Origin of the sequence: Spirillospora sp. NPDC047418 (assembly GCF_040643275.1) — a bacterium.
Classification (GTDB): domain Bacteria; phylum Actinomycetota; class Actinomycetes; order Streptosporangiales; family Streptosporangiaceae; genus Spirillospora.
The window spans coordinates 129,162-185,952 of record NZ_JBEYTW010000004.1; the positions used below are offsets into that span (position 1 = coordinate 129,162).

At 72.9% G+C, this 56,791-nt stretch carries 52 protein-coding genes (2 of these 52 only partly in view); 28 read left to right on the forward strand and 24 right to left on the reverse strand.

The genetic code is table 11. The features are described from left to right. Positions 1-626 carry the 3' portion of a sulfite exporter TauE/SafE family protein gene (locus tag ABZ806_RS03790; protein ID WP_500215202.1) on the forward strand. 130 nt of this gene lie to the left of the window's left edge, so the window shows 626 of its 756 coding nt (coding positions 131-756); its start codon lies beyond the left edge, outside the window; it ends in the stop codon at positions 624-626. Positions 627-720: 94 nt separating this feature from the next. After that, positions 721-1,332, forward strand: a complete 612-nt coding sequence (locus ABZ806_RS03795; RefSeq protein ID WP_500215104.1) for a methyltransferase domain-containing protein — start codon at positions 721-723, stop codon at positions 1,330-1,332. Positions 1,333-1,384: 52 nt separating this feature from the next. Here the strand turns inward: ABZ806_RS03795 and ABZ806_RS03800 are convergent, their stop codons facing one another. From ABZ806_RS03800 to ABZ806_RS03810, 3 genes are all read right to left on the reverse strand, one after another. Next, the gene (locus tag ABZ806_RS03800; RefSeq protein ID WP_500215105.1) at positions 1,385-2,140 is read right to left on the reverse strand and encodes an SDR family NAD(P)-dependent oxidoreductase; all 756 of its coding nucleotides are present in this window, start codon (positions 2,138-2,140) and stop codon (positions 1,385-1,387) included. 124 nt (positions 2,141-2,264) lie between these two features. Next, on the reverse strand, positions 2,265-3,965 hold the full coding sequence (locus ABZ806_RS03805; protein WP_500215107.1) for an FAD-dependent monooxygenase: 1,701 nt from the start codon (positions 3,963-3,965) through the stop codon (positions 2,265-2,267). Positions 3,966-4,089: 124 nt separating this feature from the next. Next, positions 4,090-4,638: a dihydrofolate reductase family protein gene (locus ABZ806_RS03810; protein WP_500215108.1), complete on the reverse strand. Its 549-nt coding sequence runs from the start codon at positions 4,636-4,638 to the stop codon at positions 4,090-4,092. 108 nt (positions 4,639-4,746) lie between these two features. On the opposite strand from ABZ806_RS03810, the gene ABZ806_RS03815 reads away from it, so the two are divergent. Then, positions 4,747-5,352, forward strand: coding sequence for a response regulator transcription factor (locus tag ABZ806_RS03815; RefSeq protein WP_500215110.1), 606 nt, complete (start codon positions 4,747-4,749; stop codon positions 5,350-5,352). Here ABZ806_RS03815 and ABZ806_RS03820 read toward each other — a convergent pair. The 3 genes from ABZ806_RS03820 to ABZ806_RS03830 form a co-directional block, all read right to left on the reverse strand. After that, positions 5,242-7,221, reverse strand: coding sequence for a histidine kinase (locus tag ABZ806_RS03820; RefSeq protein ID WP_500215112.1), 1,980 nt, complete (start codon positions 7,219-7,221; stop codon positions 5,242-5,244). The two genes, ABZ806_RS03815 and ABZ806_RS03820, sit on opposite strands and share 111 nt — an antisense overlap. Further along, the gene (locus tag ABZ806_RS03825; protein WP_500215113.1) at positions 7,218-7,460 is read right to left on the reverse strand and encodes an SAM-dependent methyltransferase; all 243 of its coding nucleotides are present in this window, start codon (positions 7,458-7,460) and stop codon (positions 7,218-7,220) included. Before ABZ806_RS03825 ends, ABZ806_RS03820 begins: the two co-directional genes overlap by 4 nt. 105 nt (positions 7,461-7,565) lie before the next feature. Continuing rightward, entirely contained in the window at positions 7,566-9,146 is a 1,581-nt protein-coding gene (locus ABZ806_RS03830; protein ID WP_500215114.1) for a carboxylesterase/lipase family protein, read from the reverse strand. A gap of 132 nt (positions 9,147-9,278) precedes the next feature. Between ABZ806_RS03830 and ABZ806_RS03835 the strand changes: the two genes are divergently transcribed. After that, on the forward strand, positions 9,279-9,869 hold the full coding sequence (locus ABZ806_RS03835; protein ID WP_500215115.1) for a TetR/AcrR family transcriptional regulator: 591 nt from the start codon (positions 9,279-9,281) through the stop codon (positions 9,867-9,869). Positions 9,870-9,915: 46 nt separating this feature from the next. Here ABZ806_RS03835 and ABZ806_RS03840 read toward each other — a convergent pair whose 3' ends face one another. The 3 genes from ABZ806_RS03840 to ABZ806_RS03850 all read right to left on the reverse strand — a co-directional run bounded on the left by ABZ806_RS03840 (position 9,916) and on the right by ABZ806_RS03850 (position 12,335). Continuing rightward, on the reverse strand, positions 9,916-10,122 hold the full coding sequence (locus ABZ806_RS03840) for a hypervirulence associated TUDOR domain-containing protein (RefSeq protein ID WP_500215116.1): 207 nt from the start codon (positions 10,120-10,122) through the stop codon (positions 9,916-9,918). An 87-nt stretch (positions 10,123-10,209) separates the two neighbouring features. Further along, positions 10,210-10,848: a hypothetical protein gene (locus ABZ806_RS03845; RefSeq protein ID WP_500215118.1), complete on the reverse strand. Its 639-nt coding sequence runs from the start codon at positions 10,846-10,848 to the stop codon at positions 10,210-10,212. Continuing rightward, positions 10,845-12,335, reverse strand: a complete 1,491-nt coding sequence (locus ABZ806_RS03850) for an nSTAND1 domain-containing NTPase (RefSeq protein ID WP_500215119.1) — start codon at positions 12,333-12,335, stop codon at positions 10,845-10,847. Before ABZ806_RS03850 ends, ABZ806_RS03845 begins: the two co-directional genes overlap by 4 nt. Before the next feature lie 410 nt (positions 12,336-12,745). Here ABZ806_RS03850 and ABZ806_RS03855 point away from each other — a divergent pair, with 410 nt between their 5' ends. The 3 genes from ABZ806_RS03855 to ABZ806_RS03865 are packed head-to-tail and all read left to right on the forward strand — an operon-like array spanning position 12,746 to position 16,385. Further along, complete coding sequence (locus ABZ806_RS03855; RefSeq protein ID WP_500215120.1) at positions 12,746-14,296, forward strand: sugar ABC transporter ATP-binding protein; 1,551 nt, start codon at positions 12,746-12,748, stop codon at positions 14,294-14,296. Then, the gene (locus ABZ806_RS03860) at positions 14,293-15,309 is read left to right on the forward strand and encodes an ABC transporter permease (protein WP_500215121.1); all 1,017 of its coding nucleotides are present in this window, start codon (positions 14,293-14,295) and stop codon (positions 15,307-15,309) included. Before ABZ806_RS03855 ends, ABZ806_RS03860 begins: the two co-directional genes overlap by 4 nt. 20 nt (positions 15,310-15,329) lie before the next feature. Then, positions 15,330-16,385, forward strand: a complete 1,056-nt coding sequence (locus ABZ806_RS03865) for a substrate-binding domain-containing protein (RefSeq protein WP_500215123.1) — start codon at positions 15,330-15,332, stop codon at positions 16,383-16,385. Between the two features lie 57 nt (positions 16,386-16,442). On the opposite strand, the gene ABZ806_RS03870 is transcribed toward ABZ806_RS03865, so the two are convergent. Further along, complete coding sequence (locus ABZ806_RS03870) at positions 16,443-17,168, reverse strand: GntR family transcriptional regulator (RefSeq protein ID WP_500215124.1); 726 nt, start codon at positions 17,166-17,168, stop codon at positions 16,443-16,445. 115 nt (positions 17,169-17,283) lie between these two features. Here ABZ806_RS03870 and ABZ806_RS03875 point away from each other — a divergent pair, with 115 nt between their 5' ends. The 12 genes from ABZ806_RS03875 to ABZ806_RS03930 all read left to right on the forward strand — a co-directional run bounded on the left by ABZ806_RS03875 (position 17,284) and on the right by ABZ806_RS03930 (position 29,200). Next, positions 17,284-18,084, forward strand: coding sequence for an FAD binding domain-containing protein (locus tag ABZ806_RS03875; RefSeq protein ID WP_500215125.1), 801 nt, complete (start codon positions 17,284-17,286; stop codon positions 18,082-18,084). A 23-nt stretch (positions 18,085-18,107) separates the two neighbouring features. Continuing rightward, positions 18,108-18,650 (forward strand): (2Fe-2S)-binding protein, encoded by a 543-nt coding sequence (locus ABZ806_RS03880; RefSeq protein ID WP_500215126.1) that lies wholly within the window; start codon positions 18,108-18,110, stop codon positions 18,648-18,650. Further along, positions 18,650-20,035: a xanthine dehydrogenase family protein molybdopterin-binding subunit gene (locus tag ABZ806_RS03885; protein WP_500215127.1), complete on the forward strand. Its 1,386-nt coding sequence runs from the start codon at positions 18,650-18,652 to the stop codon at positions 20,033-20,035. The genes ABZ806_RS03880 and ABZ806_RS03885 overlap by 1 nt, the downstream gene beginning before the upstream one ends. Continuing rightward, positions 20,032-21,054 carry a xanthine dehydrogenase family protein molybdopterin-binding subunit gene (locus ABZ806_RS03890; protein WP_500215129.1) on the forward strand — a complete coding sequence of 341 codons (1,023 nt, stop codon included), beginning with the start codon at positions 20,032-20,034 and terminating at the stop codon, positions 21,052-21,054. Before ABZ806_RS03885 ends, ABZ806_RS03890 begins: the two co-directional genes overlap by 4 nt. Then, positions 21,048-21,914 (forward strand): AAA family ATPase, encoded by an 867-nt coding sequence (locus ABZ806_RS03895; protein WP_500215130.1) that lies wholly within the window; start codon positions 21,048-21,050, stop codon positions 21,912-21,914. Before ABZ806_RS03890 ends, ABZ806_RS03895 begins: the two co-directional genes overlap by 7 nt. Continuing rightward, complete coding sequence (locus ABZ806_RS03900; RefSeq protein WP_500215132.1) at positions 21,901-23,106, forward strand: vWA domain-containing protein; 1,206 nt, start codon at positions 21,901-21,903, stop codon at positions 23,104-23,106. The genes ABZ806_RS03895 and ABZ806_RS03900 overlap by 14 nt, the downstream gene beginning before the upstream one ends. Then, complete coding sequence (locus tag ABZ806_RS03905) at positions 23,099-24,025, forward strand: amidohydrolase family protein (RefSeq protein ID WP_500215134.1); 927 nt, start codon at positions 23,099-23,101, stop codon at positions 24,023-24,025. The genes ABZ806_RS03900 and ABZ806_RS03905 overlap by 8 nt, the downstream gene beginning before the upstream one ends. Further along, a complete protein-coding gene (locus tag ABZ806_RS03910) occupies positions 24,018-25,121 on the forward strand; it encodes an XdhC family protein (RefSeq protein ID WP_500215135.1) in 1,104 nt (367 codons plus the stop codon). Before ABZ806_RS03905 ends, ABZ806_RS03910 begins: the two co-directional genes overlap by 8 nt. Before the next feature lie 45 nt (positions 25,122-25,166). Next, complete coding sequence (locus ABZ806_RS03915) at positions 25,167-26,012, forward strand: fumarylacetoacetate hydrolase family protein (protein ID WP_500215136.1); 846 nt, start codon at positions 25,167-25,169, stop codon at positions 26,010-26,012. A gap of 64 nt (positions 26,013-26,076) precedes the next feature. Then, positions 26,077-26,352: a YciI family protein gene (locus ABZ806_RS03920; protein ID WP_500215137.1), complete on the forward strand. Its 276-nt coding sequence runs from the start codon at positions 26,077-26,079 to the stop codon at positions 26,350-26,352. 164 nt (positions 26,353-26,516) lie between these two features. After that, complete coding sequence (locus ABZ806_RS03925; RefSeq protein ID WP_500215138.1) at positions 26,517-28,169, forward strand: SpoIIE family protein phosphatase; 1,653 nt, start codon at positions 26,517-26,519, stop codon at positions 28,167-28,169. Beyond that, positions 28,166-29,200, forward strand: coding sequence for a cobalamin B12-binding domain-containing protein (locus tag ABZ806_RS03930; RefSeq protein ID WP_500215139.1), 1,035 nt, complete (start codon positions 28,166-28,168; stop codon positions 29,198-29,200). The genes ABZ806_RS03925 and ABZ806_RS03930 overlap by 4 nt, the downstream gene beginning before the upstream one ends. Here ABZ806_RS03930 and ABZ806_RS03935 read toward each other — a convergent pair. The 3 genes from ABZ806_RS03935 to ABZ806_RS03945 form a co-directional block, all read right to left on the reverse strand. Then, entirely contained in the window at positions 29,188-31,323 is a 2,136-nt protein-coding gene (locus tag ABZ806_RS03935) for a serine/threonine-protein kinase (protein ID WP_500215140.1), read from the reverse strand. The two genes, ABZ806_RS03930 and ABZ806_RS03935, sit on opposite strands and share 13 nt — an antisense overlap. Continuing rightward, the gene (locus ABZ806_RS03940; protein ID WP_500215141.1) at positions 31,320-33,401 is read right to left on the reverse strand and encodes a protein kinase domain-containing protein; all 2,082 of its coding nucleotides are present in this window, start codon (positions 33,399-33,401) and stop codon (positions 31,320-31,322) included. Before ABZ806_RS03940 ends, ABZ806_RS03935 begins: the two co-directional genes overlap by 4 nt. Before the next feature lie 96 nt (positions 33,402-33,497). After that, entirely contained in the window at positions 33,498-35,828 is a 2,331-nt protein-coding gene (locus ABZ806_RS03945; RefSeq protein ID WP_500215142.1) for a thiamine pyrophosphate-binding protein, read from the reverse strand. 129 nt (positions 35,829-35,957) lie between these two features. Here ABZ806_RS03945 and ABZ806_RS03950 point away from each other — a divergent pair, with 129 nt between their 5' ends. Continuing rightward, a complete protein-coding gene (locus ABZ806_RS03950) occupies positions 35,958-36,455 on the forward strand; it encodes an Lrp/AsnC family transcriptional regulator (RefSeq protein WP_500215143.1) in 498 nt (165 codons plus the stop codon). A gap of 6 nt (positions 36,456-36,461) precedes the next feature. Here the strand turns inward: ABZ806_RS03950 and nhaA are convergent, their stop codons facing one another. Continuing rightward, on the reverse strand, positions 36,462-37,691 hold the full coding sequence (gene nhaA, locus ABZ806_RS03955; RefSeq protein WP_500215144.1) for a Na+/H+ antiporter NhaA: 1,230 nt from the start codon (positions 37,689-37,691) through the stop codon (positions 36,462-36,464). Between the two features lie 292 nt (positions 37,692-37,983). On the opposite strand from nhaA, the gene ABZ806_RS03960 reads away from it, so the two are divergent. The 3 genes from ABZ806_RS03960 (at position 37,984) to ABZ806_RS03970 (ending at position 41,324) form a co-directional block, all read left to right on the forward strand. Continuing rightward, entirely contained in the window at positions 37,984-38,661 is a 678-nt protein-coding gene (locus tag ABZ806_RS03960; RefSeq protein WP_500215146.1) for a TetR/AcrR family transcriptional regulator, read from the forward strand. An 87-nt stretch (positions 38,662-38,748) separates the two neighbouring features. After that, complete coding sequence (locus tag ABZ806_RS03965; protein WP_500215147.1) at positions 38,749-39,675, forward strand: ABC transporter ATP-binding protein; 927 nt, start codon at positions 38,749-38,751, stop codon at positions 39,673-39,675. After that, positions 39,672-41,324 carry an ABC transporter permease gene (locus tag ABZ806_RS03970; protein WP_500215148.1) on the forward strand — a complete coding sequence of 551 codons (1,653 nt, stop codon included), beginning with the start codon at positions 39,672-39,674 and terminating at the stop codon, positions 41,322-41,324. The genes ABZ806_RS03965 and ABZ806_RS03970 overlap by 4 nt, the downstream gene beginning before the upstream one ends. 40 nt (positions 41,325-41,364) lie before the next feature. On the opposite strand, the gene ABZ806_RS03975 is transcribed toward ABZ806_RS03970, so the two are convergent. From ABZ806_RS03975 to ABZ806_RS03985, 3 genes are all read right to left on the reverse strand, one after another. After that, positions 41,365-41,811 carry a CBS domain-containing protein gene (locus ABZ806_RS03975; protein WP_500215149.1) on the reverse strand — a complete coding sequence of 149 codons (447 nt, stop codon included), beginning with the start codon at positions 41,809-41,811 and terminating at the stop codon, positions 41,365-41,367. A gap of 272 nt (positions 41,812-42,083) precedes the next feature. Further along, positions 42,084-43,370, reverse strand: coding sequence for a cation:proton antiporter (locus ABZ806_RS03980; protein ID WP_500215151.1), 1,287 nt, complete (start codon positions 43,368-43,370; stop codon positions 42,084-42,086). A 122-nt stretch (positions 43,371-43,492) separates the two neighbouring features. After that, entirely contained in the window at positions 43,493-44,983 is a 1,491-nt protein-coding gene (locus tag ABZ806_RS03985; RefSeq protein ID WP_500215152.1) for a SulP family inorganic anion transporter, read from the reverse strand. Between the two features lie 381 nt (positions 44,984-45,364). On the opposite strand from ABZ806_RS03985, the gene ABZ806_RS03990 reads away from it, so the two are divergent. After that, positions 45,365-46,087, forward strand: coding sequence for a polyamine aminopropyltransferase (locus ABZ806_RS03990; protein WP_500215154.1), 723 nt, complete (start codon positions 45,365-45,367; stop codon positions 46,085-46,087). A 101-nt stretch (positions 46,088-46,188) separates the two neighbouring features. On the opposite strand, the gene ABZ806_RS03995 is transcribed toward ABZ806_RS03990, so the two are convergent. Further along, entirely contained in the window at positions 46,189-47,502 is a 1,314-nt protein-coding gene (locus ABZ806_RS03995) for an HD-GYP domain-containing protein (RefSeq protein ID WP_500215155.1), read from the reverse strand. Positions 47,503-47,818: 316 nt separating this feature from the next. Between ABZ806_RS03995 and ABZ806_RS04000 the strand changes: the two genes are divergently transcribed. Beyond that, the gene (locus tag ABZ806_RS04000) at positions 47,819-48,217 is read left to right on the forward strand and encodes a MerR family transcriptional regulator (protein WP_500215157.1); all 399 of its coding nucleotides are present in this window, start codon (positions 47,819-47,821) and stop codon (positions 48,215-48,217) included. A 75-nt stretch (positions 48,218-48,292) separates the two neighbouring features. Here the strand turns inward: ABZ806_RS04000 and ABZ806_RS04005 are convergent, their stop codons facing one another. From ABZ806_RS04005 to ABZ806_RS04020, 4 genes are all read right to left on the reverse strand, one after another. Then, a complete protein-coding gene (locus ABZ806_RS04005) occupies positions 48,293-48,715 on the reverse strand; it encodes a DUF5709 domain-containing protein (protein WP_500215159.1) in 423 nt (140 codons plus the stop codon). Between the two features lie 176 nt (positions 48,716-48,891). Then, the gene (gene msrA / locus ABZ806_RS04010) at positions 48,892-49,398 is read right to left on the reverse strand and encodes a peptide-methionine (S)-S-oxide reductase MsrA (protein WP_500215160.1); all 507 of its coding nucleotides are present in this window, start codon (positions 49,396-49,398) and stop codon (positions 48,892-48,894) included. 9 nt (positions 49,399-49,407) lie between these two features. Continuing rightward, positions 49,408-49,875 carry a peptide-methionine (R)-S-oxide reductase MsrB gene (msrB, locus tag ABZ806_RS04015; RefSeq protein WP_500215161.1) on the reverse strand — a complete coding sequence of 156 codons (468 nt, stop codon included), beginning with the start codon at positions 49,873-49,875 and terminating at the stop codon, positions 49,408-49,410. Between the two features lie 253 nt (positions 49,876-50,128). Continuing rightward, complete coding sequence (locus tag ABZ806_RS04020; protein WP_500215162.1) at positions 50,129-50,605, reverse strand: carboxymuconolactone decarboxylase family protein; 477 nt, start codon at positions 50,603-50,605, stop codon at positions 50,129-50,131. Between the two features lie 291 nt (positions 50,606-50,896). On the opposite strand from ABZ806_RS04020, the gene ABZ806_RS04025 reads away from it, so the two are divergent. Then, positions 50,897-51,814 carry an NADP-dependent oxidoreductase gene (locus ABZ806_RS04025; RefSeq protein WP_500215164.1) on the forward strand — a complete coding sequence of 306 codons (918 nt, stop codon included), beginning with the start codon at positions 50,897-50,899 and terminating at the stop codon, positions 51,812-51,814. An 86-nt stretch (positions 51,815-51,900) separates the two neighbouring features. After that, on the forward strand, positions 51,901-52,533 hold the full coding sequence (locus tag ABZ806_RS04030) for a TetR/AcrR family transcriptional regulator (RefSeq protein ID WP_500215165.1): 633 nt from the start codon (positions 51,901-51,903) through the stop codon (positions 52,531-52,533). A 167-nt stretch (positions 52,534-52,700) separates the two neighbouring features. Here ABZ806_RS04030 and ABZ806_RS04035 read toward each other — a convergent pair whose 3' ends face one another. Then, positions 52,701-52,877, reverse strand: coding sequence for a hypothetical protein (locus tag ABZ806_RS04035; RefSeq protein WP_500215166.1), 177 nt, complete (start codon positions 52,875-52,877; stop codon positions 52,701-52,703). 134 nt (positions 52,878-53,011) lie between these two features. Next, complete coding sequence (locus tag ABZ806_RS04040; RefSeq protein WP_500215167.1) at positions 53,012-56,185, reverse strand: AfsR/SARP family transcriptional regulator; 3,174 nt, start codon at positions 56,183-56,185, stop codon at positions 53,012-53,014. Positions 56,186-56,454: 269 nt separating this feature from the next. Here ABZ806_RS04040 and ABZ806_RS04045 point away from each other — a divergent pair, with 269 nt between their 5' ends. Further along, positions 56,455-56,791: the 5' end (the start) of a glycoside hydrolase family protein gene (locus ABZ806_RS04045; RefSeq protein ID WP_500215168.1), read on the forward strand. The gene runs 758 nt beyond the window's last position; only the first 337 of its 1,095 coding nucleotides appear in the window; the start codon lies at positions 56,455-56,457; its stop codon lies off the right edge, out of view.

Below are 56,791 nucleotides of genomic sequence, written 5' to 3' on the forward strand. Positions count from 1 at the left end.
TCGCGATGTCGCTGTTCGTGGTGGGCGCGACCTCGCTGGCCGGCGTCCTGCCGCACGCCCGCGCCGGCCGCGTCCGCTGGCGCACCGGGCTGCTGTTCGGCGGCGCGGGCATGGCGGGCGCCTACGCGGGCGGACGGCTGGCCGCCCTGCTGCCGGGCGGTGTGCTGCTGGCGGCCTTCGCCGTGATGATGGCCGTCACCGCGGTCGCGATGCTGCGAAGCCGCCCCGCCCCCGCGGGCGGGCCCGCCGAACGCCCGGTCCTGCGGATCCTGGCCGAAGGGGTGGCCGTCGGGCTGGTCACCGGGCTGGTCGGAGCGGGCGGAGGCTTCCTCGTCGTGCCCGCGCTCGTCCTGCTCGGCGGCCTGTCCATGCCCGCCGCGGTCGGCACCTCGCTGCTGGTCATCGCGATGAAGTCCTTCGCCGGGCTGGCCGGATACCTCGCCGGCGTCGACCTCGACTGGCCGCTGACCCTCGCGGTGGCCGGCGCGGCGGTGCTCGGCGGCTTCGCCGGTTCGCACCTGGCCGGGCGCGTCGACCCGGAGCGGCTCCGCCGGGCCTTCGGCTGGTTCGTCCTGGTGATGGCCGCGATCGTGGTGACCCAGCAGGTGCCGGCCGCGGCCGGGTAGGCCGGGCCCGGCGGGAGAGACTGTTCCCGACGCCCGCTCGGCGTGGCCGGCCCGGCCCGCGGGCCGGGCCGGGCGGGACGAGGAGGAGGAAGCCGTGGACAGCTCGGGGTGGGACCGCCGGTACGCCGGCGGCGAACTGGTCTGGTCGGCGGGGCCGAACCGATGGGTCGAGGAGGTCGCGGCCGGCCTGCCGCCGGGCCGCGCCCTCGACCTGGCCGCGGGCGAGGGCCGCAACGCGCTGTGGCTCGCCGAGCGCGGCTGGACGGTCACCGCGGTCGACTTCTCCGCCGTCGGGCTCGCCCGCGCCCGGTCGCTCGCCGAGCACCGGCTCGGCGAACACGCCGGCCGGCTCCGGCTGGTCGAGGCCGACCTGCGCGAGCACACCCCGGCCCGCCACTCCGCCGACCTGGTGATCGTCGCCTATCTGCAGGTCGGCGAGCAGGTGCGGCGCCCCGCCCTGCGCGCCGCCGCCGACGCGGTGGCGCCCGGCGGGCTGCTGCTCGTCGTGGCCCATGACAGCGACAACCTGGCGCACGGCACCGGCGGGCCCCAGGACCCCGCCGTGCTGTACACCGCGCGGGACGCGGCGTCCGACATCGACGGGAGCGGTCTCCGGATCCTGCGGTCGGAGCCCAGGACGCGGGAGGTCGCCACCGGCGAGGGGCCGCGCACGGCCATCGACGCGTTCCTGCTCGCGCGCCGGTGACCCGCGTCCCGTGCCGGCGCCGGCCCCGCGGACGCGCCCCGCGGACGCGGCCTCAGCGCAGTTTGATCGCGCCGCCGTCCGCCATGACGGTCTGCCCGGTCATGTACTGGGCGTCGTCGCTCGCGAGGAAGGCGACGATGGGCGCGACGTCCTTCGCGGGGTCGCCGAAGCGGCCCAGGGGCACCTTGGCCGCGGACTGCGCGTACTGCTCGGGGCGGGCCTCCGCCCACCGGGCCACCCCGGCGGTGAGCGCCATCGGGCAGACCACGTTGACGCGGATGTTCAGCGGCGCCCACTCGTTCGCCACCACGCGGCTCAGCCCGCGGATCGCCTCCTTCGCCGCCGCGTAGGAGGCCTGGTTGCGCTGGCCGTCGAGACCGGCCCCGGAACCGAAGTTGACGACCGCCGCGTTGCCGGTCTTCCGCAGCTCCGGAAGCGCGGCGAGCATGAAGTTGCGGGTGGCGTGCAGGCTCGTGTCCATGGCGAGGTCCCAGTCGTCGTCGGTCTGCTCCTCGAACGGCTTCTGCCGTGACGCGCTGGCGTTGTTCACCAGGACGTCCAGTTTCCCGAAACGCTCGACGGCGGCCGCGACGGCCGCGCGGGCGACGGCGGGGTCGGACACGTCCCCCTGCAGGAAGGCCACGGCCTCGCCCAGTTCCCCGGCGAGTTCCTCTCCGGCCTCCCGCTGCAGGTCGACGATGACGACCCGGGCGCCGCGCGCGACGAACAGCCTCGCGATGGCCACTCCGATCCCGGACGCGCCGCCGGTGACGATGGCCGACTTCCCCTGCAGGCTGTGATCCGCCACAACGTGTTCCTTCCTTCGGTGAGCACTGGCGACACAGGTCTACCCGAGAACGAACCAAGATCTGGCGATCCGAGGACCGGGGCGGGCCCGGCACACTCGTCCGGGCCCGCCCCGTTTCCCAGTGCTAGCGGAAGAGAAGCCGGTTCATGACGTCCTCGATCGTGCCGTGAGGATCGTCGGTGGGGTCCGCCGTCCGCCAGCCGATGACGCGGTCGGGCCGGACGACGACGGCCCCGAGGGAACCGATCCCGTAGACGTCCGCGAAACGCTCCTCCTTGTCGGCGAGCGGGCCGGCGGCGGCGACGGTGTGGGCCGTCAGCGGGACGCCCCGGGACGCGGCGACCGAGGCGGCGGCCTCGCACCACGCCCGGCCGCCGGGGCCGGCGAGCAGGACGAAGCCGTCACCGAAGAGGTCGTGCGTCGAGATCGGCGCGCCGTCCTGTTCGAGCGGGAGGTGCGGTGCCCGGGTGCCGGCCCGTCCGGTGGGGTTCCGCGGGTCCTCCAGGGGCGGCTCCTCCGCGGCCGCGTGAGGGTCGGCGGCCTCGGCCGCCCCGTAGACGAAGCCCAGCTCGATGGACGCGTCGTCGAGCGGATCCCTCAGGTCGTCCTTGGGGAGGGAGGAGTCCACCCTCAAGACGTAGCGCGTGTACGCCTGCTCGACGGTGAGATGGGAGATCGGCCTGCGTTCCGTGTCATAGGTGTCCAGGAGCCGCGGCCCCGCCGCGCCGCCGTGCACCATGGCGAGCTTCCAGGCGAGGTTGTGCGCGTCGGCGATACCGGTGTTGCCGCCGAACCCGCCGGTCGGCGGCATGACGTGCGCGGCGTCCCCGGCGAGGAAGACGCGCCGGTCCCGGAACCGCGCGGCGGCCGCGGCGGCCGCGTTCCACCTCTGCACGTTGTCGACCTCGACGGGGAAATCGGGCCCGGCACCGAGCGCCGTGCGCACCAGGTCGGCGCACCGGGCGGCGCTGATGCCCTCCCCGACGTTGCCGTCGCGGGAGCCGTCCGGGCCCGTGGTCGAGAAGACGGCGAGGAACCCGGAGTCGGCGGAGATCGAGAACCGGAAGAACCCCAGCAGCTCGGGATGGTTGACGTACACCACGCTGAGGTTGCGGTCGCCGAGCATCTCCCGGACGTCGGCCTTGAAGTAGATGGTGACGCAGTCGGCGAAGCCGCCGCGTCCGAGCATGTCGATGCCCAGCCGCTCGCGGACGGTGCTGTGCGCGCCGTCGGCCGCGACGAGGTAGCTCGAGCGGACGGTCTCTTCCGCATCGCGGTCACGTGACCGTATGACGGACGTGACTCCGGTGTCGTCCTGTTCGAAGCCGACGAGTTCGGTCGCGAAGCGGTGCTCGGCCCCGAGTTCCCGCGCGCGGTCGCGCAGCAGGGGCTCCAGGCCGATCTGGGTGATGAACAGCCGCGAGGTCGGGCTGAGCCCCTCGACCCCGTCGTTGTAGGACCGGTAGAAGTACTGCAGTTCCCTGCCGCTCAGGCTCTCGACCGCAATGATCGCTCCGTTCTGGACGAACTCCCGCCCGGCGGCGGCGTCGACGGCCTCCTGCATGCCGACGCTGCGGAAGACCTCCATCGTTCCCTGGTGGAACGAGGCCGCCCTGGGGTGGATCGCGGTACCCCGGTGCTGCTCGACCAGCATGTGCGGGACGCCGCGCGCCGCGAGCTGGAGCGAGGTGGTCAGCCCGACAAGGCTGCCCCCCACGATGAGAACGGGAACCTCGTGATCGGCCATCGGAATTCCATCCCTCCCGTCGCCGCGTGGGCGGGAGCCCGTTCCGAGCCCTGCCCTCACGATGAGAGCAGCCGTCATCACTCGGCCGGTCGCGCGACCCTCGAATCGTACACCTGTCCGTACAGCGGACAAGGGGCAATTTCGGTCCCGTGAAACTCCGGGGAGACGGGCGAAGGCCGGGCGCGGGCGCCCGGCCTTCGGCTCAGCCGCCGACCGGCCGGTAGGTGAGGACGACGACGCCGCTCGGGAAGACCGTGGAGTCGGCCAGCTCGACGGCGCCGGCGCTCTCCGGGCGGAACAGCGGCTCACCGGAGCCCTTGATGACCGGGTAGATCCAGACCTTGTACTCGTCCAGCAGCCCGGCGGCGGCGAGGCCGTCGGTCAGGCGTCCGTTGCCCCAGACGAGGATGTCGCCGCCGTCCTGCTTCTTGAGGCGGGCCACCGCCCCGGCGAGGTCGTCCCCGTCGATGACGGTGGTGGGATTCCAGCCGGAGGTGTCCACCGGCTCGGTGGCGACGACGTACTTGGCCATGGAGTTGACGTGGTCCGCGTAGGGGTTGCCCCCCATGTTCGGCCACGCCTGCGCCATGCCCTCGTAGGTCACGCGGCCGAGCAGGAGCGCGTCGGCGTTCGCGGTCATGGTGAAGGCGTAGGTCTGGGCCTCCTCCTCCGAGTACCGCAGCGACCACTCGTGGGGGTTGTCGATGAAGCCGTCGAGGGTGGCGTACGTCGAGGCGATGATCTTGCGCATGGTTTCCTCCGGTTCAAACGGTGTCGCCGGTGTTGGCGTGATTAGACTCGCAACCCGACGAATGCGCCGGTAGTGGCCGGATTCAGCACTTCGATGTGAAGGAATCACATGATCCGTGTGATGGTCGCCGAGGACGTCCGCATCCTGCGGGAGACGCTGACCACCGTCCTCGGGCTGGAGGACGACATCGAGGTGGTGGCCGCGGTCGAGCGCGGCGACGAGATCGTCGCCGCGGCCGGGCGGAGCCGGCCCGACGTGGCGGTGCTCGACATCGACCTGCCCGGCATGGACGGCCTGGACGCCGCCGCCGAACTCCGCACGGCGCTCCCGGCCTGCCGGACGGTCGTCCTGACCGGGCTCGGCAAACCCGGCCACCTGCGCCGCGGGCTGGCCGCGGGGATCTCGGCGTTCCTGCTCAAGCACGCACCGGCCGACGACCTCATCGACGCGATCCGGCGGGCCGTCGCGGGCGAGCGGGTGGTCGACCCGCAGCTGGCCCTCGCCGAGCTGGAACGGGCGGACAACCCGCTCACCGCGCGCGAGGCCGATGTGCTCCGGCTGTCGGCGACCGGCGCGGAGGCCGGCGACATCGCCCGGTCCCTCTCATTGAGCCGGGGTACCGTCCGCAACTACCTGTCCTCGGCCGTCATGAAGCTGGACGCCAGGAACCGCATCGACGCGATCCGCATCGCGTCCGACCAGGGCTGGTTGTAGCGGCACCTCGACCGCCAGCCGGAAGCCGCCCCCGCCCCCGCCCCCGTCGGCGTCCGCGTCGGCGTTCGTGTCCGCGCCCGCGGTCAGCGTCCCGCCCAGCTCCCGCACCCGCCGTGCCAGGTTCTCCAGCCCGAGGCCCGGGGCGGCGGCCCCGCCGGGGGCCCCGTTGTTGACCAGGCGCAACCGGGCGCTCCCCGCGACCACCTCGACGACCAGCTCGCAGCGGTCGGCCTCGCTGTGCCGCAGCACATTGGTGACGCCCTCGCGCAGGACGGTGGCGAGCAGCATGTCGGCCTCCGCCGGCAGCGCCACCGGCCGGACCGTCCCGGACACCTCGATGCCGGCGGCCGCGAGCGCCGCGCGGGCGGACCCGGCCTCCGCCGCCAGCGCGATCTCACCGCGTCCGGCCACGACGGCCTCCATGTCCGCCAGGGTCCGGCGGGCCGCCGCCAGCCCCTCCGACAGCTCGGCCCGGGCCCGGCCGGGGTCCCGGTCCAGCAGCCGCAGCGCCAGCTCGCTCTTGAGCACGAGCACCGACAGGCCGAGACCGAGCAGGTCGTGCAGATCGGTCGCGAACCGGAGCCGCTCGCGGGCCACCGCCGTCCGGGCCAGCTCCGCCCGCGCCGCCCCGACCCGCAGGGCCAGCTCGCCCATGCGGACCAGCCCGTACACGACCAGCGCCCGCTCGCCGGACCACACGGCCTCGTAGGCCATCCCCAGCGGGGTGGGGTCGCCGAGCTGCGCGTCCCAGATCACCAGCAGCGGATCCACGCAGATCAACGGGACGGCCAGGACCCACCTCGCCCATCCGCGCACCACGACCAGCACGACGCCCGGCAGGAAGAGGACCAGGTGCCACATCGCCAGATCGAACAGGAGCAGCGGAGCCAGCGCGGGCACGACGATGACCAGCGTCCACAGCGGACGGCTCGACGGTGCGCACGCACGCAGGTACAGCAGGACGAACGAGACCAGCGCCGCGAAGAACACCGCCGTCTCCACCGCGCCCGGATCCGCGCGCAGGAACGGCCGCACCGCCACGGGCACGATCATCAGGCAGATCGTCGCGGTCCCGAGGGCCGCCACCGCCGTGGACGTCAGATCGTCCGCCACCGGCGCGCCCGCGAGATGCCCGCGCCCGTACCCGTGCGCCACCGACCGGGTCTCGTTCAGCGCCGCCCGCGCCACATCCAGCCGCCGCCGCACCGCCCGCGGGTCGGCCGCCTCTCCGTCCCCGATGACCCGCCGGAGGCTGCCGCCCACCCGCTCGTTCAGTTGCTGCGCGAACACCAGCCGCTCGCGCGACACCTGGGCCGCCGCGAGTTCGTCCCTCGTCCGCCGCATGTCGCTGACCAGGTCGGCCAGCCGGGCGACCCCGTACAGCGCGATCCCGACGAACGCCGCGTGCCCGACCGCCAGATAGGCCGCCTCCCCGACCGTCGGGCGGACCGGCAGCGCGGCCGCGAACTGTGCCGCGACCACCAGGCAGAACCCGCTCCACGCCACCCACCTCCGGCGGATGAGCAGCAGGAGGGCCGCCGCCAGGAACCCGGAGTTCCCGTACCAGGTGGACGCGTACCAGACCATGCCCGCGGCCGTGAGGACCGCCTGGACGGCCAGCGTCCACCGCCAGCCCCGCACCCGGACCTCGTCCGACCAGCGGATGCAGTTCCGCAGGTGGAGGAGCAGCAGCACGGTCAGCAGCACGAACGCCGCCGGCCTGCCTCCCGGCTCCGCGTTGACGATGCCGACATACCCGCCGAACGCGAACCCGCAGCTCACGCCCACGGCGATCACGCGGGCCCACCGGACGGCCGCCACCGGAGACGCGCGGTCGTGCCCGCGGCGCCGTGCGGGGGTGGCCGTCACGGCTTTCGCAGGACGCCGCCGTGCTCGCGGACGTCTCGTCGCGTCCGCGAGGCCGCGGCGAACTGGACCAGCTCGCCGGCGTCGGTCGGCTCGGGAAAGGCGGGCGCGGTCTTCGACGTGAAGTCGCGGTCGACCCGGTAGTTGTCCCTACCGCCGAGTGCCCATCCGTACGTCCGGGCCGACGCCGGTATGTCATCACGGATCTCGATCGGCGATTCACGCTCTTCGGCGGCCACCATGCGCTCCCGATCCCGTACTCCATTGTCCGACCACGCAACGGTAGCCGCCGCCCGCGTCCCGTACCCGATCTTCGCCCGTCCCGGCCTCCCGCGACCGCCGGGTGCTCAGTTCCCGGCGCGGCTCCAGAAGCGGTAGGAGTGGTCCGTGACGAAGTCGGCGCGCTTCCAGGTGCCGCGGGTCAGGGACTGGACGTGCCAGCCGGCCTGCCCGCGCCGGTCGGTCAGCCGGGGCCAGGCGGCCTCGCCGCCGCCGCCGGGGTCGCCGGTGGCGGCGAAGCGGACCCAGGCGCCGATCATCCGGTCGCCGAGGGCGGCCTGCTCGGCGGTCAGCTTCTCGAACAGGTCCAGGTCGAACATGTACGGCAGCTCGGACATGTGCTGGGAGGCGGCGGGGAAGCTCGGCGCGGGGGAGCCCGCGTACCAGGGGGTGTCCCGCTCGGCGAACTCGTACATCCGGGTCGGGGTCCAGCGCGACAGCGCGCGGGCGGTGTCCAGGGTCGGCGCCGACCAGATCGCGTCGGTCTTCACCTTCGCCAGCGTCCGTCCGGCGGAGTCCCCGAGCGGGTAGCGCTTCAGCACCGCGTCGGCCCTCGCGCGGAACTGCTCCCGGACGGCCGGCTCGTACGCCTCCGCGGCCATCGGCTTCCCGGTCGCCAGCTCCTGGCCGAGGACCATGCCGTTCTCCTCGTCGTGGTTGACGCCGATGAGGACGGGCACCCGGTTGGTCCGGCCCGTACGGAGGGCCTCGTCGACCGGGAGCGGCAGCGCCGGGGTGCCGCTGACCGGGCGCGGCTCCCGTTCCGTCCCGTACTTCTCCAGCAGCGTCCCGATGTCGGTCTCGCGCAGGCAGGCGGCGACGTCGGCGGCCTTCCCGCACCCGACGTCGCGGATCACGTCCCGGCTGTCCTCGATCGCCTCGGCGCGGGTGCGGGAGGCGTTGCCCGGCGTGGCGCACGGCGCGCTCTGCAGGATCGCCCGCTGGAACAGGCCCGCCGACGCCGGGGAGGCCAGATGCCCGCAGATGCCGAAGGCGCTGCCCGACTCGCCCATGACCGTCACCCTGCGCGGGTCGCCGCCGAACGCCCGGATGTTCTGGCGCACCCAGCGCAGCGCGGCGCGCTGGTCGTCCAGCGCGAGGCCGCCCGACTCCTTCAGGGACGGGTGGGTCAGGAAGCTGGTGACGCCCAGCCGGTAGTTCATGGAGACCACGACGGCGCCGCCGGCGGCGAGCCGGCCGGGCCCGTACAGGTCGCCCATCCCGAACATCATGCTGCCGCCGTGGATCCACACGATCACCGGCAGCCTCCCGCGCGCACCGGCCGGCGCGGTCACGTTGACGCTGAGGCAGTCCTCGTCGGTGCTGGCCTCGCCGATCGGGTACCCGACCGGCTGCGCGCACACCTTGCCGGGCTCGGTCGCGTCCCGCACGCCCCGCCACGCGCGGGCCGGGCGCGGGGCGGCGAAGCGGGCCGCGGTGGCGTACGGGATGCCCTGGAAGACACGGAGGCCGTCGGCGGCGGTACCGCGGACCACCCCCTTGTCGGTGCGGACGGTGACGCCGCCCGCGACGGCGGCCACCGAATCGGCGGTCGAGGCGGGGGCGGCCGGGGACGCCGGCAGTGCCGCCGCCCCCACCGCCGCCGCGCCGACCGCGGTCGCCGTCGCCCATGTCACTCTCTTGCGCATGCTCGCTGCTCGCCTTCCGGTTCACGATGCAAGAAGTGCACGGCACGGACCGTGCACCTTCAACGGCGCTCATCGTGCGGGAGCCCGCCGGGCTTTGTCAATACGGCACGTGCCGTGCAGTAGGGTGGCGGTATGACCGATCAGCGCGCCGCCCGCGCCGCGGGCCGGACCGAGACGATCATGCGGACCGCGCTCGACCTGGCCCGCGAGGCCGGCTACGCCAAGCTCAGCATCGAGGCCGTCGCGGCCCGGGCCGGCGTCAGCAAGCACACCATCTACCGCCGCTGGCCCTCCCGGGGCCTGCTGTTCCTGGACGCGGTGCTCAGCCTCAACGCCGCGGGCCTGGACCACCCCGACACCGGCGACATCGTCGCCGACCTGCGCGAGGTGATGACCAGGGCCGCCGACCTGCTCGGCCGGCCCCCGTGGGGCCCGCTGTACCGGGACCTCATCGGCGAGGCCCAGCACGACCCCGACGTCGCCGACGCGCTCAACCAGCGGTTCATCCAGCCCCAGACGGCCGATACGCTGGCCCGCCTCCAGACCGCGAAGGACCAGGGGCAGATCGCACCCGACTTCGACCTGCACCTGGCCATGGAGGTCCTCTCGGGCCCCCTGTACTTCCGCCTGCTGATCACGGGGGAGCCCGTGACGAACGACTACATCGACCGCGTCCTCCGGGCCGCCTTCACCGGAATGGCACCCAGGCCGGGTCCTACCTGACCCAAGGTGTCCACGCGGAGAAAGCCGACCCTCCAGGTACGGCCGCCTACAGCTTCGTCAGGGCCTTTCCCTTGTGCATGGCAACATGGTCGGTCTTGTCGCTTCTGATCTCATACTGCGGGTCTTCCCTGCTGCAGCGGCGCACGTGGCCTTTGTACTCCACGTCCTCCGTGTGCTTCTTGATGACGACGCCTTCCACATATCCCGCCTCCGAGTTCCACCGCACGTGATCGCCGACGGAGAACTGCTCCATCGCTTCCTCCCCTAGCCGTACCGTCACCGTGGGGGAAGCCTTCCCGAACCAGCGGCCCTAAGCTTGTCTTCCCAACCTCTGTACTGATCAGGCGAACGACGCGCGGCGCCAAGGGCGGCGGCTCCGCAGGTAGACGCCCTCCAGCGTCTGGACGTAGTGCGACCGCATCAGGAAGTCGCGCGCCTCGTCCGCCTCGACGAGCTCCCGGCCGACCGCGATGGGGACGAACCCGTGCCGCGGGATGTACACCCACCGGCCGCGGTCCCAGTCGTAGGGATCGGACCAGTGATGGCGGACCGTGCCCGACACGCGCAGCCGCGGCCCGTCCCTGGTCAGCAGGAACGATCCCCGCGAGTTCAGCAGGCTCATCCGGCTGACGTAGAACAGCTCGGTGCCGATGAACGCGTTGATCTTCGCGTCCCAGTGATCCCGGAACCAGGCCGACCCGCCGTCGGGCAGCCGCGCGGCCTCCCGGAGCAGGCGCCGTTCGAACCGCCGCAGGTTCTTGCGCTCGGCCTTCCTGATCACCCGGAACGAGCGCAGCCAGCTCACCGGCATCGTCCGCGGGGCGCCCGCTCCGTCCATGAAGTGCTCCAGGACCTCGCCCGCCAGCGGATGGAACGCCCGGCCGGCGCCGATGATCGAGCGGAACAGCGCCGCCAGTTCCGGGGCGGGCCGTCCCGTCCGGCGCCGGAACCCCAGGAGGAACATCTGCGCCCGGTTCACGGAGCCTCCACGTTCCGCGGCGCCGGCCCGTCGTGCCCCGCGGCGGCCCCGCCGGCGAGGAACGCGGCGGCGAGCGCCAGGAGCGCCAGGACCACCAGGCCGGCCACGGTGCGGCGGCGGCGCCGGGCCGCCCGTGCCGACGCGGCGACGAAGTCGTCCGCCACCGGGCCGGGCGCCATGCCGTCGCCGGGTTCGCGCTCCCATCGGTGCCGGGCGTCCTGGACTGCGAGCAGGCGCGAGCCCCGGTAGAGGAACGCCGGGTCGCGGTGGTGCTCGTCCCACCGGGCGGCGTCGTCGAGGAGCCGGTCGTGGACGGCGTGCGCGCGCAGGCCGGGGGAGAGCCACCGCCGCAGCGGCGGCCAGTCGGTGACGAGCACGTCGTGGACGATCTCGGCGGTGTCCTCGTGCAGAGTGATCAGGCGCCGGTCCGCCAGCAGGGCGAGCAGCCCGCGGTCCGCGGTGCCCGCCGTCCCCCCGCCGGCCACCGCGTCGAGTGCGGCGAGCGGCGCGGTGCGCCGGGCGAGCCGCCCGTCCGGACCGATCGCCGTCATTCGCCGCAGGAGCTTCAACACGGTCTTGCGCTCCGCCGGCGGCAGCCGTTCCAGGGTCTCATCGGCCGTCCGGCACAGGACCTCCCCGACCGGGCCCGACTCCTCGTACCCCCGGACGGTGAGCCGGCCGTCCTCGCGCGCCCGCCAGACGCGCACCAGTGCCCGCGAGAGCAGGGGGAGGGCGCCCGCCTCGCGGTCCCGGGCGCCGCGCAGATCCGCGAGGAGGGTCTCCAGCAGGCCGGGCTCGACGTCCAGGCCCGCCGCCGCGGCCGGGCCCGTGACGGCCAGCCGCAGGTCCGGCTCGGCCATCGGCTCGACGGTGAACCGCCCGTGCTGGATAGCCTCGGCCAGTCGCGGGTAGGCGGCCGTCCGGTCCCAGTGGTCCGCGCGCACCGCGATGATGACCGCGCCGCCCAGCGGCCCCTCGGCCAGGGCGTGCAGCGCCTGGACGAACATCCGGCGTTCCCGTTCGTCGTCCACCAGCGTGAACAGCTCCTCGAACTGGTCGACGACCAGGACGGGACGCTCGTCCGCCGAGGCGGGCCCGGGCAGGGGCTGCTCCGGCGCGTCCCGCAGGCCCCGGTGCAGCACGCCGGCGTCGCCGCCGTAGGCGCGCGCCCACGCTTCGGCCAGCGCGCGCATCGGCTCCGGCGCGGGCGTGATGAGCATGCGCGGCCACTCCCGCGATCCGGCGACCGGCAGCGCGCCCGTCGCCAGCGCCGGCATCAGGCCCGCGCGCAGCAGCGACGACTTGCCCACCCCGGAGCCCCCCGACACCAGCAGGACGGCCGCGCCCTCTCGCAGGCGCCGTCCCAGGAGATCGAGGAGTCCGCGGGTCGGGCGCCCGCGCCCGAAGAACACCTCACGCGTGCCCTCCTCGAAAGGCGCGCCCCCCTGGTACGGGCAGGCACCATCCGCGTCGTCGGTATGACCCATGGGCGCATTGTCGCCAGGGAGACCCGCGCCGGGATGCCGACAGCGGCCGCTGTGGCCACAGTAGGCCGCCCGGCGCCGAACCCGGCGAGGCCGCCGCGCGCCCGAACCGCCCCGCGCAGGCATCCCCGGAGGGTGCCCTCGACCAGGACGCGATCGCCGTCGATCCACGCCGACGTCGCCCTCCCCGGGGGCCGCCCGGCAGAACGCGTTCTCGGCGTCGAAGCAACGCCGGATCCCGGCCATCGGGCCGGCCCGGTCGTCCAGGAGGACCTGAGCCCGACGAAGTTGCGGCGGCCGGGGGCGGCGTCACCGTCACCCCGGTGACCAGGGGCGGCCTGCCGAACTGACCGTTGACCTGTGTCGTAGCTCACCCCTACAGTAATTATCGATATCGATAGTTAGGGAGCAGCGTGGACGCCACAGTTCTCGAGATGGTGGGGATCACCAAGGCCTTCCCGGGTGTGCAGGCGTTGTCCGGAGTGGATCTGGAGGTGCGCAGGGGAGAGGTCCACTGCCTGCTGGGCCAGAACGGTGCGGGGAAGTCGACGCTCATCAAGGTCCTGGCCGGTGTGCACCGCCCGGACGCGGGGCTGATCCGGGTCGACGGCAGGGAACTGGAGTTCAGGAGTCCGGTCGCCGCGACGTCGGCGGGCGTCGCCACCATCTACCAGGAGCTCGACCTCGTGGACGGGCTGTCGGTGGCGGGCAACATCTACCTGGGGCAGGAGATCGCGGCCTGGGGCGTGACGCGGCGCAAGCAGCAGAACCGCAAGGCCGCGCAGCTGCTGGCCCGGCTCGGGCATTCCGAGATCGACCCCGGGGAGCCGGCCGGAAGGCTCGCGCCCGCGGGGCAGCAGATCGTCAGCATGGCGCGCGCGCTGTCCCGCAGCGCGAAGATCATCGTGATGGACGAGCCGTCCGCGGCCCTGTCGCACGACGAGGTGACCAACCTCTTCCGGATCATCCGGGAACTCCGCTCCGACGGGGTGGGGGTCATCTACATCTCGCACCGGCTGGAGGAGATCCGCGAGATCGGAGACCGCATCACCGTCCTGAAGGACGGCCGGACGGTGGGCACCGACCTCGACGCCAAGACCACCGGTACCGGGGAGGTGGTCACGCTGATGTCCGGGCGGGCCGTCGAGCGCGTGTTCCCCGAGCGCACCGCCGCCTCCGGAGCGGAGGACGAGGACGGGGACGGGGGCGCGGCCGTGCTCGAGGTGGCCGGGCTGTCGCGGCGGCACGAGTTCGAGGACGTGTCCTTCGCGGTGGCGGCCGGGGAGGTCGTGGGCATCGCGGGCCTGGTCGGGTCGGGGCGGTCGGAGATCCTCGAAACGATCTTCGGTGCGCGCAAGGCGTCCCGGGGACGGGTGTCGGTCGGCGGCGAACCGCTCAAGCCCGGCAGCATCGCCGCCGCGATGCGCGCCGGTGTCGGCCTGGCGCCGGAGGAGCGCAAGAGCCAGGCCCTGGCCCTGGGCGAGAGCGTCGCGCGGAACATGAGCCTCTCCTCGCTGGCGCGCGTGTCGCGCCTGGGCTGGCTCCAGCTGGACAAGGAGATCGAGCAGGGGAGCGCCTACGGATCGAAGATGGATCTGCGGCCGGCCGATCCGAGGACTCCGGTCCGCCGGCTGTCGGGCGGCAACCAGCAGAAGGTCGTGCTGGCCCGGTGGCTGATCTACGGGTGCCGCGTGCTCCTGCTCGACGAGCCGACGCGGGGGGTCGATGCGGCGGCGAGGGCCGAGATCTACGCCCTCGTCCGTGAACTGGCCGGCCAAGGACTGGCCGTCGTCGTCGTCTCCAGCGAGATAGCCGAGGTCATCGGCCTCGCGGACCGGGTGCTGGTGCTCCGGGAGGGACGCCTCATCTCGGACGTGCCGGCGGCCGACATCACCGAACAACAGGTCCTGGACACCGTCATGGAAGGAAACGCAACTGTGGAACTGGACGGGGTGCCCGGGTGAACGGCCGTACCGAAGAGCGCACCGCCGCCGACACGACCGCGGAGCCGGCGCCGGCGGCTCCGGCGGTCGCTGGCCTGCCCGGCCGGGTACGCGAGGCACGGAACATCGGACTGGTCCTCGTGCTCGTCCTCCTGATGATCGTCGGGTCGGCCACGAGCGACGCGTTCCTGCAGTGGAGCAACATCGTCACGATCCTCACGCTCGCCAGCGTGATCGGAGTCGTCAGCGTCGGAGCGACGTTCGTCATCATCGGCGGCGGAATCGACCTTTCGGTCGGTTCGGTCCTCGGCCTGGCGACCGTCTGGTGCACCACGGTCGCCACCCAGTCGTACGGCCCGTGGGTCATGGCGCTGTGCGCGATCCTCGTCGGCCTCGGATGCGGGCTGGTCAGCGGCGTCCTCATCGCCTACGGCGACCTCGTTCCCTTCATCGTCACGCTCGCGATGCTGGTGGCCGCCCAGGGCTTGGCCGAGTTCATCTCCAACCGGCAGTCGCAACTGCTCACCCAGCCCGCCCTGGCCGATCTGCTGTTCAAGAAACTGCTCGGACTGCCGGTCATCGTCTACATGTTCGCGGTGGTGGCCGTCGTCAGCTGGTTCGTCCTCAACCGGACGAACTTCGGGGCGCGCACCATCGCCGTCGGGGGCAACAGGGAGGCCGCGCGGTTCGCCGGAATCAATGTCCGGCGGCACACCGTCCTGCTCTACGTCCTGTCCGGATTCTGCGTCGGGATCGCCGCGATCATGACCGTCGCCCAGACCAACACCGGCGCGAGCACCCTCGGCACCCTCTACGAACTGGACGCCATCGCGGCCGTCATCGTCGGCGGAACGCTGCTGAGCGGCGGCCGCGGCACCATCGTCGGAACCGTCCTCGGCGTCCTGGTCTTCACCACCATCACCGACATCTTCATCCTGAACGGCCTCGATTCGCCGATTCAGAAACTGGCCAAGGGAGCCATCATCGTCGCCGCCGTCCTGCTGCAGCGACGGACACAGCGGTCGGCGAACTAGCGAGAAGGATTCTGCATTCCATGAAGTTCACCGAGGACGGCGGCCTGAACCGCCGCAAGCTTCTCTTCAGCGGTGCCGCGGTCGGCGGGGGCGCGCTCCTCACGGCCTGCACGAGCAACTCGGCCGAGACGAACGACTCCGCGGAGGCGGCCGGCGGCGGCGGGGGCGGGGACGACACCCCCGGCAAGCAGGTGACGATCGGCTTCTCGGCGCCGGCGGCCGACCACGGCTTCATCGCCGCCATCACGGCCAACGCCAGGACGCGGGCGAAGAGCTACTCCGATGTCACGCTGGACGCCACCGAGGGCACCAACGACGTGGCGATCCAGATCGCCGCCGTCCAGTCGATGATCAACAAGAAGGTCGACGCCATCGTCATCCTGCCCTACGACGGGAAGGCGCTGACCGAGGTCGCGACGAAGGCGATGAACGCGGGCATCCCCGTCATCAACCTCGACCGCGTCTTCTCCAGCCCCGTCGCGTACCGCACCTGGGTCGGCGGCGACAACTACGGATCGGGTGTCAGCGCCGGCAACTACATCGGGAACCGGCTGAAGGGCGAGAAGGACCCCGTCATCCTCGAGATCGCCGGGCTCGACAACCTGGAGCTCACCCAGCAGCGGAGCGCGGGGTTCAAGGCGGGGCTGGCCAACTTCGGGCTGACCGTCACCGACCGGCAGGCCGGTGACTTCACCGCCGCCACCGGCCAGAAGGTCGCGGCCCAGATGCTCCAGGCCCACTCCAAGGTGGACGCGATCTGGAACCAGGACGACGACCAGGGGATCGGCGTGGAGGCCGCGATCAAGCAGGCGGGCCGCGACGAGTTCTTCATGGTCGGCTGCGCGGGTTCCGCCCATGTGATGCAGCAGATCAAGGCCGGCAAGGGACCCGTCGTGGCGACGGTCCTGTACAGCCCGATCATGTCGGCCTCGGCGGTGAGCCTGGCCCGGCTCATCGCGCAGGGCAAGGGAATGGGGGAGATGGCGGAGAAGGACGTCCCGGCCTCGGTCACCGCCTACTCGGCGGTCGTGACGAAGGAGAACGTCGACACCTACCTGAGCATCGGCTTCAAATGACGCGGCGGTGGCGCTGGCCCGCGGGGCCAGTGCCACCCAGCCGTCCGGCCGCGAGCCTCAGTCGCCGGGACCGGGCGGCCCGCCGCCTTCCTGGCGCACGTTCTGCGCGGAGCCGTGCATGTCATGGGGGAGGTCCGCGTAGGCCCACTGGTGCGTGCGCGCGTGCATGCAGGCGGCCTCCAGATCGCCTTGTTCGAGCACCTGCAGCAACTCCTTGTGCTCGTCGGCGACGTGGGCGAGGTCGGGACCGGCCACCATGAGGGCGATCGCCGTCCGCGCCTCGATCTGCAGGCCCTCCCAAGCCCGTTCCAGCAGGAAGTTGTTGCCGGCCACGACCACCCGGCGGTGAAATCGCGTGCTCGCGAGGCCCATGGCCCGGACGTCCTCGACCTCCGCGCACCGGTACATGTCCTCGACGTCGCCGTGCATGGCCTCCAGGGGCAGCCGCCCGTTGAGCAGGGCCAGCCGTGTCGCGGCCTCCTCCAGCGCGGCCCGGACGACGTAGGCCTCGCGGATCGTCTGCTCGATGAACGGCAGCACGTGCCGCCCCCGGCGGGGGACGCTCTTGATGAGCCCCAGTCCTTCGAGCTCACGGAGCGCTTCGCGGACGGGGGCCTGGCTCGTCCCGAAATCCGCGGCGATCTTGGTCTCGACGAGCCGTTCCCCGCTCCTGAGCCGGCCCGACACGATGAGTTCCACCAGGCCGTCCCGGATGTTCGCGCTCAGCAGCGGCTTCGACTGACGGGGCGCGGGGGCGTCGGCGCCTCGTGCTTGCGTGGTCACGCGCCGTCCTCCAAAGGGGTCCTCGCGGCCGTCCCTGCGACGGCTGACAGATGTGCTGTTGACCAGCATAGTGAGACCTCCTACTGTAATTATCGATATCGATAAAAGGATGCTCATGCTGACTGAGGTTCATGTCCCCGACGACATGGCGACCGTCCTGGGCCTGATGGCGTCGGGCGCGAAGGTCGTGGCGGGCGGGACGAGTCTGATGCCGTGGCTCAACGACCACGCCTCGCCCGCGACCGAGCTGGTGAGCCTGCGCCGCGCGGGGCTCGGGACCGTCCAGGTCTCCGGGACGACGGCGCGGCTGGGGGCGGCGGCGACCCTCGCGCGGGTGGAGCACGACCCGGCGCTCGGCTTCCTCGATCCCGTCGCACGGTCGATCGCGTCGGTCCCGGTGCGGAACCTCGCGACCGTCGGGGGGAACCTGTTCGCCCCCCGGCCGCACGGTGACCTCGCGGTCGCCCTGATCGCGCTGGGCGCACGGGTCACGGTGGCAGGGCAGACCGGGACGCGGGAACTGCCCGTGGAGGAGTTCCTCGCCGCCGGGGCCCCGGCCGGCCTGGTCACCGATGTCGCCTTCGACATCCCCGCGCCGGGCGCCTTCAGATACCTCAAGGCGGCCCGCCGGCGCTTCAACTCCGCGTCCCTCGTCACGGTCGCGGCCACCGTCACCGAGACGGCGGGGGCCGTGACCCGGATCGTCGTCGCCCTCGGCGGCGTCGGCCCGCGGCCCCTGCGGGCGGGCGCCGTCGAGGCGGCCCTCCTCGGCGGGCCGCTGAACGCGGAGACCGTGCGGGCGGCGGCCGAGGCCGGGCTCGGTGAGATCGCGCCGGCGGACGACGCCTACGCGTCCGCCTGGTACCGCGCCAGGGTCTTCCCCGTCCACCTCCGCCGGGCCCTGCTCGGCCACTGACAGCGAACAAGGACGGAGCCGCCATGACGGTCAAGATCGTGAATCTGAAGGTCAACGGCGTGGACAAGGCGCTGATGGCCGAGCCCGGGACGACCCTGCTCCTCGCCCTGCGCGAGCACCTCGGCCTGATGGGGGCCAAGCGCGGCTGCGCCCAGGGGGCGTGCGGATCGTGCACCGTGCTCCTCGACGGGAACCCCGTCGTGTCGTGCCTGGTCCCCGTCGCCACCGTCGACGGCGCCGAGGTGGGGACGGTCGAGGGGCTCGCCGACGGCCAGAAGCTCAGCGACGTCCAGCAGGCGTTCGTCGACGGGTTCGCCACCCAGTGCGGCTTCTGCACGCCGGGAATGATCATGTCGGCGGAGGCCCTGCTCGACCGGAACCCCGACCCGACCGACGACGAGATCGGCGAGGCGATCAGCGGCAACGTCTGCCGGTGCACCGGCTACGAGCCGATCGTCAGCGCCATCCGGGACGCCGCGGCGGCCCGGCGCCGCACGTCCGGCGGCGCCACGGCGACCACCGGCGCGTCCGCGAACACCACCGCGGGGCAGGAGGCACAGGTCTGATGGCGCGCATCAACCCGATCGACGAAGAGTTCTTCAAGGACGAGCGCAAGTCCGACTTCACCGTCATCGGAACCGCGGTCCAGCGGTCCGACGCCGTGGGGCACGTGACCGGCCGGACGGAGTTCTTCGAGGACCGGACCTTTCCGGACCTCGCCCACGTCAAGATGCACCGGTCCGTCCATCACCACGCCATCATCGACGACGTCGACTGCTCCGAGGCGCTGAAGGTCCCGGGAGTGCTCCGCGTCATCACCCACGAGGACGTCCCGGCCAACTGGTACACCGTGCTGCGGCTGATCGGCATCGAGCCCAACGACGAGCCCGTGCTCGCCGAGGACCGCGTCATCTACGCGGGCGAGCCGATCGTGGCCGTGGTGGCCGAGTCCGAGGCCGCCGCGATCGAGGGCGCCGGCCGGGTGAAGGTCCGCTACACCGAGTTGCCCGCGGTCTTCGACGTCGAGGAGGCGATGTCCCCGGACGCGCCGGTCATCAAGAAGGCCGGCACGAACTACTTCGTCTACGAGGGCCACCACGCCCGGCGCATCCGCTTCGGCGACGTCGAGGAGGGCTTCGCGCAGGCCGACCGCGTCTTCGAATGGCGCTACAGCTCGGCGCCGATCGAGCACGCGCCCACCGAGACCACCGGCTGCGTCGTCGTCCCGCAGGGCGGGGGCCGGCTCGTCATCCACACCAACACCCAGGCCGCGTTCTTCACCCTCGACAACACCGCGCTGATCCTCGACCGCCCGTTCACCGACCTGCGGGTCAAGGGCGGGACGGTCGGCGGCGGATTCGGCGGCAAGGTCGACGTCATGGTCGAACCGCTCGCCTGCATCGCGGCCACGCTGACCAACCGGCCCGTCAAGTTCGTCTACACGCGCGAGGAGGAGATGCAGGTGTCGTCGCCGCGGGCGGCGGAGCGCATCTACATCAAGGACGGCGTCATGGACGACGGCCGCATCGTCGCGCGCAAGATCATGCTCTATGTCGACGCCGGCGCCTACTCCCGCCACTCCCCGTACGGGACGACGAAGGCCGCCGCGCACCTGCCCGGCCCCTACACGATCCCGAACGTCTACGCGGACTGCCACTGCGTCTACACCAACCGGACGCCGTCGAGCGCGATGCGCGGATTCGGCGTCACCATCGCCGACTTCGCGATCGAGTCCCAGATGGACCGGATCGCCCGCGCGCTCGACATCGACCCGCTGCAGTTCCGGCTCAGGAACGCCTACCGGGACGGGGACGTGAAGGCGCACCGCAAGGTCGCCTCCGGCACCGCCCTCATCGAGGTGATCCAACGGGCGGCCGCCCTCGTCGGGCACGACCTCCCCGCGGAGTACCTGGCCATGTCCTCGTCCACCCCGGGAGAAGCCCGATCATGACCCTGCGCCACGGCCGCGGATACGCCTCCGTGAACTACCCCACCGGCATGAACCTCGGGGGAGACCCCTCCCAGGCCCTCGTCCACGCGACCACCACGGGGGGCTTCGTCGTCTCCCTCTCGTCGGTGGACCTCGGCCAGGGGCTCAAGACCGTCGCGGCCCAGTGCGCCGCGGAGACCCTCGGCATCCCGATGGGGAACGTCATCGTCGACACCGCGGACACCGACACCGGCCCGCACTGCATGGGCACTTTCGCCAGCCGCGGAACCCACCGCGTCGGCAACGCCGTCATCATGGCCGCCCGCGAGGCCCGGGAGGTGATGCTCCAGGTGGCGGCCGACGAGCTCGAGGTCGACGCCGGCGACCTGGAGACCGACGGCACCGGATACGTGCGCCTCAAGGGCAGCCCCGAGAAGAAGATCCATATCGAGGACGTCGCCATGGCGGCGCACTTCAAGCAGGGCAGGACCATCTCCGGCCGGGGCATCTTCCTCAAGGAGCGCAGCTACCCCGTCCCGGAGACCGGCGAGATGGACCCGGACTCCTGCCAGGCCCACGCCTGCACGGTCGCCGAGGTGGAGGTCGACGACGAGACCGGCGTGGTCACCGTCCTGACCCTGCACAACGCCTACGAGATCGGCCGGGCCCTCAACCCCGCGATGGCGACCCAGCAGGTCGAGGGCGGCGCCTGGATGGGGGTCTCGCACGCCGTCTTCGAGTCGACCGAGCCGTACTACCCCGCCTCGCGGGCGCACGGGCCCGTCGACTTCTGCGAGTACCTCATGCCCGGCCCCGCCGAGATCCCGGTGCAGACCAGCGTGATCCTCGAACGGCCGGCCTCCACCGGGCCGTTCGGCGCCAAGGGCATCGGGGAGATGACCGCCAACGCCCCGATCCCGGCGATCGCCAACGCGATCTTCGACGCCTGCGGCGTCCGGCTGACCACGATGCCCTTCACCCCCGAGTCGGTCCTGCGGGGGCTGGACGCGCTGCGCGCCGGAGGCCGGGGCCGATGCTGATCGACCGCGACTCGTTCAGCCGGGATCTGCGGGACCGGAGGTACTTCGCGGACGAGGGCCTGCTGACCGCCGTCCGGCTGGCGATGGGCCTCGGGCGCCCGCTGCTGCTGGAGGGGGAGCCGGGGGTCGGCAAGACGCAGGTCGCGCACGTCCTCGCCGAGGTCCTGGGACGTGAGTTCGTCCGGCTCCAGTGCTACGAGGGGATCGACGTCTCCCAGGCCCTGTACGAGTGGGACTACCCCAAGCAGCTGCTGAGCCTCCGGTCCGCCGAGGCCGGGGGCGCCTCGGCCGGCGACCTCTACACGCCCGAGTTCGTCCTCGAACGCCCGCTGCTCCGGTCGCTGCGGTCCGCCGCCGGCGCGGTCCTGCTCATCGACGAGATCGACCGGGCGGACAGCGAGTTCGAGGCGTTCCTCCTGGAGTACCTCGACGGCTTCCAGATCTCGATCCCCGAGATGGGCACCGTCTCCGCGGCCGTGCCGCCGGTGGTGGTCCTCACCTCCAACCGGACGCGCGAGCTGCACGACGCCCTCAAGCGCCGCTGCCTCTACCACTGGATACCGTTCCCCGAACCCGAGCGCGAGCGGATGATCGTGGAGGCGCAGGCTCCGGGGCTCAGCGCCAGGAGCGCGGCGCAGCTGGTGCGCTCGGTCAACATCATCCGCTCCCTGGGGCCGATGAAGCGCCCCGGCATCGCCGAGACCATCGCCTGGGCGCAGGGCTCCCTCGCCCTCGCGGACGAGGGCGTCGACTGGGCCGATGCCCAGCGGGCCTCCCTCGGGCTGGTGCTGAAGAACGAGGAGGACGGGGCCCTGATCGCGGCCCACGCCAGCGAGGTCTTCGCCGATGACGGCCGGTGACCCGGGCGCCGCGTCCGCCGGACCGGACGTCCGGCTGGTCGCGCGTGCGCAGGACCACCTCTTCCTGTTCCTGCGCGCGTTGCACGCGGAAGGCGTCAGCGTCCCCGCCAACAAGCAGCTCGACTTCCTGGCGGGCATCGAACTGCTCGCGCCGTCGACCCCCGGCCGGCTCTACTGGGTGGGCGCCACCACCCTCGTGAGCGCGGAGGCCGACCGGCACGTCTACGACGAGATCTTCCACCGCTTCTTCGGCACGGCCGCCGACGTGCCGGCAGTGGCCGACGACCCCGCCGACCAGCCGGAGGACGAGGAGGACCCGGACGACGAGTCGGCGGCCGCCGGCGGAGAGAACGAGGACGCCGATCTCGTCCTGGACCCCGCGGGAGGGGCCGGGCTCGAGGCGAGCCGGACGAGCCCCGAGGCCGCGCGGCACTTCGCCGCCACCGGACCCGGCGCCCGCGAGACCATGCGGCGGATCTGCCGCGAGCTGCCCGCGGCCGTCCCCACCGTCCGGTCCCGCCGGTCCCGCCCCAGCGGGCGCGGAACCCGCCTCGACCTGCGCGCGGTCTACCTCGCCTCCCGGCGCACGCGGGGCGAGTTCGTCCGGCTGCACTGGCGGCACCGGCCGCCCCGCCGGCGGCGCGTCCTGCTCCTCATCGACGTGTCCGGCTCGATGAAGCAGTACAGCCCGGACTACCTGCGGTTCGCGCACGCGGTGGTCGCCGCGTGCGAGCGGGCGGAGGTGTTCACGTTCGGGACGCGCCTCACCCGGGTGACCGCCGTCCTCCGGAACCCCGACGTGGACGCCGCCCTCTCCGCGCTGGCGCGGGTGGTCCTGGACGCCGACGGCGGCACCATGATCGGGAGCAGCCTGGAGACGTTCCTCGGCAACGCCCGCTTCGCGACGATGGCCAGGGGAGCGCTGGTCCTCGTCCTCTCCGACGGCCTCGAGCGCGGGGACTGCGCGGCCATGGCCGCCGCCACGCGGCGCCTCGCGCGGCTCGGCCACCGGCTGAGCTGGTGGTCCCCGCTCGCCTGCCACCCCGAATACCGTCCGCTGACCCGCGGGATGTCGCTCGTCCTCCCCGAACTCGACGCGCTCACCGGGGTCCAGGACCTCGACACGGCCCTCCTCGCGGTCCGCGCGAGGTTCGCCGCCGCCCCCAGGACCGGAAGGCAGGCCCATGTCTGAGAACCCGCTCTACTCGGGCGACATCGTCGACTCCCACCACCATGTCTGGCGGAAGGCGGACATGCCCTGGTTGTCCGGCCCGATGGTTCCGCGGATCTTCGGCCCGTACGAACCCATCCGGCGGGACTACCTGATCGAGGAGTACCGGGCCGACGCCGCCTCGGCCGGCATCGGCGCCTCGGTGTACGTCCAGCCGAACTGGCCGATGGACCGCGTCGTCGACGAGGTGCGCTGGATCGCGGAACTGCACGAGCGGACCGGCTGGCCGGCGGCCGTGGTCGGGTGCGCGGACCTGTTCTCCGCGGACGCGCCCGAGGTCATGCGGACCCAGCGGGAGCTCAGCCCGCTGGTGGTGGGCACCCGGCTCCAGCTGCACTGGCACGAGCGGCCGGAGTTCCGCTTCGCGGACGGCCCCGACCGCATGAAGGACCCGGTCTTCCGGCGCAACATCGCCGCGCTCGCGGAGCTGGGCTGGCTGTTCGAGCTCCAGGTCTTCGCCGGGCAGATGCACGACGCCGCGGCGCTCGTGGCGGACAACCCCGGCGTGCCGTTCGTGCTGGTGCACGCGGGGATGCTCACCGATCCCGGCGACCCGGCGACCGTCGCGCAATGGCGGGCGGGCATGCGGGAACTGGCCGCCTGCCCGAACGTCGTCGTCAAGCTGACCGGGCAGGGGACCTTCGTCCACCGGGTCGACGACGGCCTCCTCCGCTTCGTGGCGGACGAAGTGCTCGACGGGTTCGGATCGTCCCGGGCCATGTTCGGGACCAACCTGCCGGTCGAGCGGCTGTGGACGTCGGCCGCCGACCTGACCACCGCGTGGAGGCGTGCGCTGAGCCACCGGACCGGCGAGGAGCAGGCGGACGTCTTCTCCCGCACGGCCCGCCGGGTCTACGGGCTCGGAGACGCCGGTGCGTGACATCCTCGCCACGCTCCAGGACTGGACGGACCACGGCGGCGACTTCGCGATCGGGACGGTCGTGGGCACGTGGGGCTCGGCCCCCCGGCAGCCCGGCGCCTCCATGGCGGTACGGGCGGACGCCGAGGTCATCGGCAGCGTGTCCGGCGGCTGCGTCGAAGGCGCCGTCTACGAGGAGTGCCGCGAGGCGATCGAGACCGGGGAGCCGCGGCTGCGCCGGTACGGCGTCTCCGACGACGACGCGTTCGCGGTCGGCCTCACCTGCGGCGGAATCCTGGACGTCTTCATCCAGCCGGTGACCGCCGCACGCGCGGCGGCGATCGGCCGTGTCGCGGCCGCCGTGCAGGAACGCCGGCCGGTATGCGTCGCGACCGTGGTCGCTGGCCGCGGCGTCGGCCGCCACATCGTCGTCACCCCCGACGACGTGATCGGCGACCTCGGGGACGACCGGCTCACCGGCGCCGTGGCCGCCGACAGCCGGGGGCTGCTCGCGCGGGGCATCAGCACGACCGTCGACATGGGCGTGAACGGCGAACGCCGGATGGACGACCTGACCGTCTTCGTCGAGTCGTTCGCTCCGCCGCCGCGCCTCATCGTCTTCGGCGCGATCGACTTCGCCTCGGCGGTCGCCCGCATCGGCAAGTTCCTCGGCTACCACGTCGTCGTCTGCGACGCCCGCCCCGTCTTCGCGACGGCCACGCGCTTCCCGGAGGCCGACGAGATCGTCGTCGAGTGGCCGCACCGGTACCTGGAGCGGGCGGAGGTGGACGCCTCGACCTCGCTGTGCGTCCTCACCCACGACCCGAAGTTCGACGTCCCGCTGCTGGTGGCCGCGCTGCGGACGCCGGCCGCCTACATCGGGGCGATGGGCAGCCGCCGCACCCACGAGGACCGGCTCGGGCGCCTGGCGGAGGCGGGAGTCGCGCCCGAGGCGCTCGCCCGCCTGCGGTCGCCCATCGGGCTCGACCTGGGAGCGCGCACTCCCGAGGAGACCGCGGTCTCCATCGCCGCCGAGCTGATCGCGAACGCCTGGGGCGGTACCGGCCGGGCGCTCACGTCCACCACGGCACCCATCCATTCCCCCGCCACGACCTGACGACGACCTGACGACGACCTGACGACGATCAAGGAGAGAACGAGCATGGAACTCCTGCGACTGGGGCCGCCCGGCGCCGAGACGCCCGCGCTGCGAGCGGCCGGGAAGACCTATGACCTGAGCCCCGTCGCCGACGACATCGACCCCGCCTTCTTCGGCGCGGGCGGGGTCGGGAAGGCGCGCGACGCCCACCGCGCGGGGCGGCTCCGCGAGCTCGCCGGAGCCGCGGACCTGCGGGTCGGCGCCCCGGTGGCACGGCCGGGCGCCGTCCTGTGCATCGGCCAGAACTACGCGGCCCACGCCGCCGAGTCGGGAAGCGAGCCGCCGCGGGAGCCGATCCTCTTCTTCAAGCAGCCGAGCTGCCTGGCCGGCCCCCACGACGATGTGGTCCTGCCGCCCGGCAGCGTAAAGGCCGACTGGGAGGCCGAACTCGTGGTGGTCATCGGCGAGCGGGCCGACCGGCTCGCCTCGCCCTCGGACGCGCCCGCGGTCATCGCGGGCTACACGATCGGCAACGACGTGTCCGAGCGCGGCTGGCAGCTCGGGAAGGACGGCGGCCAGTGGTCGCAGGGCAAGTGCTTCCCGACCTTCGGCCCGATCGGCCCGTCCCTGGTCGTCGGCCCGGTCGACCCCACCGGTCTCGGGATCCGGTCCTGGGTCAACGGCGAGGCCCGGCAGGACTCCGTCACCAAGGACATGATCTTCGGCGTCGACCACCTCGTCTGGTACCTGTCGCAGGTGATGACGCTCTGTCCGGGCGACCTGGTCTTCACGGGCACCCCCGAGGGCGTCGCGCTCTCCGGGCGCTTCCCCTATCTCAAGGCCGGCGACGTCATCGAGATCGAGATCGACGGCCTCGGGCGCCAGCGCCAGCCGGTCACCGCGAGCTGACCGGCCGCACGACCCCCCGGGCCGGCAGGCCGCGGGACCAACCCGACACGAAGGGACAGGCCACATGGCCCACTTCATCCTGACCTACGGATACAACGACACTCCGCTGCGCGCGGAGCGCCGCCCCGAGCACCTGGAGCACCTCGGCAGGCTGGAGGCGGAGGGCTCGCTCCTGCTCGCCGGGCCGCTGGCCGACCTGAGCGGCGGCATCATCGTCCTCGCCGCCGACGACCTGGAGGCGGCGCGGGCCCTCGTCGAGCAGGACCCCTACACCCGGCTCGACGTGACCAGGGACCGAGAGCTGAAGGAGTGGAAGATCACCGCCGGGCTGGAGAGCTAGCCCGCCTCCGCACGCCGCCGCTGCCATGTCCCCGGCCCGGCCTGGGAGATCTCCCGTCTCCCGGGTACGGGGTGGGGAGACGAGCCGCCGTGGCCAGGGGACCGTTCTGGCGCGGCGGGGCTGGTGGGGGCATCGGGGAGAGCGATCCTTGCGGGGGCCATGGCGTGGCGGAACCGACTCAGGGCGAAGGCGGCGCGCGGGACGTGCTCGATGCGGTCCTGCGCTCCGCCCCCTGTGCGGTTCTGTCCGTCGACCCGGCCGGGGGCGTCGTCCAGGTCAATGACGCGGCGCGTCTGCTGCTGGGAGTACCGCCCGGCGGGTCGGCGGCCGCCGCCGTCCCGGAATGGCTGGCCCGTGCCCAGCGGTCGATCGGCGAACGGGCCGGCCGGGGAGGGGCGGATGCCGGACGCCCCCGCACGGGTCCGGCCGCGCGGGGGCCGGTCGGTGACCGCCTGGTCGAGGCCCACCCGGTGCGAGAGGACGCGCCGCCGCAGGACCCGGCGCCGACGGTCTGGTGGCTGGTCGACGTCACGGACCGGGAGCGCACCGCGTTCCTGATCGAGATGTCCGAGGAGCTTCCCCAGTCGCTCAACCTGGAGCGGTGCATGGAGGTGACGGCGCGGCTGGCCGCCCGGCACCTGGCCGACGCGGCGGTGGTGATCGTCCCGCGGTCCGCGCGGGGCCATCCCGTCGCCTGCGCCGGGCCGGGCGGGCGGGTCGACCACCGGGACCTGCCGATCGACCCGGCGGAGGTCGAGGGCCTGGCCGACGCGCTGCGGGGCTTCCCTCCGGTACCGCCGCGCTGGATCGATCCAGGAGCCGCTCCCGCCTGGCTCGCCCGCCTCGCGCCGGGACGGCCGGCGGCGATCGCGGTCATCTCGCTCCCCGGCCACGGGGTTCCGGCCGGGGCGCTGGTGCTGCTGCGCCTGTCGGGTCCGGAGGCGTTCTCGGCGGGGGAGGAGCCGACCGTCCGCCTCTTCGCCGGCCGGGCCGGCGCGATGCTGTCGGCCGCGCGCCTCTACGCCGAGCAGGCGTCCATCACCGCGACCCTGATGCGCGAGCTGCTGCCGCCCCGCGCGCACGAGCTGGACGGGGTGGAGCTGGCGGCGCGGTACCGGCCGTCCGGTGACGAGGACCTGGTCGGAGGCGACTTCTACGACGTGTTCCCCGCGGGCACGGCCGACCCGCGCGCCGAGTCCCTGGTGGTCCTGGGGGACGTGTGCGGCAAGGGCCTGGAGGCCGCGGTCCTGACCGGCAAGATCCGCACCACGCTGCGGGCGCTGCTGCCGATGGCGGGCGACCACCGGCGCGTCCTGGAACTGCTCAACGGGGCCCTGCTGCTGGACGACTCGACGAGGTTCGTCACGCTGGTGCTGGCCTCGGCCCGCCGGGAGGGCGCGCGGGTGCGGCTGCGGCTGACCAGCGCCGGCCACCCCGCCCCGCTGATCGTCCGGGCCGGCGGCGCGGTCGAGGCGGCGCGGACCGGCGGCTCGCTGATCGGCGTCCTCGACGAGATCGACTCGGCGACCGCGGAGGTCGCGCTCGACCCCGGAGACACCTGCCTGCTGTACACCGACGGCATCACCGAGGCCGTCGGCGGGCCGCTGGGCGATGAGATGTTCGGCGACGAGCGGCTGTGCGCCGCGTTGGCCGGGTGCGGCGGCATGCCCCCGGAGGCACTGGTGGAGCGGGTGCACATGCTCGCCGCCGAATGGGTCGGGGCGGGCCGGCACGACGACATGGCGGTGATCGCGATCAGCGCCCCCGGGCGCGGCCGGGCCGGCGCCGCCCGGGAACCGGAAGGGGGACCGGCATGACACGCGACGCGCTCTGGGCGGCCGTCATCACCGGGGACGAGTACGCCGCCGCCGACATCGCGCTGGCGGCCCTGGACGACGGGACGGATCCCGAGGACCTGCTGATGGACGTCATCGCCCCCCTGCAGGCCCGGGTCGGGCGGGAGTGGGCGGCCAACCGGATCACCGTCGCGCAGGAGCACAGCGCCACCGCCGTCAACGAGCGCGTGATCGGCGCGGTCGCGCACCATCCGGCCGTCCGGCGGCGGCGGGCCGCGACCGCGCAGCGGCCCGGCCGGATCGCGGTGGCCTGCATCGACGGCGAGTGGCACGCCCTGCCCGCCCGGCTCCTGGCCGAGGTGCTGCGGCTGCGCGGCTGGCGGGTCGACTACCTCGGCGCCCAGGTCCCGACCCCGCACCTGATCTCCCATCTGCACCGGACCGGCCCGGCCGTGGTGGCGCTGTCGTCCTCGATCGCCACCCGGCTCCCGGCCGCGCACGCGGCCATCACCGCGTGCCAGTCGACCGGCACCCCGGTCATGGCCGGCGGCGCCGCCTACGGCCCCGACGGCCGCTACGCCGCGCTGCTGGGCGCGGACGCGTGGGAGCCCGACGCCCGTGCCGCCGCCGACCGGCTGGCACGCGGCCCGCTGCCCGCGCCGCGTCCGCACCGGGTCGTCGACGACCTGCCGCACCTGGCCGACCAGACCTACGCCCATGTCACCCGGACGTCGCCCCGGCTGGTCCGGCACGTGCTGGAGGGGTTGCGGTCGCGTATCCCGGCGATGGCCGGCTACACGGATGAGCAGCGGGACCGGACGGCCGAGGACGTCTCCCACATCGTCGAGTTCTTCAGCACCGCCCTGTACCTGGACGACCCCGGGCTGTTCACCGGATTCATGGCGTGGACCATCGACATCCTCGCCGCCCGCGACGTCCCCGCCCAGTTCCTCCTGCCCGTGCTCGACCTGCTCGCCGAGCAGCTCACCGACTATCCGCGCGCCACGGAACTGCTGTCACGCGCCCGCGCCGTGGTGGCTCAGCCGAGGTGAAAGGCCAGCAGTGCGTTGCCGCGCGCGGCGGCGAGGACGGATCCGTTGGTGCTGAATTCCCATTTCTTGGTGGAGGCGAGAGCCGTGATGGGGTAGTTCCAGACGATCTGCCCTGTCTTGGCGTCCCACGCGTAGAGTCCCGAGCCCGCGGTGCCCGCCACGCCGATGCAGATCAGCCCGCCGGCCGCGGCCAGTGGCTCGGCGTTGGACGCGGGGGTGCCAGCGGACCAGAGACGCTTGCCGGTGCGGGCGTCCAGGGCGACAAGATGTGGAGGATCCAGTATGTAGGCGCGTCCTCCGTTGAGGAGGAGGCCGTGGCCGCCGGGTGAGGCCGGCGTGTAGGTCCACCGCTGTCGGCCGGTGGCCGCGTCCAGGGCGTAGACGGTCGGCCCGTCCATGTAGACCAGTCCATTGGCCACGGTCGCGTTGAGCGAGAGCGCGTCCTTGTCGTCGGGGTCCCTCGCGGCGTTGGGAAGCTCGGCGCTCCAGACCTTCTTGCCGGTGTCGACCGACAGCGCGTCGAGAGTGGTGCGGGCGGGGCTGCTGAAGATCAGGTCACCCGTGCCGGGCACCATGAGCATCGTCTCGCGCGGAATGGACCACCGGACCGCACCCGTCGCGATGTCGAGCGCGACGTGCCGGCTCCAGCCCTCGTCCCTGGCCGCCCCGCCGACGAGGGTGCGGCCCTGGACGCCGTAGAGAACCGTGTACGACGCCTCCGCCCACCGGCGGATCCAGAGCCGGCGGCCGGTGGCGGGGTCCAGGCCGGTGATCGTCCGGTCCCCGCTGAGAGCCAGCGGCCCGTCGGCCGAGATCCTGAGCTCGGGGTACCGGTATTTCTCCGGTGCCTTGTAGGTCCACGCGACCTTCTGGGACTCGTCCATCGCGACCACCGTGCCGCTGGAGCCGGCCGTCGTGTAGATCAGCGCCCGTCCGGTGGCCGCCCGGCCGGATCGGGACCAGAGCCGCCGTCCGGTGGCCAGCGAGTAGCAGCGGACCTCGTCCTCGAAGACCCCGCGGGCGACCGAGACGACGGATCGGGGCAGGACGTCGAGGGTGATGTCGTCCTCGGCTTCGATCGTGGTCCGCCACAGCGGCTTCGGCGGGGCGAGCCGGTGTCCCCTCCCGTCCCGGGTCGCGGCCAGCGCCGCGGCGGTTCCGCCGCCGATGGCGGCGAGTCCGGCGGCGGCGGCCCCGCCGGCGAGCAGCCGCCGCCGGGTGCGGGCCCTGGCGAGGGTCCGCAGATCCAGGACGAGGGTGTCCTCCCGCTGCCGCAGCTCCTCGCCCATGTCGCCGGGAAGCCAGCCGGGCGCGACCGGCGGGGCGGCCAGCAGCGCCGGCAGCAGCGCCGCGGGCGGACGCCGGCCGGGATCCCGGCTGAGGCAGGCGGTCACCAGCTGGGCCAGCGAGGCCGGCACGCCGTGCAGGTCGGGTTCCCCGTGCAGGGTCCGGTGGATGACCGCGGGGACCGCGCCCCTGCCGAACGGCGGGCGGCCGGTGGCGGCGAAGGCCAGCACGGCGCCGTAGGCGAACACGTCGGCGGCCGGCGTGAGCCGCGTTCCGCGGATCTGCTCGGGGGACATGTAGCCGGGGGAGCCGATGAACTGGCCCTCCGCGGTGAGCGTGGCGGTGTCCGCGGCCTTGCTGATGCCGAAGTCGATGACCTTGGGGCCGTCCTTGGCGAGCAGGATGTTGGCCGGTTTGAGGTCGCGGTGCAGCAGGCCCGCCCCGTGGATCGCGGTCAGGGCCTCGCCCAGTCCGGCGCCGAGGGTGCGCAGCAGCGGCTCGGGCATGGGCCCGTACCGTTCGATCGTCTCCTTCAGGTCGAGGCCGTTGACGTAGGCGATCGCCAGCCACGGGACGGCGCCGTCGGGTTCGGCCTCGACGACCGGGCCGGTGAACGCGCCGCCGACCTTCTGCGCGGCCTCGACCTCGCCCCGGAACCTGGCGCGGAAGTCACGGTCTCCGGCGAGCTCGGGCCGCACGACCTTGACGGCCACCGCCCGTCCCGCCGGGGATGCGCCCAGGTAGACCACCCCCATGCCGCCCTCGCCCAGACGCCGCAGCAGGCGGTACCGCCCGATGCGCTCAGGGTCGCCGGGCTCCAGCGCCGCCCCCGTCATCCCGCCGCCTGGAAGCGGTAGAGCCGCTCGTGGTCGGTCGCGAAGACCGACGAACCGGACACCGCGACCTCCCAGCCGCGCTGCGTTTCCGTCGGCCCCCGGTGTGCCCACAGCGCCCGGCCATCGGTCCCGGCGACGAGGACGCCCCTGGACGGGCCCGCCGGGTCGCCGAAGGCGGCCGCGACGAGCCCGCCGTCCGCCGCGATGTGCCCCGGGTCGTCGTCGAACGGTTCCGGGCCGGCCAGCGTCCATCTGGGGGCGCCGGTCGCCTGGTCGTAGGCCTGGAGGACCTCCCTTTTGAAGACCGCGTTGGCGCCTGCGGGAGTGACGGTGCCGAACCGCTCGCCGGTGTCCCGCGACCACACGGGCCTGCCGGTGGCGGCGTCGACCGCCTGGAGGGTGTCGCCGAAGTTGCCGAACACCCGCCCGCCGGCGACCGCGATGTCCAGGCTCGCCCCGTCCCGGGTGCCGCCGCTCGCGGGCCAGGAGCGGATCCAGCGCTCGCGGCCCGTGTCGGGGTCGAGGGCGGTGAGGGAGGGGTCGGTGCTGAGATAGAGGCCGGTCCGGTCCACGGTTCCGGAGAACGGACCCTGGCCGGGGAGGTGCCACCGGATCTCGCCGCTGGTCAGGTCCAGCGCCCAGACGTCCCTCCTCGAACGCACCAGGAGCGTGTCGCCGACCACGCCGAGGACGGACGAGGTGGAGACGCCGCGGGGCGTGGGAAGGTTCGTGGTCCTGCCGGTCGGGGCGTCGACCAAGGTGATCAGCTGATCCTCGAAGTCGCCGACCACGCCGCCGAGGACGACGAACGTCGGTCCGCGGGCGGCATTGCCCGAGTACACGGCGTTGGCCTTGTCCTTCGTCCACAGTTGCCGCCCCGAGCCGGCGTCCACCCCGTACATCTCCTGCGAGCCGCCCCACAGCACGACACCGCCCGACACCAGCAGCATCGACGACCCCTCGAAAGGCCGGGGCGGGGTGAACGTCCAGGCCGGCGGGGGCGCCGCGGCGAGTGCGGTCGCGCGCGGAGCGGGCTTGGCGGGCTTGGAGTTCCCGCGGGTCATCGCCCAGCCCGCCGTCCCCGCGCCGATGCCGGCCACGGCGATCGCGGCGGTCAGTCCGAGGATCCGGCGCCGTCCGACCCTGCCCGCCCCCGCCTCATCGACCCGCGGCGGCGGAGGGGGCGCCGTGACCGGTTCCGACGCGGCCCTGTTCGCCTCGGCCTCCCTGGCCGCCACCTCCCGGCGCAGCGCGGGCGAGTTCAGCGCCCGGGGATCGACGGGGGTCAGCGCGGCGAGCACGGACTCCAGCGAGGGGCGTCCGGACGGCTCCTTGGCCAGGCAGGCGGCCAGCAGTTCGCGCAGTGACGCGGGCACGGCGTCCAGGCACGGCTCCTCGTACATGACCTCGTAGAGCACCGCGGCCGAGTCCCGCTCACCGAACGGCTTGGCCCCCGTGGCCGCGTAGACCAGCACGCCCGCCAGCGAGAACACGTCCGCCGCGGGTTCGGCGTCCCTGCCTTCGGCGATCTGCTCGGGAGCCATGTAGGCCAGCGTGCCGATCATGGCGCCGGTGCCGGTGAGCTGCGTGGCGTCGGCGGCCTTGGCGATCCCGAAGTCGATGATCCTGGGGCCGTCCTCGGCCAGCAGGATGTTGCCGGGCTTGAGATCGCGGTGCACCAGGCCGACCCCGTGGATCGCCTGCAGCGCTTCCGCCAGCCCCGCGCCCAGCGCCCGGACCGCGGGCTCCGGCAGCGCACCGGCGCTCGCGACGGCCTCGCCCAGCGTGGGCGCGGGCACGTAGGCGGCGGCGAACCAGGGCTGCGGCGCGCCGGCGTCGGAGTCCAGCACCGGGGCCGTGTAGAGCCCGCTCACCCTGCCCGCCGCGGCGACCTCGCGGCGGAACCGCTCCCGGAAGGCCGCACCGTCGGCGAACTCCCGCCTGATGAGCTTGACCGCGGCCAGCCGGCCGCCCGGCGAACGGGCGAGGTAGACGACCCCCATCCCGCCCGCACCGAGCCTCGCGAGGACCCGGTACGGGCCGACCGACGCAGGGTCCCCCGGCTGCAGCGGCCGCACGCCCACCTCCCCTTCAAATGAACACCTATATCTATTCAATCAAAGGGAACGCACACGACCCGCCGCCGCCCGAACCGGCGGTGCCCGAACCGAGCGTCAGCCGTCGGCCAGGTCGAGTCCGGCGCGGACGATGGCGTCGGCGTCGAGGCCGTGATGGCGGTACACGTCCTCGATGGACCCCGACTGGCCGAACCGGGTGACGCCCAGCGAGGTGGTCGGCACCCGGTTGATCGTCGCCAGGAACGCCAGCGTGTGCGGATGGCCGTCCAGCACGGTGACCAGCGGGGCGGCCCGGTGGGCGGGGAAGAGGCGGTCGAGGATCCAGCTCGGCGCCTCCTCGTGGCCCTGGCGGGCGCGCACCGCGCTCATGAGCAGGCCGGGGCTGGTCACGCACACCACGTCGGCGTCGACACCGTCGCCGGCCAGCCGGTCCGCCGCGATCAGGGCCTCGGGCACCACCGCGCCCATCGCCGCGATGGTGACCGCGGGAGACTCGGTTCGCCGCAGGAGGTAGCCGCCCGCGACCGCCTGCGCCCGGCGCCGTTCGCGGGCCGCCGGATCCCGGGGCACGCCGGCGAGCGACTGGTCCACCGGCCGGGTGGACAGGCGCAGGTACGCCGAGCAGCCGTCCGGCCGCCCCAGCCGGGCCATGGACGCGAGCAGCGTCCATTCGACGTCGATGGCGAACGCCGGCTCGTACGAGACGCAGCCCGGCTGCTCGATGCCCAGCGACGGGGTGGTGATCGACTGGTGCGCGCCGCCCTCCGGCGCCAGGCTCACGCCGGACGGCGTCCCCACGAGGATCGACTGGCCGCCCGCGTAGATGCCGAACGACCACGGCTCCGCCGCGCGCTGCACGAACGGGTCGTACAGCACGCCGATCGGCAGCAGCGGCTCGCCCCACCGGCTCCAGGTGGTGCCGAGCTCCCCGATCAGCCCGACCAGGTTGGTCTCCGCGATGCCCAGCTCGATGTGCTGCCCGGTGGGCCGCTCGCGCCAGTGCAGGATCGTCTCGGAGTCGTCGGCGAACCAGTTGGGGCGTTCCCGCGCCGACCAGACGCCCACCTTGTTGACCCAGCCGCCCAGGTTGGTGCTGGAGCTGACGTCCGGGCTCACCGTCACCACCCTGCGGGCGATCTCGGGTGCCGAGCGGGTGAGGTCCATCAGCACGCGGCCCAGCGCCGCCTGGGTCGTCGCCGTTCCGGTCGGGGTGCGGCCGAAGTCGCGAGGAGGGGCCGGCGCCTTGGTCGCCCGGACGTCGGGGCGGCGCAGCCGGCGCGCCGTCTCGGCGCACAGCAGCCCCGCCGCGCTGTCCGGGTCGAACCGCGCCCAGGGACGGGCCGGGTCGGCGCCGACCTCGGCCGCCAGCTCCGCCATCTGGGCGGCGGTCAGCAGCGAGGAATGGTTCTGCGGGTGGCCGTGGGTGGGCAGCCCGTAGCCCTTCACGGTGTAGGCGAAGATGACCGTGGGCCGGTCGTCGTCGATGGCGGAGTAGGCGCGGTCCAGGGCCGCCAGGTCATGCCCGCCCAGGCCGGCGATGGCGGCGGCCAGGGTGGCGTCGTCCAGCCCGCTGATCAGTGCGGCGATCCGCTCGCGCCCCGGACCGGGGCCGGGGAGGCGCTCGCGCAGCTCGCCGGGCCCGCAGCGCAGCAGCCGCTGGTACTCGGGGTTGGGCATCCGGTCGATGCGCTCGCGCAGCGCGTCCCCGCCGGGCCGGACGAACAGATCCTCCAGCAGGTCCCCGTACTTCACGGTCAGCACCTGCCACCCGGCCGCGGCGAACATCCCGCGCAACCGGTCGGCGGCGATGTCCGGGATCACCCGGTCCAGCGACTGGCGGTTCAGGTCGACGATCCAGACGATCTCCCCGAGCTCGCGCACGCCGGGTTCCAGGATCGCCTCCCAGACCGCGCCCTCGTCCAGTTCCGCGTCGCCCACCAGCGAGTACTGCCGGCCCGTCCCGGCGCCGCCGAACGCGTGGCCGACGTAGCGGCGGGCCAGCGCGCCCCAGATCGGGGCGGTGGCGCCGATCCCCACCGAGCCGGTCGAGTAGTCCACCGGATCGGGGTCCTTGGTGCGGCTCGGGTAGCTCTGCAGCCCGCCGAACGCCCGCAGCGTCGGCAGGTGGGACTCATCGAGCCCGCCGAGCAGGTAGTTGATCGCGTGCAGCACCGGGGAGGCGTGCGGTTTCACCGACACCCGGTCCCGCGGCCCCAGGTGGCCGAACCACAGCGCGGTCATGATCGACACGATGGACGCCGACGAGGCCTGGTGGCCGCCGACCTTGAGGCCGGACGGGTTCGGGCGCACCCGGTTGGCCTCGTGGACCATCGAGCTCGCCAGCCACAGCACCCGGCGCTCGATCTCCCGCAACGTGCCCCCGGCGGGCCGCCGCGCGGCGACCGGCACGCTCGTCATCTGTTCCATCGGTGTTCTCCTGACCGTGCATACGACTGCCAGAAGCAGAACATGAAGGTCACTGATGCACAATGTGTGCGGTAGATCTTGAGCAGAATGCACGCTCGTGCGGCGTCCCCCAGGTGGAAAGTGAGCATCATGCGAAGCGAGGACCGCGTCGACCAGACCGACGCGCGGCTGCTGATGGCCCTGAACGACACGCCGCGGGCCACCATGATCGCGCTGGCGGAGCGGACCGGGCTGTCGCGCAACACGGTGCAGGCCAGGCTCGCGCGCCTGGAGGAGGGCGCGGCGCTGCGGCCGTTCGAGCACCGGATCTCGGCGGCGGCCCTGGGCTACCGGCTGACGGCGTTCATCACCGTCCAGGTCGCCCAGCGCAGGCTGGACGAGGTGGCCTCCTCGCTGGCCGACATCCCGGAGATCCTCCAGGTGCAGGGCGTCAGCGGCTCCACCGACCTGTTCGTCCAGAGCGTCGCGGCCGACGCCGACGACCTCTACCGGATCGCCGGGGAGATCCTCGCGGTCCCGGGCGTCGAGCGCACCAACACGTCCCTGGTCATGCGCGAGCTGGTGGAGTACCGCATCACTCCGCTGCTCCGCCGGGCGATGGGGGACGCGGGCCCCGAGGCCGGCTGAACCCGCTCAACGTCCGGGGCCCGGTGACAGCCGGTGGACGCGGCCGCGGCGGCGCAGCAGGACGACCGCGACCACCGAGGCCAGCAGCGAGGCGGCCAGGACGGCGGTGGAGGCGATCTCGGCGGTGGCCGCGTCCGGGGTGGCGAGCTGGGAGACCAGGAGGCTGACGGTGTAGCCGATCGCGCCCAGCATCGCGACCGGGAAGACGTCGCCCCAGCCGACCCCGCTGGGCAGCGTCCCGATGCCCAGCCGCACGGCCGCCCAGGTGCCGCCGAAGACGCCGAGGAACTTGCCGGCGAGCAGGCCGAAGAAGACGCCCTGGGCGAGCGGGTCGGTCAGGGCGTCGCCGAACGCCCCGATCGAGATGCCCGCCGCCGCGAGCGCGAACAGCGGGACGACGAGCCCGGCCGAGAGCGGGTGCAGCCGGTGTTCGAGCCGCGAGCCGGCGCTCTCCTTCTCGCCGCCGATCGGGGCGGCCGGGGTGAGCAGGCCGAGGGCGATGCCCGCGACGGTGGCGTGGACGCCGGTGCCGTGGACGCAGATCCAGACCGCGACGGCGAGCGGCACCATGATCCACGGTGCGGTGATGCGGCGGCGGTGCAGCCACCAGTACAGGGCGCACAGCAGCACCGCGAGGACGAGGTAGACCAGGTTGATGCCGGAGGTGAACAGAACGGCGATGAGCGCGATGGCGCCCAGGTCGTCGATGACGGCCATCGACAGCAGCAGCACGCGGACGCCGGGCGGCAGGCCCGCGCCGGCGAGGGCCAGGATGCCCAGCGCGAACGCGATGTCGGTGGCGACGGGGATGGCCCAGGCGCCGCCTTCGGCGGCGGCTCCGCGCGACACCGCCAGGGCGATGACGGCCGGGACGACCATCCCGCCGCCGGCCGCGAAGAGCGGCAGCGCCGCCGCCCGCCATCCGGCCAGTTCCCCGACCGTCAGCTCGCGCTTGACCTCGACCCCGGCGACGAAGAAGAAGATCGCCAGCAGTGCGTCCGACGCCCAGTGCGCCAGCGTCAGGTGCAGGTGCAGCCAGTCCGGACCGAGCCCGGCCTCCGCACCCCAGACCTGCTGGTAGGCGCCGGGGGCCGCGTTCGCCCAGATGAGGGCCACCGCCGTGGCCAGGAGCAGGAGCCGTCCACCGGTCGTCTCCTGGCGGAGGAAGTCGCCGAGGGTGGCGGCCGCGCCGCGGTCGTCGGGACGGCGGGACAGGCCGGAGGAAGGCGGGTGCACGGTACTCCACTCTGCGGGGTCGTCGAAAGGACCGCCGACCAGACTTCCCGGCACACCTGACGTCCAGACTATCCGCTCAGTGTCCGCTTCCGCCCTGCGGGCACCCCCCGAACCAGGGCACCCACCCGTCCGCGCCGCGGCGACGGCGGACGCCCGGACGCGCCCGGCGACCTGACCGGCGGGGCTCGGCAAGAGGTATTACAGGGGAAACCGAGGCCTTTCCCTATTTCCCCGAACCTGTTTTTCGCGCGTCCCCTTGCTGATCATTGAACGAGCGTTTAGCGTGGTCTCCGTGGGAACGCGGAGCGCGTATTCGGAAGGTGACGGCGGCCTTGGCGCCGACGCCCGCATCCGGGACGCCGCGATCGACCGGTTCGCCAGGGACGGCTTCACCGCCGGCCTGCGGTCCATCGCCGAGGACGCGGCCGTGTCCCCGGGGCTCGTCGTGCACTACTTCGGCTCCAAGCGGGGCCTGCGGCGGGCGTGCGACGAGCACGTGCGCGAGGTGATCGCCACCGAGAAGCGCGCGGCCACGACCGACGGCAGCGGCGCCCGGCTCCTCGCGCGGCTGGCCGGGGTCGAGCGGTTCGCCCCCATCACCCTGTACGTGGTGCGGTCGCTGCGCGAGGGCGGTGACCTGGCCGCCGAACTGTTCGAGGACATGATCGGCGACGCGACGCACTATCTGGAGGCGGGCGTGGCGGCCGGGGTGATCCGGCCGAGCCGCGACCCGGCCGCGCGGGCACGGGTGCTGGCCTACCAGGCGATGGGCTCCCTGCTGATGTGGTGCACGCTGCACCCCGAGCACGCCGAACCGGCGTCCTTCGGCAAGGCGCTGCGCGCCTACGTTGAGGAGGTGACCGCCCCCATGCTGGAGATGTTCACCGAGGGGCTCTACACCGACCGTTCGCTCCTGGAGGAGTACCTCCTGTACGTCCCCGACCCGCCCGGCGGCGGGTCGCGAGACTGACGCGCCACGCCATTTCACCGCCTCCTCGAGGCGGGCCGCCGGCCATGCCCGGCATTCCCTTCCCTGCTTTTCAGCGAGGGCTGAACGATGACCCCTGCCATCGAGATCGACGACCTGCGCAAATCCTTCGGGAAAGTGAAGGCGCTGGACGGGCTCGACCTGTCCGTCGAGACCGGTCACGTCCACGGGTTCCTCGGGCCGAACGGCGCCGGGAAATCCACCACGATCCGCATCCTGCTCGGCGTGCTGCGCGCCGACGGCGGGCGCGCCCGGCTGCTCGGCGGCGACCCCTGGGCCGAGGCGGTGGAGCTGCACCGCCGCCTCGCCTACGTCCCCGGCGACGTGGAGCTGTGGCCCACCCTGACCGGCGGCGAGGCGATCGACCTGTTCGCCCGGCTGCGCGGCGGCACCGACCCGGCCCGCCGCGACGAGCTGTGCGAGCGGTTCGACCTGGACCCCACCAAGAAGGGCCGCGCCTACTCCAAGGGCAACCGGCAGAAGGTCGCGCTGGTGGCCGCGCTGGCCGGCGACGTCGACCTGCTGCTGCTCGACGAGCCGACCGCCGGGCTCGACCCGCTGATGGAGGCCGTCTTCCAGGAGTGCATCCGCGAGGCCCGCGAGGCCGGCCGGACGGTCCTGCTGTCCAGCCACATCCTCGCGCAGGTGGAGGCCCTCGCCGACCGGGTCTCCATCATCCGCGGCGGGCGGATCGTGGAGACCGGCACACTGACCGAGCTACGGCACCTGACCCGCACCACCGTCACCGCGACCACCGACCGGGACGCCCGTGCCCTCGCCGAGCTGCCCGGCGTCCACGACCTGCGCACGGAGAACGGGCGGCTCCGCTTCGACGTGGACGGCGATCACCTGGCCGCCGCCGTCGCCCGCCTCGGCGAACTGGACGTCCGGGCCCTCACCGCGCACCCGCCGACCCTGGAGCAACTGCTGCTGCGCCACTACGGCGACGAGCTCACCCGCACCGGCGACGGCGCGGCCGCGGGGAGGACGCCATGACCGCCACGACCCTCCCCGCACCCGTCCGCGCCGCATCCAGGGGAGCGCTGGCGGGCACCGGAGCGCTGCTGCGGTTCATGCTGCGCCGCGACCGTGTCCGGTTCCCCGCCTGGACGCTCGGCATGGCATTGCTGATGGGCTACTTCGTCACCGCGCTGGACTCCGTCTACACCACGACCGAGCAACTGGAGTCGGTCAGCGCGTTCTCCACCAGCCCTGCCGGAGCGCTCTTCGCCGGACCCGGCTACGGCTACGACGCCATCACGCTGGAACGGTTCCTCTCGGGCCAGTACGGGCTGTACATCATGCTCGGCGCGGCGCTGATGGCGCTGCTGACCGTCACCCGGCACACCCGCGCCGAGGAGCGCTCGGGGCGCGCCGAACTGGTCCGCGCGAACGTCGCCGGACGTTCCGCGCAGCTCACCGCCGCGCTGATCCTCACCGCGCTGATGTGCGCCACCGTCGCGGTCCTGGTCACCGCGATCATGCTCGCCGCCGGGTACGCCGCCGCCGGGTCGGCCTTGTTCGGGGCGTCCGCCGGGGCCGCCGGCCTGGTGTTCGCCGGCATCGCCGCGACCGCCGTGCAGGTGTTCACGTTTCCTCGCGCCGCGTCCGGGCTCACCGGAGCGGTCCTCGGCGCCGCGTTCGTCCTGCGGGGCATCGGCGACATGGCGGCCGTCCAGGACAGCGGCCCCTCCTGGCTGTCATGGCTGTCCCCGCTCGGCTGGTCGCAGCAGACCGCACCCTACGTGCTCGACCGCTGGTGGCCGCTGGCCCTCTCACTGGCCTGCGCCGCCGCGGCCGCCGCCGCCGGATACCGCCTGTCCGGCCGCCGCGACCTGGACGCGGGGCTCGTCCCGCCGCGGCCGGGTCCGCCCCGCGCCGCCGCCCGGCTCCGCACCGCGCCCGCCCTGGCCTTCCGCCTCCAGCGCGCCCCGATCACCGGCTGGAGCGTCGCGCTCCTGGTCGCCGGCGCGGCCTACGGCGCGTTCGCCCAGCCGATGGCCGACGGGCTGGACGACGCCCCGGAAGACCTGATCGCCGTCATGGGCGGAGGCGATGACCTGGTCGCCGGCTACCTCGGCGTCATCGGCCTGACCACGGCGTTCACGGTCGCCGTGTTCGCGATCCTGGCCGTGCAGGCGGTACGGGCCGAGGAGTCGGCCGGACGCACCGAACCCGTCCTCGCGACCGCCGTCAGCCGCGCCGGCTGGCTCGGCGGCAACCTGGCCGCCACCGCGATCGCCGTCCCGTGGCTGCTGTTCCTCGCGGGCCTGGGCACCGGTGCGGCCGCCGCCATCGGTACCGGCGACGCCGCGCTCCTGTGGAAGACGACTCTGGGGCATATCGCCCACACGCCGGCCGTGTGGCTGCTCCTGGCCGCCGCCGGCCTGCTGTACGGGGCGCTGCCCCGTGCGCTGCCGATCGTCTGGGCGGTCCTCGGCTACGGCGTCGTCGCCGGGTTCTTCGCCCCCGTCCTCGACATCCCCGGCGGCGCGGCCGACCTCTCGCCGTTCGCGCACACCGGCGAATACCCGCGCGAAGACGTGAGCGCCGCGGCGGTCGCAATCCTGGCCCTCCTGGCCGCGGCCCTCACAGTCCTCGCGCTGCGGACGTTCCGCCGCCGAGACCTCACGACCACGGCATGACACCGCATCCGCCCGCCCCGCTCTGCGCGGCGGGCGGGTGTCATGCGGCGAGCAGCCTGTCGAGCAGCGCGCCCCAGCTCACCGCCCCCAGCACACCGCCGTCATCGGCGACCACGGCCACGATCGGGCACCCCGTGCTGGTCATCGACGCCGCCGCCTCCAGCACCGTGGCGTCCGGACCCACCACCGCCGACCTGCGGCGGCCGCGCGGCAGGCAGTCCCGCATCGACCGGTCGGCGCACTCGGTCAGGAAGCCGTCGGCATGCCCCTCGTCGATGACGCGCGCCAGTGCCGCCCGCTCGCCCACGTACGGCGGAACCACCATCCGCAGCACCTCGGTCACCGGGAGCACCGCCACGAGGCGGCTCCGGTCGTCCACCACGACCAGCCCCGGAACCCTCCGCCGCCACATCGCCCGTACCGCGCTCAGGACCGGATCGTCCAGCCCGACGACCGGGACCTCGTCAGCAAGCTCACGCACCAGCACCGGAACCTCCGCCGCACGCTTCCCCAAGGTCGGACGACATCAGAGGCCGACCAGGCTTCCCGGCACTCCGCCCGCCACTGTAAGCGCGCCGACCCGGACTGCCAACCTGCCTATGACGGATGGTCGCCCACGGTTCGAGGCCCGTCCACACGCGAATCGTCCGGCCCGCTGATAATGGATCTCCGCAAGGGCGCGATATCGGGCCACGCACCCGGACGTGCGTCAGCTCGGCTCGCCCGGCGCGCCCGCGGGGTGCCGGCGGTGCGGCCCGCTCATTCCGGACGTCCCCGGGCGTCGTCGCCGGAGTCCTCCGGCGGACCGGCGGCCTCCCGCGCCGGTGCCGTGCGGCGGGAACGCCGGATGCGCGCCCGGGCCTTGCCGTGCCAGGCCGGCACCTCGCGTTCGTCGTCGAAGCTGCGGGCGACGATGATGTCGGTGGAGGAGTGCGCGAGGATCGACAGCGCGATGGTGGCGCCGACGAGGTGGAAGATGTGGTCGCCGGCCGCGATCCCCGCTTCCAGCACCAGCAGCCCGTAGACGACCGAGGCGAAGCCCTTGGGGCCGAACCACATCACCGCGGCCTGCTCCCGCATGGTCAGCCGGGAGCGCAGGAACGACACCCAGATCGCGAGCGGCCGCGCGACCACGAGCGCGAGGACGGCGAAGGCCCAGCCCGCCCAGCCGACATCGCCGAGGAACGCCGGGGACAGCAGCGCGCCGAACACCAGCAGCGCGGCGAGCTTGAGCAGCTCGGCGACCAGTTCCCCGAACTCCTCGAACGCCTCCCGGTGCTCGTGCCCGACGGTGGCGACCGTGACGCCGGCGGCGAACGCGGCCAGGAACAGGTTGCCGTGCGTGGCCTGCGCCGTCGCCAGCACCAGCAGGCCGATCGCGACGGCGTTCAGCGGCTCGTACTTGGGCGCGATCGCGAACCACCGGGTCCGCACCAGCATGATCGCGGCCCACGGGATCGCCACCCCGATGGCCAGGCCGCCGGCCAGCTCGCCCGCCAGCTCGCCGAAGTGCAGGTTCTCCTCGCCCCGGGCGATGGCCAGGAACACCACCACGAACGGCAGGACGAGCCCGTCGTTGACCCCCGACTCCACGTTCAGCAGATGGCGCAGCCGCGGCGGCACCTTCTCGTTGCCGACGAGCGCGGCGGCGAACACCGGGTCGGTGGGCGTGAGAACCGCCGCGATGAGCAGCGACTCCACCCATCCCAGCCCCACGAGGTAGTGCGCGAGGAGCGCCGTGATCCCCAAGGTGAGGGGGAGGCCCCAGCCCAGGGCGCGGCCGGGCAGCCGCCAGGCGCTGCGCAGGTCGTGCCATCCGGCGTGCATGCCGTCGGTGAACAGCACGGCGAACAGCGCCAGTTCGGCCAGCTGGGAGACGAGCTGATCCCCTGGCCGCAGGGAGACGAGGCCGGTGACGCCGTCGCCGAGCAGGAACCCGCCGACCAGGAACAGCGCCGCCGTCGACAGCACGGTCCGGTGCGCCAGATTCGACACCAGCACCGCCAGCAGCAACAGGGCGGCGAAGGTGAGCAGTAGATTCGTCATGCGCGTCTTTCAGGGTCGGCGACAGCAATGCCGACCAGACTTCCCGGCGCACCAGGTCACGACACTAACGGGATCCGAAGGCGCTTCGCACGCGGCACGCGGCCCCGCCGGACTTCCCCCGGTCAGTGGCTTCCGGCCAGTTCGCCGGACAGGGTGCCGTGCATGCGGGCGCTGTGCTCGTTGAGGCCGACGATCTCGACGGTCTTGCCATGGCGTTCGTACTTGGCGGTGACGGCGTCGAGGGCGGCGACGGTGGAGGCGTCCCAGACGTGGGCGTCGGTGAGGTCGATGGTGACGCGGTCGGGGTCGCCGGTGTAGTCGAACTGGTGGACCAGGTCGTTGCTGGAGGCGAAGAAAAGTTCGCCGGTGACGGCGTAGACGACCTGGCCGCCGTCGGGGTCGGTGACGGCGGAGACGTTGACCAGGTGCGCGACGCGGCGCGCGAAGACGACCATCGCGGTGACCGAGCCGACGACGACGCCGATGGCGAGGTTGTCGGTGGCCACGACGATGGCGACCGTGACCAGCATGACGATGGTCTCGCCCGGCGGCATGCGCCTGAGGGTGGACGGCCGGACGGAGTGCCAGTCGAAGGTGCCGGCCGAGACCAGGACCATGACGGCGACCAGGGCGGCCATCGGGATGTCGGAGACGATGGGGCCGAAGGCGATGCACAGGGTCATCAGGAACGCGCCGGCCAGGAAGGTCGACAGCCGGGTGCGGGCGCCGCTCTTGATGTTGATCATGGTCTGGCCGATCATCGCGCAGCCGCCCATGCCGCCGAAGAAGCCGGTGACGATGTTGGCGATGCCCTGGCCGATGGACTCGCGGGTCTTGTTCGAGCGGGTGTCGGTAATGTCGTCGACGAGTTTGGCGGTCATCAGCGACTCCATCAGCCCGACCAGCGCCATGGCCAGGGCGTACGGCGCGATGAGCGTCAGGGTGTCCAGGGTGAGGGGGACGTCGGGGACGCCGGGGGTGGGCAGGGCGGACGGCAGCGCGCCCTTGTCTCCGACGGTCGGCACGGCGATGCCGGCGGCGACGGTGATGACGGTGAGGACGACGATCGACACCAGCGGCGCCGGGATGACCTTGGTGACGCGCGGGAACAGCACCATCAGCGTCAGCCCGGCGGCGACGAGCGGGTAGACCGGCCAGGGGACGTCCCGGAGCTCGGGCACCTGCGCCATGAAGATCAGGATGGCCAGGGCGTTGACGAAGCCGACCATGACGCTGCGCGGCACGAACCGCATCAGGCGGGCCACGCCCAGCGCCCCGAGGATCACCTGGAAGATACCGGCGAGGATGACGGTGGCGAACAGGTGCCCGACGCCGTGCTCGCGCGCGATGGGTGCGACGACCAGGGCGACCGCGCCGGTCGCGGCGGAGATCATCGCGGGGCGTCCGCCGACGATCGAGATGGTGACGGCCATCGTGCAGGCGGCGAACAGCCCGATCCGCGGGTCGACCCCGGCGATGATGGAGAAGGAGATCGCCTCGGGGATCAGCGCGAGCGCGACCACCAGGCCGGCCAGCCCCTCCGTCCGCAGCAGCTTGGCGGTGATCGGACTCCCGGGCTTCGGACGGCGTGCCAGTAGGGCGGGCAGGGACAAGACTCTCCAGACATGGGTCACCCGCGCCGGCCATGGCGCGTGCACGGGAACAACGCGGTGGGGTGGGGCCCGGCGCCGGTGCCGGTGGGACTGCGGAGGCCGCAGAGGCGTCCGGGCCGTCAAGCCGCGGCTCGGTGAACGGTCGGAACGCCCGGCCCGATGGGCCTACTCTAACGTGATGGGAGGGTCGGAGGCGCCGGTAGAGACGACCGTCACACCGTGATGACGGCCAGTACCAGGCACGCTCACTGAGAGCCGATACTCTTCTCTTACGAGAGGATATATTTTCCGGCACGTCCGGAACCGACCCCGGCGGGACTGCCGCATCCGCAGGACGCCGACCACTGATCACCGCCGTTGAATTCCGAGGATCTGACACCCATGGGCGCACTGTTCGAAGAACTCGATTGGCGTCCGACGCCCTTGGGCGACGTCAGCTTGCGGCGGCGGCGGGATCCCGCCCTCGGCGTCGAGGTCTACGAGATCAAGCTCGACGACGACTTCCTGATGTCGAGCCTGTGGACGGCAGGGGAGGTCGAACTCGCCCGGCTCGGCCTGGCCGCCGCGCCTGGTGAGGCCCTCGACGTCGTCGTCGGAGGGCTCGGGCTCGGCTACACCGCCGACGCCGCGCTCGACGAGCCGCGCCTGCGCTCCCTCGTTGTGGTGGAGGCGCTGGGCGAGGTGATCGAGTGGCATCGGGCGCGGTTGGTGCCGCTGGGCGAGAGGCTGACGGCCGACGGCCGCTGCCGGCTGGAGCAGGGCGACTTCTTCGCCTTGGCCTCATCGCCGGACGGGGTGGACCCGCAGAAGCCGGGCGCCCGTTTCCATGCGATCCTGCTGGACATCGACCATTCGCCGCGCCACGTCCTGGACCCCGTCAATGCCTCGTTCTACCGGACGGAGCCGCTGAGCCGCCTGGCCGCGCACCTTCATCCCGGCGGCGTCTTCGCGCTCTGGTCGAACGAGCCGCCCGACGACGGATTCACCGCCGTGCTCGGTGAGGCCTTCGACGAAGTGGCGGCGCACGTCGTGGAGTTCCCCAATCCCGTCCAGGGCGGCACCTCGGCCAACACCGTCTACGTCGCACGCACCTCCGCCCGCTGAAAGGCCGCACCGCTCCGGCACGACCGATCTCGCCCCGCCGGCCGGCCCGCTGATCGGGGGCGCGGGGGAGCCTCGCGGCCTGCAGTGGCGCAACGTCGCCGTCACGCGGGTGGTGACGTCGCCGCTCGTCCCGCGCTACCGGCCTCGTCCCGCGGCCCTGTCTCCGTCGGCCAGCCGCCCGACTCCAGAGCCCGCAGGAACGCCTCGACCATGACCGGGTCGAACTGGCTCCCCGAGCACCGGCGCAGCTCGCGCACCGCTTCCGCGACCGGCCGCGCCTTCTGGTAGGGCCGCGTGGACGTCATGACGTCGAACGCGTCCGCCACCCCGATCACCCGCGCGAACTCGGGAATCTCGTCGCCGGCCAGTCCCAGCGGGTAACCGCGGCCGTCGATCCGTTCGTGGTGGTGCATGATCCCGGCGAGCGCCTCGTCCAGGAAGCCGATCTCCCGCACGATCTCCAGCCCGCGCATCGGGTGCAGCTGGACGGCGGCGTACTCCTCGTCGGTCAGCGGCCCGTTCTTGGTGAGGATCTTGGTGGGGACGCCGAGCTTGCCGACGTCGTGCAGCATGCCGGTGTACCGCAGGGTCTCCACGCGCTCCGGGCTCATCCGCAACTGCCGGGCGATCATCACCGCGGCGCGCGAGACCCGTGCGCAGTGCCCGCGCGTGAACGGGTCCTTGGTCTCGACCGCCTGGCACAACGCCGCCAGCGTCGCGTCGTGGGCCTTCTGCTGCGCGAACGCCTGCTCCATCGCCCACCGCGCCACCAGCAGCGGCAGCAGCACCAGCAGCGCCACCAGCGGGCCGAGCCGTCCCCACAACCCCGCGATCAGCAGCCCGAACATGCCGTACCCGACGCACCCCGCGGCGACCGGACCGCTCGCCCGGACCAGCCGGCCGGGCGCGTCCTGCCCGCTCAGCAGCAGGATCCCCGCCGTCAGCACGAGGTTGACCGCCACGAAGGTGACCAGGGCGGCCATGAACGGCGGCGTCACCGCTCCGACCCAGCCGACCTGGCCGGGATCGAACCCGCCGCCGCCCGCCACGGCGAACACCGTCCCGGCGGTGAAGCCGCTCAGCGCGAACTGCGCCCCGTTGAACAGCCGTTTGACCGGCGCGACCCTCCGCTGGCCGGTGGCCACGGCGCACGCTCCCACCAGCGCCGCACCGGTGGGGCCGAGCAGCACCACCGACGCGAGGCTCGCCGCGAATCCCAGGGAGACCCGCGCCCCCTCGACGTTCAGCCGCGCGGGCAGCGAGTCGCAGACGACGAACAGCACGGCCAGCGCGGCCAGGATCCGCCCGTCCATGCCGGCGAAGGACCCGCCGGACAGCGAGGTCGCCAGCACGGCCGCGGCGGACAGGACCACGGCGGTGAGGTAGAGCCTGGCGACGGCGGGAAGTCCGAACATGCCTCACCCACGGGTGCCGGTTGAGAACCAAGCGGGAGGAAACGCCGCAAAGGAGATCGCCGCCGAGGCGGGGAGCGGGGGAAAGGGCTCCGCGCCGTGGTGGCGGCGAGCGAACACAGCCGCCACCCTACGGCGTTCCCAAGATCAGGGATGGGTCATTCGGTTCACCCGGTGTTCCCCCTGTCCCGGCCGGGCTGCCGACGCCGGGCAGGCCGCGGCCCGTGAGCGCGGCACAGGCCGGAGGGTGGCAAGCTTGAGCAACGATATGGATCATCCGTCCCCGGCGAGGCGGGCCGGTGGCGTGAGGAGGGACCCGATGAGCGGCAGGCAGATGCAGATCGGCGAGGTCGCGGACCGGACCGGGCTGAGCCTGCGCACCATCCGCCACTACGAGGAGGTCGGGCTCGCCCTTCCCACGGCCCGCTCCCAGGGCGGCTTCCGCCTCTACACTGACGGCGACGTGGCGCGCCTGCTGGTCATCAAACGCATGAAGCCGCTCGATTTCACCCTTGAGGAGATGCGCGACCTGCTGACCATCCTCGATCAGCTCCGGTCCGGCGACACCGACGGGACGACCCGCGCCGACCTCGCCAAACGCCTCGCCGTCTACCGCTCCCTGGTCGAGGAACGCTGCGACAAGATGCGCAACCGCCTGGCGGACGCCGAGCAGTTCTCCAGCGAACTCTCCGCGGAACTGCGCAAGCACCGCCACTGACGAGACCGGCTGCTCTTCCCCGGCACAAGAGCCGACCACTGCTGGGGCGAGGCGTTCGGCGCAGGGCCTCTCGCCCTATACCTCGAACGTGTCGTCGGGGACGATGTGAACCGCCGCCTCCTCCGCGGAGGCGCCCGCGCCGTCGATGCCGACGTCCTCGGCTCGGAAGTCCGACGACAGGTCACCGGCGTCTTGGGTCGCCCAGGCGAGCCGACCCGCCCTCAGGTCGCCGACCTGGTCGTCGACCGGCTCGCCGTCAGTGTCGGATGCGTCGCCGATCCCATCGCCGGCCTCGTCGTCCGTGAGGTCGGGAACCTCGCGGGCAAGTCTCTGGCCGAGGGGTTCCGTTGTGCCGGCTTCGTAGGCGGTGACCCCCCAGGCCCGGCTTCCGATCGGATGCTCCAGAGGCGAGTAGCCCGGACCTTCGACGTCTTCGCCGAGCTCCTCGTCATCGAGACTCTCGTCCGCCGGCAGCAGTTCCTCGGTGTCCTCGTCCATGGCGACTCCTCTGATCATGGTGCCGTGCGCCCGCATCTGATGCGGCCGATCGAGTTCCGTGTCCCGCCCCGGCACCGGTGCGACAAGGAATTCCTACCCACTCGCCGATTCCTCGCCCAGGCCGGCCGCCCCGGCCTGGAGCGACCCGCGGACGCCGGGTCCGCGGGTCGGCGGTGTCAGGCACTCGCCCGCTTCGGAAGCTTCCATCCGGGGCGGGGGAAGTGGCAGGTGTAGCCGTTGGGGTAGGTCTGGAGGTAGTTCTGGTGCTCGGGCTCGGCCTCCCAGAAGTCGCCCGCCGGGGTGACTTCGGTGACGGCCTTGCCGGGCCACAGGCCCGAGGCGTCGACGTCGGCGATCGTGTCCTCGGCGACGCGCTTCTGCTCGTCGCCGATGTAGAAGATCGCCGAGCGGTAGCCGGTCCCGATGTCGTTGCCCTGGCGGTTCTTCGTCGACGGGTCGTGGATCTGGAAGAAGAACTCCAGCAGCGCGCGGAAGTCGGTCTCGCCGGGGTCGTAGACGACCTCGATGGACTCCGCGTGGGTGCCGTGGTCGCGGTAGGTGGCGTTCGGGACGTCTCCGCCGCTGTACCCGACCCGCGTGGACACGACGCCGGGCTGGTGGCGGAACAGCTCCTCCATGCCCCAGAAGCAGCCGCCGGCGAGGATCGCCTTCTCGGTGGTCACGTCGTCTCCTTACTCGTCGTGGGTGTCGCCTGTGAACAGGGTCCGGTACTCGCCGTACCCTGCCTCGTCCAGGTCGTCGAGGTGGATGAACCGCAACGACGCGGAGTTGATGCAGTAGCGCAGCCCGCCCTTGTCGGCGGGGCCGTCGGGGAAGACGTGGCCGAGGTGGCTGTCCGCGTGCAGTGAGCGGGCCTCCGTCCGGATCATGCCGTGGCTGGAGTCCTCGTGCTCGACGACGTTCTCTCCGGCGATCGGCTTCGTGAAGCTCGGCCAGCCGGTGTTGCTGTCGTACTTGTCGGTGGATGCGAACAGCGGCTCGCCGGACACGACGTCGACGTAGATGCCGGGCTCGTGGTTGTCCCAGTAGGCGTTGGCGAACGGGCGCTCGGTCCCGTCCTGCTGGGTCACGCGGTACTGCTCCGGACCGAGCTGCGAGACGGCTTCCGGGTTCTTGTTGTACTGGGTCTGCCGGGGCACGGCTCTCCCTTCCCGACCTTGCGGTGTGAAGCTGGGGAACCAGGTGAAGCGCACCTGGACGCACATGTACAGACGCTCCGCGGCCTCGCTGTATTCCCGAATAACTGGACTCTACAGTCCAACATCTCAAGCCTGAACCGAGATTGGTAGGGCGTAGCTCAGCATGTGGCGCCTTACCTTGGACGTTCAGGTCCACGTCGCCGGACGGGTCTCGCGGCCAGTCAGCTGGGCGGGCCTCGGCCGGTGTCGCCTGCTAGGCGAGGACGGGCACTGCGCCCTCGGCCATCTTGAGCCGGGTCCAGACGTTCATGTTGATGACGATCCCGATGATCTCGAGGATCTCCTCCGGTGAGAAGTGCTCGGCGAGCGCGTCGTGCCGGGCGCCGAAGCCGTCGGCGACGGTCGCGTCCGCGACGCGAGTGATCGCTTCGGTGTAGGCGAGGGCGGCGCGGGCCGCCCCGTCGTGGAAGCCGGTCTCCCACCAGGCGGTCAGAGTGTCGATCACGGGTCGGGGGATGCCGGCGTCGCGCGCCGCCTCGTAGTGGAGGTTGAGGCAGTAGGTGCAGTTGTTGATCTGGGACACCCGCAAGCGCAGGAGTTGGGCGAGCCGGCGGTCGATGCGCAAGCGGGCCTTGTAGCCGAAGGCGTCGGCTCCGTGGCGGGCGAGTTCGGCCAGGTCCTCGTTGGCCGAGCTGTCGGCCCGCCGGTTGGTGACGGTCACATCGGTCATCTCGGTGCTCCTTGCGGCGTCGCTGGTCTCCAAGCGAAGCTACCCGGCAGGTTAGTGGACTCTAGAGTCCTGTACAAGCTCAGTGCACGCGAAGGTAAGCCGGTGGCATTCCGATGCCCAAGGCTCAGTTTCGTTCAGATCAGGCTCGCGTCCGTTTCCGGCAAAGTGGACTTGACCGACCAGTTCTCGCGCAACTAGGTTCGGTTCGTCCGGTGTGCGCCTCCGGGAGGAAACCAAGGCCGGTGAACCGAGATGTCGCGCAGGCGATGACTGCATAGGGGGAGGTGCCCGGTGAAGGCGATCGTGGTGACGGACGAGGCCGCGGGAACCGCTGGGATGAGGCTGGCGGAGCGGCCTGAGCCGGTGGCGGCCGGCAACGACGTGGTGGTCGAGGTCCACGCGTCGGGGTTCACCCGGAACGAGCTCTCGTGGCCCGGCACCTGGACTGATCGCCGGGGCCGCGACCGGACGCCGTCGATCCCCGGGCACGAGCTGGCCGGGGTGGTCAGCGCGCTGGGCTATGGCACCCGGGGGCTGTCGGTGGGCCAGCGGGTGTTCGGGCTGGCGGACTGGACCCGCGACGGCACCTTGGCGGAGTCGGTCGCGGTCGAGGCGCGCAACCTGGCGCCGCTGCCGGGCGATGTGGACTTCACGGTGGGGGCGAGCCTGCCGATCTCGGGGCTGACCGCGTGGCAGGGGCTGTTCGTGCACGGCCGATTCCAGGCGGGGCAGAGCGTCCTGGTGCACGGTGCGGCCGGTGGGGTCGGATCGATGGTGACCCAGCTCGCCCGGGAGGCGGGCGCCCATGTCATCGGTTCGGGCCGGGCCGCCGACCGGCAGGCGGTGCTCGGGTTCGGCGCGCAGGAGTTCCTCGACCTCGGCGCCGATGCCCTGGAGGACGCCGGGGGAGTGGATCTGGTCTTCGACGTCATCGGGGGAGATGTCGGCAGGCGGTCCGCGGGTCTGGTGCGGGCCGGAGGAATGCTGGTGAGCATCGCGGGCCCGCCGGAGGCGCGGCCGGCCGAGGGTCTGGCCGTCGATTTCGTGGTCGAGGCCGATCGGGCGCAGCTGCGGGAAGTCGTTCAGCGGGTGCGTGACGGGCGGCTGCGGACGAACATCGGCGCCGTGGTCCCCCTCGACGATGCCGTCGACGCCTTCAACTCGACCAAGCGGATCAAGGGGAAGACCATCGTCCGCGTCCGCCCATGAAGACTCGCTGACAGCGGGCGGTCCCGCCCTCCTCGCGGATCGGCGCCGGCCGTCCGGGCGGCCCCCAGGCCGGTAGCCTTGCCTTCGTGACCGGGGCGGAGAGTGCCGAACAGAGGCCGAGGCTGACACCCCGCGGCGCGGCGACGAGGCGGCGCATCGTCGCCGCCGCGGCCGAGCTCATGTACATGAAAGGGGTCAGCGCGACCACTCTGGACGAGGTCCGGGCCGCGAGCGGCACGAGCAAGTCTCAGCTCTACCACCACTTCGCCGACAAGGAGCAGCTGGTCCGCGCCGTGGTCCTGCTTCGCGCGGAAGAGATCATGGAGCGTGAGCGTGCCGCGCTTCAGCGCCTCAGATCGTTCAATGGCCTGGTGCGGTGGCGGGACGCGCTCGTCCAGCGCAACGCGCTGCAGAAGGGCGCGTACGGCTGCGTCCTCGGTTCCCTCGCCGGAGAGGTCTCGGACCAGGACGAGGTCGCCCGCAAGGCCCTGGCGGCGGCCTTCGGTGAGTGGGAGGAGCTCATCGAGGCCGGCCTGCGCCGCATGCGGGACGCCGGGACGCTCGCTGCCGGCGCCGACCCCCGCAAGCTCGCGATCGGGCTGATGGCGGCGCTGCAAGGGGGCTACCTGCTGGCCCAGACCGCCCATGACGTCACACCCATGGAGATCGCGCTCGACATGGGGCTCGACCACGTCAGGATGTTCCTCTCGGCCCGATAGCCGCAGCGTTCACCCGGCCGCCGTTCGAGCCGTGAACCCCTCGGCGGCCGTGTGCGGCCCGTGTCAGGGGAGGTGGCTGGGGAGGACGGAGCGCGGGATGGGGCCCTTGTCGCGGCGGCCCTGCTGGGTCTCCTCCGATGCGTGGGCGAGGATGCCGATGCTTCGGCTCAGCACGCGCCGTTGAGTCCGATACCGCAGGTGGCCGCCATCCGGGCGACGGCGATCGAGGGCGTCTGCGGGCCGTGGTCGACCGCGGCGACCAGGGCTGCTTCGAGCAGTCCGGCCTGGCGCGGGCCGGGCAGGTCGGTGAACAGGCCGCGGTGCCGGAGACGGTCGAGTTCCACCGCCTGGGGACGGCGGCGACGCGGGCGGCGGGCACGCCGGCGGGAGCGAGGATCTCCTCCCCTTCGCGGGCGGGCCGCCGGCGGAGCGCGGTGTTGAGTACCTCGGTGAGTTCGTCGCCTGTTGGCGGCGATGTTCAAGGGGCCGTCGAGGGCGTCGAAGGCCGTCTATGGCCGGTCCCGTCGCACGCGAGCCGGTCGTTCAGCGTCCGCACGCCGTTCTCGTGCGAGATCCCGCGGAACAGTTCGCGGGCCTCCTCCCAGGCGGCCCTGGCCGCGGGGTGGTCGCCGGCGGTGCTGTGGGCGTCGCCGAGGGCGCGGAGCGTCCGCGCGAGGTAGGGGATCGAGCCGCGGGTCCGCCAGACCCGGACCGAGCGCTCGAGGGTGGCGATGGCGGCGGGCAGGTCGCCTTCGGCCAGGTCCAGCTGCCCGAGGACGCTCAGCGCGTCGGCGAGGTAGTGGCCGAAGTTGCCGTGCTCGCTGTGGGCCAGCGTCAGCTCGGCGGTCGCCCTGGCCCGCTCGTCCCCGACCTCGGCGAACAGCTTCGAGAGGTAGAGCAGCGAGAAGGTCTCCAGATACCGGTAGTTCAACCGCCGTGCCATTTCGAGGGAGCTCTCCAGCAGTTCCCGGCCGCCCGCGGTGTCACCGCAGAACGCCTTCGCCGCGCCGAGGAACTGGGTGACCGTCGTGGTGTAGTGGGCGTTGCCGAGCGCCTCGGCGACCTTCGCCGCCTCCTCAAGGACCGTGTGCGCCGATTGGGGGTCGTCCTCGCCGTGGACGATCGCCATCACGTGATAGGCCCGCGCCTGGCCGCCGAGGTAGTCCGCGTCGGCGGCCGTCCGCAGGGCGCGCTCCGCCACGGCGAGCGCTCGCGCGCCGTTCCCGTCGGCCGTCATGCTCCAGGCCAGGGCCGCCAGCGCGTCGGCCATCCCGACCGGATCGTTCAGCGTGGTGAACAGGTCGAGGAGCTGCGAGGCGTCGGTCCGCATCCGTGCCATCGCCGGCCCGGGACCCGCGGGCGAACTCCAGGTGGTGACCTCCATGAGGCCGCGCGTCAGCACGGCCTCGCCGCGCTTGTCGCCGGTCTCACGGCAGAGCGCGAGCGCCTGTTCGTGCATGCGCTGCCAGCCGTCGTACAGGCCGCGCACGTTGAGGTAGGTCTCGGTGGACCCCGCGAGATCCCACGCGAGTTCGGTCAGGCGCGCCTCGCAGGCCTGGGCGACCCCCGCCATCAGGGCGGCGTGCTCCGCGCCGAACCAGGCCATCGGGTCGGCCAGCAACGGGCCGGAGACCGCCGCGGGCAGCCGCCAGCGCAGCGCACGGCCGTGCCTGGTCGCGTAGCAGGGGCCCGGGACGCGCTCCGCCGCGGCCTCCGCCAGTGCCAGCCACGCACCGAGGGCCCGCCGGAGCGCGGCGTCGCGCTCGGGGCCGGAGTCCTCGAGCAGGGCCCGTTCCCGCGCGTACAACCGGATCAGGTCGTGGAACCGGTACCTGAGCCCGCCCGTCTCGTCCGTCCCGGTGAGGGTCAGCAGATGGGCGTCGACCAGGGTCTCGAGCTCGCGTTCCGCCTGCCGCACCGGGGCGTCCAGGAGGGCCGCCACCGCCCAGGACGCGAAATCGGGCGCGTCGAGGAGCCCGGCCAGCCGGAAGGCCCGCTGCGCGCCGGCGGGAAGCGTCCGGTAGCTCATCTCGAATCCCGCGCGGATGTCGAGGTCGCCCGCCACCAGCTCGTCCAGCCGGTGCCGTTCCTCCCCGAGGACGTCGGTCAGGCGGGCCAGGCTCCACTGCCTTCTGCCCAGCAGCCTGGCCGCCGAGATGCGCACCGCCAGCGGGACCCGGCCGCACAGCCGGATGATCTCCAGAGCCGCGTCCGGATCGGCCCGGACGCGTTCGTCGCCGACGATCCTGCCCAGCAGGTCCACGGCCTGGGCCGACGGGAGGACGTCCAGTTCCAGCAGGCCCGCGCCCTCCAGGCCGACCAGCCGGACCCGTCCGGTCAGGAGCACGGCCGTGCCGGGGGACCCGGGCAGGAGCGGCCGTACCTGCTCCTCCCCGGCGACATTGTCGAGCAGGATGAGCATTCTGCGTCCGGCCAGGCAGCTCCGGTAGAACGCCACGCGTTCTTCGAGGGACTCGGGTATGCCGGTGGCGCTGACGCCCAGCGCGAACAGGAACCGGCTGAGCACGTCCTCGGGACGGGCCGGGTCGGCGGAGGCGCCGCGCAGGTCCACATAGAGCTGGCCGTCGGGAAAGCGATCCGCGATCCGGTGCGCGACGTGCACGGCGAGGGTGGTCTTACCGAGGCCGCCCAGACCGGCGATGCTGGCCATGGCGACGGTGCCCGGCCGCGGCTCGGTGAGGACCTCGGTGAGGTAGGCGACCTCGCCGTCCCGGCCCGTGAAATCCGCGATGTCCGGCGGCAGTTCGGCCGGGGTGGGGTTCGTCCGGGGGGCGCGGTAGGCGCCTGGGGCCTCCGCCGTCCTGTCCGGGGCCGTCCCGTCCGGGGCGGGCCTGCCCGGGCCCGGCCGTATCGGGGAGCCCGTGATCGTCGCCGTGGCGTGCGGAACGACTTCGAGCGAGGGGTCCTGAGTGAGGATTCTCTGATGCATGTCGTGGAGCTCTTCGGCAGGGTCCAGACCGGTCTCCTCGATCAGGATCCTGCGGGCACGCGCGTATTCGGCGAGCGCGTCCGCGCGCCGGCCGCAGCGGTGCAGCGCCAGCATCAGCTGCGCGTGCAGCCGCTCCCGCAGCGGGTACTCGCGGGTGAGCGCGGTCAGCTCGCCCAGCAGCCCGGCGTGGCGCCCGAGCGCCAGGTCCACATCGATCCGCGACTGCAGGGCCGACAGGCGGACCTCGTCCAGCCGCGCGGCCTCCGCGGCCAGCAGCGGGACATCGGTCATGCCGGCGAACGCGGGCCCGCGCCACAGACTCAGCGCCTCGTGCAGATGGCGGGCCGCCTTCTCCGGCTCACCGGCGGCCTCCGCCGCGCGCCCCGAGCCGGCCAGGCTCTCGAACCTCGCCGCATCCAGCTCGTCCCGGACCACCGGCACCAGATAGCCGGAGCCCTCCCGCACGACGCGGGCCGGGTCGCCCAGGCGCAGCCGGAGCCGGTGGACGTAGGTCTGGACATTCTTCGTGGCGCTCTTCGGGGGGGTGCTCCCCCACAGCGCCACGGCCAGCCGATCCACCGGAACAGGGGTTCCCGCCCGGCACAGCAGAACCGCCAGCAGCGCGCGCGCCTTGGGCGTGCCGAGATCGAGTCGCGCACCCTCTCGCCACACCGTCAGCGGCCCCAGTATCCCGAACTTCACCGCGCTCCCTTGGCTGGGACGCACTATAAACCGGGAGGCCTGGTCGCGGCGGCCCATTGCGGCGGCGTGCGGAGCCGCGTTCCAGCGCCGCGTGGAGGTTCGGGCCGGGCGACCGGCCGGGCCCGCGCATAGCGGACGCGGAGCAGACGCAGGCCGGTCGCGATCACACTGATCCATGAACGATCACGACACGAGGGCGCAGGGCCACCGGAACCACGAGCACGACACTGTGAGAGGCGGACATGGCCACCGACGGGAGGCCGGCGCCCATGCCTGAGACCGACGCGGCCGAGCGGCTGCTCACCCGGCTGATGACCCGGCTCCGCGAGAGGAGGCGCGCCCCGGCGGGGACGCTGGCGGTCCTCGCCCTGCTCGCCGCGCGCCTCGGGCACCCGAGGCCGGCGGCGTCACTGACCCGGCTCGCGCTCGGCGGCGAGCGGATCACGGACTACCGGATCTCCTGGCTGCTGTACCGGCTTGCGCGCGAGTGCCCGGCCGATGCCGGCGACGGCCGCGCCGGGGTGCGGGTGCCCGGCCGGCACGAGACGGCCGCGACACTGGCCGCGCAGTACCGCCTGTTCACCGGGGCCGCGAAGGTGGACCTGC

Bases quoted from the DNA above. Each gene is read 5' to 3' on its own strand.
- ABZ806_RS03805 (WP_500215107.1), bottom strand. From the start codon at position 3,965: ATGACGGCTGCTCTCATCGTGAGGGCAGGGCTCGGAACGGGCTCCCGC.
- ABZ806_RS03810 (WP_500215108.1), bottom strand. From the start codon at position 4,638: ATGCGCAAGATCATCGCCTCGACGTACGCCACCCTCGACGGCTTCATC.
- ABZ806_RS03815 (WP_500215110.1), top strand. From the start codon at position 4,747: ATGATCCGTGTGATGGTCGCCGAGGACGTCCGCATCCTGCGGGAGACG.
- ABZ806_RS03825 (WP_500215113.1), bottom strand. From the start codon at position 7,460: ATGGTGGCCGCCGAAGAGCGTGAATCGCCGATCGAGATCCGTGATGAC.
- ABZ806_RS03830 (WP_500215114.1), bottom strand. From the start codon at position 9,146: ATGCGCAAGAGAGTGACATGGGCGACGGCGACCGCGGTCGGCGCGGCG.
- ABZ806_RS03835 (WP_500215115.1), top strand. From the start codon at position 9,279: ATGACCGATCAGCGCGCCGCCCGCGCCGCGGGCCGGACCGAGACGATC.
- ABZ806_RS03840 (WP_500215116.1), bottom strand. From the start codon at position 10,122: ATGGAGCAGTTCTCCGTCGGCGATCACGTGCGGTGGAACTCGGAGGCG.
- ABZ806_RS03850 (WP_500215119.1), bottom strand. From the start codon at position 12,335: ATGGGTCATACCGACGACGCGGATGGTGCCTGCCCGTACCAGGGGGGC.
- ABZ806_RS03865 (WP_500215123.1), top strand. From the start codon at position 15,330: ATGAAGTTCACCGAGGACGGCGGCCTGAACCGCCGCAAGCTTCTCTTC.
- ABZ806_RS03875 (WP_500215125.1), top strand. From the start codon at position 17,284: ATGCTGACTGAGGTTCATGTCCCCGACGACATGGCGACCGTCCTGGGC.
- ABZ806_RS03880 (WP_500215126.1), top strand. From the start codon at position 18,108: ATGACGGTCAAGATCGTGAATCTGAAGGTCAACGGCGTGGACAAGGCG.
- ABZ806_RS03885 (WP_500215127.1), top strand. From the start codon at position 18,650: ATGGCGCGCATCAACCCGATCGACGAAGAGTTCTTCAAGGACGAGCGC.
- ABZ806_RS03890 (WP_500215129.1), top strand. From the start codon at position 20,032: ATGACCCTGCGCCACGGCCGCGGATACGCCTCCGTGAACTACCCCACC.
- ABZ806_RS03895 (WP_500215130.1), top strand. From the start codon at position 21,048: ATGCTGATCGACCGCGACTCGTTCAGCCGGGATCTGCGGGACCGGAGG.
- ABZ806_RS03900 (WP_500215132.1), top strand. From the start codon at position 21,901: ATGACGGCCGGTGACCCGGGCGCCGCGTCCGCCGGACCGGACGTCCGG.
- ABZ806_RS03905 (WP_500215134.1), top strand. From the start codon at position 23,099: ATGTCTGAGAACCCGCTCTACTCGGGCGACATCGTCGACTCCCACCAC.
- ABZ806_RS03915 (WP_500215136.1), top strand. From the start codon at position 25,167: ATGGAACTCCTGCGACTGGGGCCGCCCGGCGCCGAGACGCCCGCGCTG.
- ABZ806_RS03920 (WP_500215137.1), top strand. From the start codon at position 26,077: ATGGCCCACTTCATCCTGACCTACGGATACAACGACACTCCGCTGCGC.
- ABZ806_RS03930 (WP_500215139.1), top strand. From the start codon at position 28,166: ATGACACGCGACGCGCTCTGGGCGGCCGTCATCACCGGGGACGAGTAC.
- ABZ806_RS03935 (WP_500215140.1), bottom strand. From the start codon at position 31,323: ATGACGGGGGCGGCGCTGGAGCCCGGCGACCCTGAGCGCATCGGGCGG.
- ABZ806_RS03945 (WP_500215142.1), bottom strand. From the start codon at position 35,828: ATGGAACAGATGACGAGCGTGCCGGTCGCCGCGCGGCGGCCCGCCGGG.
- ABZ806_RS03950 (WP_500215143.1), top strand. From the start codon at position 35,958: ATGCGAAGCGAGGACCGCGTCGACCAGACCGACGCGCGGCTGCTGATG.
- ABZ806_RS03965 (WP_500215147.1), top strand. From the start codon at position 38,749: ATGACCCCTGCCATCGAGATCGACGACCTGCGCAAATCCTTCGGGAAA.
- ABZ806_RS03970 (WP_500215148.1), top strand. From the start codon at position 39,672: ATGACCGCCACGACCCTCCCCGCACCCGTCCGCGCCGCATCCAGGGGA.
- ABZ806_RS03980 (WP_500215151.1), bottom strand. From the start codon at position 43,370: ATGACGAATCTACTGCTCACCTTCGCCGCCCTGTTGCTGCTGGCGGTG.
- ABZ806_RS03990 (WP_500215154.1), top strand. From the start codon at position 45,365: ATGGGCGCACTGTTCGAAGAACTCGATTGGCGTCCGACGCCCTTGGGC.
- ABZ806_RS03995 (WP_500215155.1), bottom strand. From the start codon at position 47,502: ATGTTCGGACTTCCCGCCGTCGCCAGGCTCTACCTCACCGCCGTGGTC.
- ABZ806_RS04000 (WP_500215157.1), top strand. From the start codon at position 47,819: ATGAGCGGCAGGCAGATGCAGATCGGCGAGGTCGCGGACCGGACCGGG.
- ABZ806_RS04005 (WP_500215159.1), bottom strand. From the start codon at position 48,715: ATGGACGAGGACACCGAGGAACTGCTGCCGGCGGACGAGAGTCTCGAT.
- ABZ806_RS04020 (WP_500215162.1), bottom strand. From the start codon at position 50,605: ATGACCGATGTGACCGTCACCAACCGGCGGGCCGACAGCTCGGCCAAC.